This is a genomic window from Eubacterium sp. 1001713B170207_170306_E7 (assembly GCF_015547515.1).
Classification (GTDB): domain Bacteria; phylum Bacillota; class Clostridia; order Eubacteriales; family Eubacteriaceae; genus Eubacterium.
In genome coordinates this window covers 764,714-822,384 of sequence record NZ_JADMVE010000001.1, presented here as the reverse complement: position 1 = coordinate 822,384, position 57,671 = coordinate 764,714, and the positions used below count along the sequence as shown (strand labels likewise).

52 protein-coding genes and 1 other RNA gene (2 of these 53 running past the window's edge) are annotated in these 57,671 nt (G+C 50.9%); 7 read left to right on the top strand and 46 right to left on the bottom strand.

Features of this window, described 5'->3' with window-relative positions:
* The 13 genes from I2B62_RS04070 to I2B62_RS04010 form a co-directional block, all read right to left on the bottom strand.
* Window positions 1-329, bottom strand: partial view of a penicillin-binding transpeptidase domain-containing protein gene (locus tag I2B62_RS04070; RefSeq protein WP_195267682.1) — the beginning only. The gene continues 1,729 nt to the left of window position 1, outside the view; only the first 329 of its 2,058 coding nucleotides appear in the window; its start codon is at window positions 327-329; the stop codon falls past the left edge of the window.
* A gap of 139 nt (window positions 330-468) precedes the next feature.
* A complete protein-coding gene (locus I2B62_RS04065; RefSeq protein WP_195267681.1) occupies window positions 469-1,287 on the bottom strand; it encodes an SDR family oxidoreductase in 819 nt (272 codons plus the stop codon).
* A gap of 197 nt (window positions 1,288-1,484) precedes the next feature.
* On the bottom strand, window positions 1,485-2,369 hold the full coding sequence (locus I2B62_RS04060) for a LysR family transcriptional regulator (protein ID WP_195267680.1): 885 nt from the start codon (window positions 2,367-2,369) through the stop codon (window positions 1,485-1,487).
* A gap of 132 nt (window positions 2,370-2,501) precedes the next feature.
* A complete protein-coding gene (locus I2B62_RS04055) occupies window positions 2,502-2,942 on the bottom strand; it encodes an HTH domain-containing protein (protein WP_195267975.1) in 441 nt (146 codons plus the stop codon).
* Between the two features lie 62 nt (window positions 2,943-3,004).
* A complete protein-coding gene (locus tag I2B62_RS04050) occupies window positions 3,005-3,340 on the bottom strand; it encodes a CGGC domain-containing protein (protein ID WP_195267679.1) in 336 nt (111 codons plus the stop codon).
* A 21-nt stretch (window positions 3,341-3,361) separates the two neighbouring features.
* Window positions 3,362-3,979, bottom strand: coding sequence for a Type 1 glutamine amidotransferase-like domain-containing protein (locus I2B62_RS04045; protein ID WP_195267678.1), 618 nt, complete (start codon window positions 3,977-3,979; stop codon window positions 3,362-3,364).
* A gap of 233 nt (window positions 3,980-4,212) precedes the next feature.
* Window positions 4,213-4,842: a CatB-related O-acetyltransferase gene (locus I2B62_RS04040; RefSeq protein ID WP_195267677.1), complete on the bottom strand. Its 630-nt coding sequence runs from the start codon at window positions 4,840-4,842 to the stop codon at window positions 4,213-4,215.
* Between the two features lie 113 nt (window positions 4,843-4,955).
* A complete protein-coding gene (locus I2B62_RS04035) occupies window positions 4,956-5,498 on the bottom strand; it encodes a helix-turn-helix transcriptional regulator (protein WP_195267676.1) in 543 nt (180 codons plus the stop codon).
* Between the two features lie 116 nt (window positions 5,499-5,614).
* Entirely contained in the window at window positions 5,615-6,922 is a 1,308-nt protein-coding gene (locus I2B62_RS04030; RefSeq protein ID WP_347707792.1) for an MFS transporter, read from the bottom strand.
* Window positions 6,923-7,050: 128 nt separating this feature from the next.
* The gene (locus I2B62_RS04025) at window positions 7,051-7,524 is read right to left on the bottom strand and encodes a MarR family transcriptional regulator (RefSeq protein ID WP_195267674.1); all 474 of its coding nucleotides are present in this window, start codon (window positions 7,522-7,524) and stop codon (window positions 7,051-7,053) included.
* Window positions 7,525-7,674: 150 nt separating this feature from the next.
* Window positions 7,675-7,908, bottom strand: a complete 234-nt coding sequence (locus I2B62_RS04020; RefSeq protein ID WP_195267673.1) for a DUF2922 domain-containing protein — start codon at window positions 7,906-7,908, stop codon at window positions 7,675-7,677.
* 42 nt (window positions 7,909-7,950) lie between these two features.
* Window positions 7,951-8,184, bottom strand: a complete 234-nt coding sequence (locus I2B62_RS04015) for a hypothetical protein (RefSeq protein WP_195267672.1) — start codon at window positions 8,182-8,184, stop codon at window positions 7,951-7,953.
* 365 nt (window positions 8,185-8,549) lie between these two features.
* The gene (locus I2B62_RS04010; RefSeq protein ID WP_195267671.1) at window positions 8,550-10,037 is read right to left on the bottom strand and encodes a PLP-dependent aminotransferase family protein; all 1,488 of its coding nucleotides are present in this window, start codon (window positions 10,035-10,037) and stop codon (window positions 8,550-8,552) included.
* A gap of 115 nt (window positions 10,038-10,152) precedes the next feature.
* Here I2B62_RS04010 and I2B62_RS04005 point away from each other — a divergent pair, with 115 nt between their 5' ends.
* The gene (locus tag I2B62_RS04005) at window positions 10,153-10,761 is read left to right on the top strand and encodes a LysE family transporter (protein WP_207735929.1); all 609 of its coding nucleotides are present in this window, start codon (window positions 10,153-10,155) and stop codon (window positions 10,759-10,761) included.
* A 9-nt stretch (window positions 10,762-10,770) separates the two neighbouring features.
* Here the strand turns inward: I2B62_RS04005 and ilvB are convergent, their stop codons facing one another.
* Complete coding sequence (ilvB, locus tag I2B62_RS04000; protein ID WP_195267670.1) at window positions 10,771-12,489, bottom strand: biosynthetic-type acetolactate synthase large subunit; 1,719 nt, start codon at window positions 12,487-12,489, stop codon at window positions 10,771-10,773.
* Window positions 12,490-12,569: 80 nt separating this feature from the next.
* Window positions 12,570-13,157, bottom strand: coding sequence for a TetR/AcrR family transcriptional regulator (locus tag I2B62_RS03995; protein ID WP_347707791.1), 588 nt, complete (start codon window positions 13,155-13,157; stop codon window positions 12,570-12,572).
* Between the two features lie 185 nt (window positions 13,158-13,342).
* Here I2B62_RS03995 and I2B62_RS20765 point away from each other — a divergent pair, with 185 nt between their 5' ends.
* Entirely contained in the window at window positions 13,343-15,895 is a 2,553-nt protein-coding gene (locus I2B62_RS20765) for a YhgE/Pip domain-containing protein (protein ID WP_195267668.1), read from the top strand.
* The gene (locus I2B62_RS03985; RefSeq protein WP_195267667.1) at window positions 15,892-18,069 is read left to right on the top strand and encodes a YhgE/Pip domain-containing protein; all 2,178 of its coding nucleotides are present in this window, start codon (window positions 15,892-15,894) and stop codon (window positions 18,067-18,069) included. Before I2B62_RS20765 ends, I2B62_RS03985 begins: the two co-directional genes overlap by 4 nt.
* A 57-nt stretch (window positions 18,070-18,126) precedes the next feature.
* Here I2B62_RS03985 and I2B62_RS03980 read toward each other — a convergent pair whose 3' ends face one another.
* From I2B62_RS03980 to I2B62_RS03950, 7 genes are all read right to left on the bottom strand, one after another.
* Window positions 18,127-20,118: a diguanylate cyclase gene (locus I2B62_RS03980; protein WP_195267666.1), complete on the bottom strand. Its 1,992-nt coding sequence runs from the start codon at window positions 20,116-20,118 to the stop codon at window positions 18,127-18,129.
* A gap of 270 nt (window positions 20,119-20,388) precedes the next feature.
* Window positions 20,389-21,363 carry a Gfo/Idh/MocA family oxidoreductase gene (locus tag I2B62_RS03975; protein ID WP_195267665.1) on the bottom strand — a complete coding sequence of 325 codons (975 nt, stop codon included), beginning with the start codon at window positions 21,361-21,363 and terminating at the stop codon, window positions 20,389-20,391.
* Between the two features lie 75 nt (window positions 21,364-21,438).
* On the bottom strand, window positions 21,439-23,601 hold the full coding sequence (locus tag I2B62_RS03970; protein WP_207735928.1) for a diguanylate cyclase: 2,163 nt from the start codon (window positions 23,599-23,601) through the stop codon (window positions 21,439-21,441).
* Between the two features lie 775 nt (window positions 23,602-24,376).
* Window positions 24,377-24,723: RNase P RNA component class A (gene rnpB / locus I2B62_RS03965), an RNA gene on the bottom strand.
* Between the two features lie 38 nt (window positions 24,724-24,761).
* Entirely contained in the window at window positions 24,762-26,246 is a 1,485-nt protein-coding gene (locus tag I2B62_RS03960) for a HAMP domain-containing sensor histidine kinase (protein ID WP_195267664.1), read from the bottom strand.
* Window positions 26,236-26,904, bottom strand: a complete 669-nt coding sequence (locus tag I2B62_RS03955; protein ID WP_195267663.1) for a response regulator transcription factor — start codon at window positions 26,902-26,904, stop codon at window positions 26,236-26,238. The genes I2B62_RS03960 and I2B62_RS03955 overlap by 11 nt, the downstream gene beginning before the upstream one ends.
* 20 nt (window positions 26,905-26,924) lie before the next feature.
* Window positions 26,925-28,157: a trypsin-like peptidase domain-containing protein gene (locus I2B62_RS03950; RefSeq protein WP_195267662.1), complete on the bottom strand. Its 1,233-nt coding sequence runs from the start codon at window positions 28,155-28,157 to the stop codon at window positions 26,925-26,927.
* Between the two features lie 317 nt (window positions 28,158-28,474).
* Between I2B62_RS03950 and I2B62_RS03945 the strand changes: the two genes are divergently transcribed.
* From I2B62_RS03945 to I2B62_RS03935, 3 genes are all read left to right on the top strand, one after another.
* On the top strand, window positions 28,475-28,711 hold the full coding sequence (locus tag I2B62_RS03945) for a hypothetical protein (protein ID WP_195267661.1): 237 nt from the start codon (window positions 28,475-28,477) through the stop codon (window positions 28,709-28,711).
* Between the two features lie 32 nt (window positions 28,712-28,743).
* Window positions 28,744-30,300, top strand: a complete 1,557-nt coding sequence (locus I2B62_RS03940) for a flotillin family protein (protein ID WP_195267660.1) — start codon at window positions 28,744-28,746, stop codon at window positions 30,298-30,300.
* 292 nt (window positions 30,301-30,592) lie between these two features.
* A complete protein-coding gene (locus tag I2B62_RS03935; protein WP_195267961.1) occupies window positions 30,593-31,315 on the top strand; it encodes an MIP/aquaporin family protein in 723 nt (240 codons plus the stop codon).
* A 50-nt stretch (window positions 31,316-31,365) separates the two neighbouring features.
* Here the strand turns inward: I2B62_RS03935 and dinB are convergent, their stop codons facing one another.
* The 14 genes from dinB to proB form a co-directional block, all read right to left on the bottom strand.
* Entirely contained in the window at window positions 31,366-32,598 is a 1,233-nt protein-coding gene (dinB, locus tag I2B62_RS03930; RefSeq protein ID WP_195267659.1) for a DNA polymerase IV, read from the bottom strand.
* 110 nt (window positions 32,599-32,708) lie between these two features.
* Entirely contained in the window at window positions 32,709-32,900 is a 192-nt protein-coding gene (locus I2B62_RS03925) for a hypothetical protein (RefSeq protein WP_013380375.1), read from the bottom strand.
* A gap of 14 nt (window positions 32,901-32,914) precedes the next feature.
* Window positions 32,915-34,075, bottom strand: coding sequence for a recombinase RecA (gene recA / locus I2B62_RS03920; protein WP_195267658.1), 1,161 nt, complete (start codon window positions 34,073-34,075; stop codon window positions 32,915-32,917).
* A 71-nt stretch (window positions 34,076-34,146) separates the two neighbouring features.
* Window positions 34,147-35,388, bottom strand: a complete 1,242-nt coding sequence (locus tag I2B62_RS03915) for a competence/damage-inducible protein A (RefSeq protein WP_195267657.1) — start codon at window positions 35,386-35,388, stop codon at window positions 34,147-34,149.
* A gap of 160 nt (window positions 35,389-35,548) precedes the next feature.
* Entirely contained in the window at window positions 35,549-36,559 is a 1,011-nt protein-coding gene (locus I2B62_RS03910; RefSeq protein ID WP_195267656.1) for a nucleoid-associated protein, read from the bottom strand.
* Window positions 36,560-36,625: 66 nt separating this feature from the next.
* On the bottom strand, window positions 36,626-37,171 hold the full coding sequence (gene pgsA, locus I2B62_RS03905) for a CDP-diacylglycerol--glycerol-3-phosphate 3-phosphatidyltransferase (RefSeq protein WP_013380371.1): 546 nt from the start codon (window positions 37,169-37,171) through the stop codon (window positions 36,626-36,628).
* Window positions 37,158-38,498: a 30S ribosomal protein S12 methylthiotransferase RimO gene (gene rimO, locus I2B62_RS03900; protein WP_195267655.1), complete on the bottom strand. Its 1,341-nt coding sequence runs from the start codon at window positions 38,496-38,498 to the stop codon at window positions 37,158-37,160. The genes pgsA and rimO overlap by 14 nt, the downstream gene beginning before the upstream one ends.
* A 4-nt stretch (window positions 38,499-38,502) precedes the next feature.
* On the bottom strand, window positions 38,503-40,899 hold the full coding sequence (locus tag I2B62_RS03895) for a DNA translocase FtsK 4TM domain-containing protein (protein ID WP_195267654.1): 2,397 nt from the start codon (window positions 40,897-40,899) through the stop codon (window positions 38,503-38,505).
* 59 nt (window positions 40,900-40,958) lie between these two features.
* Window positions 40,959-41,408 carry a dUTP diphosphatase gene (gene dut, locus I2B62_RS03890; protein ID WP_195267653.1) on the bottom strand — a complete coding sequence of 150 codons (450 nt, stop codon included), beginning with the start codon at window positions 41,406-41,408 and terminating at the stop codon, window positions 40,959-40,961.
* Window positions 41,409-41,418: 10 nt separating this feature from the next.
* Window positions 41,419-43,497 (bottom strand): polyribonucleotide nucleotidyltransferase, encoded by a 2,079-nt coding sequence (locus I2B62_RS03885; RefSeq protein ID WP_195267652.1) that lies wholly within the window; start codon window positions 43,495-43,497, stop codon window positions 41,419-41,421.
* A 119-nt stretch (window positions 43,498-43,616) separates the two neighbouring features.
* A complete protein-coding gene (gene rpsO, locus I2B62_RS03880; RefSeq protein WP_013380366.1) occupies window positions 43,617-43,883 on the bottom strand; it encodes a 30S ribosomal protein S15 in 267 nt (88 codons plus the stop codon).
* 132 nt (window positions 43,884-44,015) lie between these two features.
* Complete coding sequence (locus tag I2B62_RS03875; protein ID WP_195267651.1) at window positions 44,016-45,161, bottom strand: glycosyltransferase; 1,146 nt, start codon at window positions 45,159-45,161, stop codon at window positions 44,016-44,018.
* Between the two features lie 47 nt (window positions 45,162-45,208).
* Complete coding sequence (locus I2B62_RS03870) at window positions 45,209-45,364, bottom strand: stress-responsive transcriptional regulator PspC (RefSeq protein ID WP_195267650.1); 156 nt, start codon at window positions 45,362-45,364, stop codon at window positions 45,209-45,211.
* Window positions 45,342-46,178 carry a glutamate 5-kinase gene (gene proB / locus I2B62_RS03865; RefSeq protein WP_195267649.1) on the bottom strand — a complete coding sequence of 279 codons (837 nt, stop codon included), beginning with the start codon at window positions 46,176-46,178 and terminating at the stop codon, window positions 45,342-45,344. The genes I2B62_RS03870 and proB overlap by 23 nt, the downstream gene beginning before the upstream one ends.
* Before the next feature lie 532 nt (window positions 46,179-46,710).
* On the opposite strand from proB, the gene I2B62_RS03860 reads away from it, so the two are divergent.
* Window positions 46,711-46,908, top strand: coding sequence for a CsbD family protein (locus I2B62_RS03860; protein WP_195267648.1), 198 nt, complete (start codon window positions 46,711-46,713; stop codon window positions 46,906-46,908).
* 85 nt (window positions 46,909-46,993) lie between these two features.
* Here I2B62_RS03860 and I2B62_RS03855 read toward each other — a convergent pair whose 3' ends face one another.
* From I2B62_RS03855 to rpoD, 10 genes are all read right to left on the bottom strand, one after another.
* Window positions 46,994-49,933 (bottom strand): vitamin B12-dependent ribonucleotide reductase, encoded by a 2,940-nt coding sequence (locus I2B62_RS03855; protein ID WP_195267647.1) that lies wholly within the window; start codon window positions 49,931-49,933, stop codon window positions 46,994-46,996.
* 194 nt (window positions 49,934-50,127) lie between these two features.
* Window positions 50,128-50,361, bottom strand: a complete 234-nt coding sequence (locus I2B62_RS03850; RefSeq protein WP_195267646.1) for a hypothetical protein — start codon at window positions 50,359-50,361, stop codon at window positions 50,128-50,130.
* A gap of 21 nt (window positions 50,362-50,382) precedes the next feature.
* Window positions 50,383-51,033 carry a glycerol-3-phosphate 1-O-acyltransferase PlsY gene (gene plsY, locus I2B62_RS03845; protein ID WP_195267645.1) on the bottom strand — a complete coding sequence of 217 codons (651 nt, stop codon included), beginning with the start codon at window positions 51,031-51,033 and terminating at the stop codon, window positions 50,383-50,385.
* Window positions 51,034-51,062: 29 nt separating this feature from the next.
* Window positions 51,063-51,341 (bottom strand): cysteine-rich small domain-containing protein, encoded by a 279-nt coding sequence (locus tag I2B62_RS03840; protein WP_195267644.1) that lies wholly within the window; start codon window positions 51,339-51,341, stop codon window positions 51,063-51,065.
* A gap of 6 nt (window positions 51,342-51,347) precedes the next feature.
* Complete coding sequence (locus I2B62_RS03835; protein ID WP_195267643.1) at window positions 51,348-51,923, bottom strand: indolepyruvate oxidoreductase subunit beta; 576 nt, start codon at window positions 51,921-51,923, stop codon at window positions 51,348-51,350.
* Window position 51,924: 1 nt separating this feature from the next.
* On the bottom strand, window positions 51,925-53,709 hold the full coding sequence (gene iorA, locus I2B62_RS03830) for an indolepyruvate ferredoxin oxidoreductase subunit alpha (protein ID WP_195267642.1): 1,785 nt from the start codon (window positions 53,707-53,709) through the stop codon (window positions 51,925-51,927).
* Window positions 53,710-53,879: 170 nt separating this feature from the next.
* A complete protein-coding gene (gene galE, locus I2B62_RS03825; RefSeq protein WP_195267641.1) occupies window positions 53,880-54,872 on the bottom strand; it encodes a UDP-glucose 4-epimerase GalE in 993 nt (330 codons plus the stop codon).
* A gap of 33 nt (window positions 54,873-54,905) precedes the next feature.
* Window positions 54,906-56,024 (bottom strand): Nif3-like dinuclear metal center hexameric protein, encoded by a 1,119-nt coding sequence (locus I2B62_RS03820; RefSeq protein ID WP_195267640.1) that lies wholly within the window; start codon window positions 56,022-56,024, stop codon window positions 54,906-54,908.
* Entirely contained in the window at window positions 56,005-56,700 is a 696-nt protein-coding gene (locus I2B62_RS03815) for a class I SAM-dependent methyltransferase (protein ID WP_195267639.1), read from the bottom strand. Before I2B62_RS03815 ends, I2B62_RS03820 begins: the two co-directional genes overlap by 20 nt.
* Before the next feature lies 1 nt (window position 56,701).
* Window positions 56,702-57,671, bottom strand: the 3' portion of a protein-coding gene (gene rpoD, locus I2B62_RS03810; protein ID WP_207735949.1) for an RNA polymerase sigma factor RpoD. 182 nt of this gene lie beyond the right edge of the window; the window shows 970 of its 1,152 coding nt (coding positions 183-1,152); the start codon falls outside the window, past its right edge; it ends in the stop codon at window positions 56,702-56,704.

Genomic DNA, 57,671 nt, shown 5'->3' with positions numbered 1-57,671 from the left:
TCCATTTCATAGTCATATTCGAGGTAGGTATAGTTGTCTGTGCTCTCGTCGCTTTTTATGATATTGCTGATCTTAACATTGCTTGCCTCGATGCCCTCATAAATGTTTTTATTCTGGTCAAGGAAGGCCTGCCGGTCAGTATAGCCCTTGGCTTTTTCAGACAGCAGCTCATACATATCCTCGTACCGGCCCTCATTGACATATTGGATATAACGGTTCAATACCTTTTCCGGCGTCTGCCAATTATACCAGACAAACAGGCCAATCGCCACCACCAACAACACAACGCCGCCAATAATAAAAGGCAGATACTTTTTTACACGATGCATTTTTATCCTCCTCTATTGAATTTATAACAATTATATCACATTTCAGCGCCAATTACACGTTAAAACTGAAGCCAAAAAAGCACAACGCAAAACTGCGCTGTGCTGCTAAAGACAAGCCGGGCAAAAGACCAGGCGCCCGCTACGCTCCATAAAAATAAGCTGCGGTTGCGCCGCCGTCAATCAGAAAATCCGATCCGGTGATAAACGCGCCCTGGCCGCTCATTAACAGCCCGGCCACATTTGCCACCTCATCGGCGGTGCCGGGCCGCCCGGCCGGACAGCTTTCAAACATATTTTTATAGAAATCACCCCGGGGCCCATTCAGTTCATCCATGGCCAAAGGAGTGATGATGATTCCCGGCGAAATGGAGTTGATACGGGCGTTTCTTTTCCCCCATTTCACAGCCTCTGCCATGACGCGCTTTTCATTACAGCGTTTTGCCATTTGATAGGCATGCAGCGGATCCTGAATCCTCCCCGGCTGAAGTATTTCTAAATCCAACAGTTCTTCTGGCGGGGTGCATGCCAGCTGCGCGTCTTCCTCCGGCGTCAGCTGCGGCATGCGGTGGCCCGACTGGCTGGAAATCGTTACGCCCGCGCCGCCCCGGGCGATCACTTTTCCAACCGCCTCCAAAAGCACAGCGGTGCCATACAAATCCACTTTTAAAATGGTTTCGATGGACGCCTGGCTCGGGGACACCCCGGCGGCATTGACAAAGGCGGTGATTTCGCCGTATTCCTGCGCGCTGGAAATCAGATGCGCAATCGATTCCCTTGACCCTAAGTCCATTGCCATTGGCGTGACGTCAAACCCCGCCTGGTTCATAATATCCGCCGCCGACCGGGCGTTTTCGAGGCTTTTATCGCCAACGATGATTTTTTTACCATACCCTGTCCGGCGTGTGATCGCCATCCCAATCTGTCCCGCGCCTGTCCAGAGCATTACTTCCTTATCCATGATCGCTTACCTCATTTCATAAATCATTTAAAACAGCTAACACGGCTATGCCGCCGCTATCCATTTTCTATCTGTATTATAAGCCTCATAAAGCCGCGAAATCAATTCGGCTTTCCAGGCTTTTTAATAAGTTTTACTAATACAAAAAAACGGCTCCCAGGCGTGAGAACCGTTTATACTGCCAAAAGAACCTCTGTTTACTGATCAAACTGGCCTTTTAAAATTTCCGCGAAGGCTTCTTTATACCTTGCGGTGTTATCCCGTTTCCAAAAGACACAATATGTCTGAGAAACCGGCTGGTCATTGCGAAACAGAGGGACATGGCAGAGCGAATTTTCGATTTTTTCGCGGTGGTTTTCACCATTGGTCAGCATAAAGCCGCTTCCGCTGATCACCAGTAATTTTGCCTCCTCCAGATTTTCGGCAAACCAAAACTCACCCTGAAATCCGATCACGTCACGGTAATAAGCCTCCTCAACCCTCTGCTGTGTCTCAGAGGCGACCAAAATACAGGGGGTGTTCTTCAGCTCCTCCAGTGTAACTGATTCCAGCGCCGCAACCGGGCTGCGCGCTGAAATGGCAATAAACGTGCGGCTGTGCGATAAAACAATATTCACGTATTCCTCCGAAAAGGCCCTGCGCTGGTCGGTAAAGACTAAATCCACACAGCCGCCGCGCAGCTGCGCAAATAATTCTTCATGGTCTCCGGGCTCGGTTTTCACCCTGACTTGCGGATATTTAAAGGCAAACGCGTCCATTGCCCCAATGAGTGCCGGTCCATTATAGCCGCGCAGATAGCCAACGCTCAGAGCGGCCTCCTCTTCATGGGCAATTCGGTTGGCCTCATTGCAGATTCGTTCATAATCCGCGATGAGGATCAGACTTTTTTTATAAAAATATTCTCCGGAGGGCGTCAGCGTAAACTTCCTGTTTTTTCGCTCTAGCAGCTGAAACCCAAGCTCCCGCTCCAATGCCTGAACCTGCTGCGATATGGCAGACTGCGAAATATGACACTCCTCTGCCGCTTCCGAAAAGCTGTTGCTGCGTATCACAGCCTGAAAATATTTAATTTGACGAATCATGCGCCCACCTCCTAAATTATCAAAATTACTTTGGCTGGCCGTGTTCCTTTATCAAACCGTTGTACGCTACTCAGACAGCTCTGGCAGTACCGATTTTCACAGATACAGTCTCCATGGTTATCTCTCCGTATTTTATATTTTATCTGCAGTATCCTTTAAAAGGAACCGCAATGACATCACCGTCACCGCAATGCGGTATTTTGCATTTTCAGAGATAAGTCCCGGCCGATTCTGTAAAAGATGCCCGACCTCCCTTTCCTCAACGCCGGCCATTTTGGCGATCGTCTCCTGCGACAGGTGATAATGGGTGATTAATACATCCAAAAATCCCGCTAATTTAAGGTCTTTATCCTCTGTGGCGCTGAGATACAGGGCCGCGGTTTTATCGAAAAGACGGCCTTTATCCAGATTTTCGTCTGACAGAAATTCCAGCTTTCCATCCGAAAGCCAGATGATCTGTTCACGCGTTAATGAAAGATAATTTGAAAGCATCTCAAGGCTAAGTCCATAATCCATGATCAGGGCTTTCAGCCAGTCCGCGATCACATTAAAAGATATTTTTTCAATATTCATAGAACGCCTCCAAACAGGCCATATCGCCTTACTAACAATAATCCCACCGTGCCGCACCGCTTTCAATGCGTATAATCAAGAAACCGGATCTTCTTATCCTTCAGGTCTTTCTGGATAATATCCTTCATTTTCCTGGCGAAGGGGCATGGGTAGCCGATGGGGTTGCCCTTCTGAATACAGGAGGCAAAGGCGATGGTGTCCGCGCCTCGCTTTACAAGCTCTCTTGCCCTGAGGACCGCTTTCTTTGCCGGGCACCCGCCGCAGCTTGTGAAGCCGATAATTTCGATATCCTCTGTTACCCCTGCAAAGACCCCCTCGCGGGCCTTAATCACCTTAAAATCCATTGTTCCCGGACAGAAATCCTCTGTCTGCATACACCGGATAATGCCTAGCTTCATGATATGTCCTCCTCTATGCTTTCAGCATTTGCCTAAAATCTGAACCCGCTCGCCCTCGACAAAGACGGCCTGACGGTCATTGATGACCTTTAAATCCAGTGCCTTGCCGTAATCCGCCCTGATCTTTTCAACGCTCTTTCTGAACTCCCGGTTCTGGGCGTGGGGCAGCACGTAAAAGTCAATGAGGTTCAGGCCTTTATAATCCTTTAATTCCGGGGCTTTTTCCACCTTGTCCATGCCGGCCGAATAGCCAATATCCGGCGCGGCCACGATGGCCCCGGCCGATTCGCCGATATAAAGCTTCCCTTTGTTTACTTCCTGAACCAGCAGCTGGTCGGCCCCGGTTCTTCTCAATTCCTGAAGCAGGTAAAAGGTGTTGCCGCCGGTGATATAAATACAGTCATTCTTTTCCAGCTTGTCTTTAATGGTTTCATAGGACGCGGTGGAAATCTCCAGCTCATCCACCAGCATTCCCAGCCTTTTCAGGCGCCACCGCCCAATTTTCACGAAGAATCCCAGGGGCTCCGCGCGGCTGGCAGTTGGAATATAGGTGACTGTTTTATTTTTGAGCTCGGGTTCCACCTGCTTTAACAAATGCTCAACGTTCTGAAACATTGAGACCAGCAGCATCTTTTTCATGTTTTCCTCCAGATCTCTGCCTTTATTTAAGGGTAATTATTTCCTTTGCGATCGCATCAATCCTCTTTCCGGTTACGTCGATTTTCTCAGTTCATTCTGGCTGAGCCCGCGAAGAAACAGGGTGGGCATATTCAGATTTCCTCCGGTTTCGTAAGTATGGCTTTAGTATAACATAAAACAAGAGGCACGGCGCAAAATTGTGCCGTGCCTCTGTTGATCCGAATCGTATAATTTCACCTCAGCCGTTCGATACAGCCCTCCTGTATGGCGGCAATGTTCCGGGCGATTTTTTCCCTGGGCCAGTCCCACCACTTTATTTCAAGCAGCTCTGCGACCGCCTTGTCGGAAAACCGTTTTTTGATGGGCCGGGCCGGCACCCCGCCCACAATGGTGTAGGGCGGAACATCCTTTGTGACCACTGCCCGGGTTCCGATCACGGCCCCGTCGCCGATGGTCACCCCTGCCAATACGACCGCCTCATAGCCGATCCAGACGTCGTTGCCGACGATAATATCGCCCTTGTTGTCCCAGGACGCGGCCACATCTTTTGGGTCGAGGCCCCACTCCTCAAAGAAGAGCGGAAAGGGATAGGTCGAGAGCGAGCGCAGGGTGTGGTTCGCGCTGTTAAACAGAAAACGGGCGCCGCAGGCGATGGAACAGAATTTTCCGATCACCAGCCGGTCGTGGTTGATCGGATACTGGTATAACACATTATTCTTCTCAAACAACGCGGGGTCGCCTGTAAAGTCATTATACATGGTATAATCGCCAACGGTTATCGCTGGGTTGGTGATAACATCCTTTAAATAGACGGTTTGTTTATCTCCCGTCCGGGGATAGGTTTTTTTCGCTGGAATAGTCATTTTAATCCTCCTGTTGTGTTAAACTATTTGCGGGCTATTCCAGTTATTGCAATGCAGCGTTTCAAGAAATACCACCTCTCTTTTCAGTCGCTTCAAGCATAACACAGACGCCTCTATTCCACAATCTTTATTTTACCCCAATGCCGCTTAACCTTAACCGCATACTTAAGGGTGTAGGAGGCGCATCCCCCGGCCAGAGCCTTTTTAATTTCCTGGATTTCCCGCTCAAGGGCCTCCTCCCCGGCATACCAGCCCAGCACCGTGGTGTTTTCTCCCCAAAATGAGCTGCCGTCCACGCCGAAAAGGGCGTATTTGGGCTCATCCTTTTTTGTCCTGAACCGGGGCGAGGCCTGAACCCGGCAGCAGTTCACAATTGACCTGCCGTCAAAGGCTTCGATTAAAATCCGTCCGGCATTCTGGGTATTTCCGGCGCCGGAGCCCCCGCCTGTCTCCGGTTGTGAATCCTCTGCCATCAAATGATCCAAGGAGACCTCCAGCAGCTCGGACAGTAAGAGCAGCTTTTCCACCTCAGGATAGCCGCTGCCCTGTTCCCATTTCGATACAGCCTGCCGGCTGACCTTCAGCCGCTCGGCCAGCTCCTCCTGGGAGAGCTGCCGGTCCCTCCGGATCCGCCTCAAGTTTTCGCCAAAGCCCAATTTTAAACACCTCCGTCTCTTATAGCCCTATTTTACCCGAAAGCGCCCAGTCCGTCTACCAGCCCTGGTTTGCATATCCGCAACCTGAAGTGGCATTTTCAAAAAACGGGCATTTGTCACAGCTCTGCCTGCTCTGCCATCAGAGGATCGACCGCACCGAAAATACGGTGTGTGAGCAGAACGATGCCCAGCATGATCAGCGCTGCGGTATAAAACGGCAGAAATACGCTGCCGCCAATATGCTCAAAGACAAGGCCGTAAACAAACTGGCCGATGGGATTGGTACACATGCAGACACACAGCACGCAGGAAAGCACCTTTCCGGTCAGTTCCCTGGGGGTGAGCAGCTGCAGACAGGTCATGAGCTGAACGGTAAAAAGAGTTGAAAAAACCAGCAGCAGGCTGGATCCGGCGACCAGTACCGCGTAGACTGCCATGCCGCTCAGAAGCTGAAGCCCCACGCCCACCAGCCCCACGGACAGCGCACACCCGGCCAGAAGAAAGGGCATGGACCGTGGTTTCAGCTTCTTCGCAAGCACTCCGGCAAGCAGACCGCCCAGCACGCTGCCCCCTGCCATGAACCCCTGGGCAAACCCGTAAAGGCGGCTGGCGGTATTTGGCTCAAAGCCCATGCGCTGGGTGATTAAAACCGGAACGCCGATTAAAATCAGCGTGGTTAAGAGCAGGTTGACACTGGCAAAAACCAGCGGCATCTTCCACAGAACCGGCCTTTCGTTAAAGATAAAGTCAAAGCTTTCCCGCAGGTCCTTCAGGCCTGTTACCACAATGCCCTCCTGGCTTTTCTTCCGCTCACAAGGCATGTGGATAAAGATTTCCATAACCGCAGACGCGAGAAAGCAGCCGGTGCTCACGTATAAAATCGGGGTAAGCCCCACCATTGAAAACAGAATTCCACCCGCCACCGGTCCGGCCATGCCTGCCAGAGAGCTGATCAGATCGACCACGGAATTTCCCTGCATGATGTGCTCTGCCGCCACCAAATCCGGCACACATGCCTGGACCGCCGGCTGGTACGCGCCCTGTATGCCGTACAGGATAATCATGGTTACAGCCATGAGCGGCACAATGCTGACCCGCCCTGCCAGCAGGCAGAAGATCAGGGTCAGGGCCGCGGTGCCGAAATCCAGCGCGACCATGATGTTCCTCTTATTGACCCGGTCGGCAATGATCCCCCCAATGGGAAAGAGCAGAATCATGGGGATAAAGGAGCAGGCTAAAATGCTGCCAAATAAGGCCGAGGACCCGGTTTCATTGAGCAGATAGAGCGGCAGGGCATACCTCAAGATCTGATTGCCGAACAGCGAGATAATCTGGCCGGCAGCGACCAGTATAAAATCCCTGTGAAAGATTGATTTTCTGTACATCGTTAAGTATTCTCCTTTGCAGACGTCCTTGCAGCTAATTTGAATTTTGATTCCCTGGAAACATATTTATCATAGCATTATTATGTTTCCTTGTCAACAAAATCAGACAATAAAAAAACAGCCTGCGCACAGGGTGCTCAGACTGCCTGCTCTTTTAACGGATGCTCTTATTTTGGTTTAAGCCTGGTATTCAGCTTTTCAATCTCTGCGTCCAGGTGTCTGGTGTAGGTTTCCATAAAGCAAAGCATGTCATTGAGCTGCCCGTCGGTGATGGTATCAAAAACAGGCTTGTCACGCTTCTGAAACGCATTGTGCAGCGCCTCATGGACCGCGTAAACCTCCCGGCCTCTGGCAGTCAGCCTGAAATAGATCTCCTTTTTATTATCCGGCTTCTGGTAGCTTTCAATCACGCCCTTTTCCATGAGCTTTCTGGAAATTTTACTGATGGCGCCCCGGGTCATATAAAAGGATTCCGCCAGCCTTGTCACATTGGAATCCGCGTTTCTCCCAATGTATTCAATAAAGTGCACCTCAGAGGGCTTATACCCCTTAAGCGCTTTCTCCATCTTGGATTTATTGAGCCAGGTCATCTTATTCATCAGCTCCCTGAAGCCTGTCAGCACCTGATCCTGCTTGTTCACAGTCTGCCCTCCTGTTTCTCTGGTATCCACTCTATTATATTAAATTTTTGTTTCTATTTCAACAATATAATCAAAAATTTCAGGAGGCCGCCGCAGGCATTACCGGAGGCACAGCGCAAAAGTGTGCCGTGCCTCCGGTAGGGGGATCCGTCAGACCTCCAGCTCGGTCTTTCGGACGGTTTTATCAACGTATTCGTAGCTCTTGAGCTTCTGGTAAGCAAAGCCGCCGGGGCGGAAAATTTTCTGGGCGATGACAATGTCGGCCGCCGCGGTGATCTGCTCATGGGTGAGGCCGTCCAGATAATCGGGCAGGCTCAAGGTATCGGTATCGCCGTTTTCCAACTGGAATTCCAGATCCAGATTTTTGGTGGTCACTGTTTCCATCTTTTTTCTCCTTTCTCTTTTTTAGTTAAGCTTCACACTGCGTCAGGCAGTCTCAATATTATCGTAATACATCACGGTGGTAATATCGCTGACGATGGGATCCATCAGGGTGCCCAGGGCTTTGGCGGTGCGCACCACCGCCTCTGGCGTGGCAATGGTTTCATCGGTGCTCAGACCGCTGAAGGTCTTGAGCTTTTTTTTGAGCTTTCCCTCTACTTCACCGTAGTTCAGATTGATCTTGAGCTCGTTTTTCAGCTTTTGTCTTTCATAGGCCATCGGGGTATCTCCTTTCGTTTTGATGGCTTTAGTATACCACCCGTTATCCCCATTGCCTATGGACAGCTGGAACTGGCGGATTTGTCAGCTTTGGCGCGTCCCCCTACCTGCCTGAGTCATTTATGATTTACGCATTTATATTTATTCTAATAGGAAGAAAACCGCCCGGCGTCACCGGGCTGTCTGAGGATGTGAAAAAAGCCGTCCGGATTTTGTAAAGGCCGGACGGCTCAAAATGTCACGCAGAGGACAGGCGCAGGCGGCCTGCCGCAATGAAAAACACAGGGCTTTAAAACCAGCCGCCCTGTCCTGTCCTGACCTGGCGGGCATGTCCGGTACGCTCCCTCTGCTTCGCGGCCCCGGGATTAAAGGCTGTCCAGGCCGCGTCCCAGCTCCGCCAGGGTTTTCACGGCTTCCCTGAAAACCTCTGGCGGCTCGTAGGCGTAGGAAATACGCAGGGCGTGGCTGGGCGCGAAATCATAGATACTGCCCGGGTTTAAAAGGATTCGGCGCTCCAGCGCCTTTTTAAACAAGCGGTCAATGGACAGGGGGCTTTTAAACCGCAGCCAGATATAAAAGCCGCCCTCTGGCACGTTCCAGTCCGCCAGGCCGGTAAAGTAATCCGCCAGCGCCCGCAGCGCCGCGTCCCGCCTTTTTCTCAGCGCCCGCCTGAGCCCGTCCAGATAGGTGTCGTACTGGCCGCCTGCCAGAAACTCCGCCGCCGCCCACTGAGACAGGGAGCTGGCGCCGTAGTCGGTCTGCATTTTTATATCCCCCAGACGGCGCACCACGGATTCCGGCCCCGCGATCCAGCCGATCCGCAGGCCTGGCGCCAGCGTTTTGGACAATGTGCCCAGGGACAGCACCATACCGCTTTTATCCCTTGCTTTCAGAGAGGCGGGCGGCGGGCTGTCCAGCCACAGCTCGCTGTAGGCGTTGTCCTCGATAACCGGCAGCCGGTTTTTCTGGCAGAAAGCAATGAGTCCGACCCGGCGTTCCTCGCTCATGAGGGTGCCCGTGGGGTTCTGGTAGGAAGGAATGGTGTAGAGCAGCTGGTTTTCACTGGTTTTTCCCTGGGCTTTCTGGTATCGCTCCAGCTCACGGTAAAGCAGCCCCTGCTCATCCATGGGAATGCCGGTAATGGACATCCCGGCGGACTGAAAAACCTGAAGGGATTTCAGATAGCTGGGTGCTTCGGCAAAAACCCGGGAGGATGGGTCTAAAATGCCCACAGAAATGAGCTGCAGGGCCTGGAGCGACCCGGAGGTAATGAGAATGCCCGAGGGCGGTACCGCGATGCCCTGATGGGCAAGCCGGTCCGACACCGCCTGCCGGAGCTCCGGCAGCCCCAGGGGCTCCAGATAGTGGAGGGGCGGCGTCCTGCGGGACAGCCTTTCCAGCACACGGCTCATCAGCTCCCCGGGAAAGAGCGAGGGTGACAGCTCCCCGGTGCCCAGGCGCACATAGTCCTCAAACTCCAGGCGGTTAATGGTCTGGACGGTGGGCTGGTTGGCCTGAAAGCTGCCCGACCGGATATAACGCCCCCAGTCCGGCGCTGTGCCGGACAGCAGCAGCGACCAGGTATCGCTGGCAATGCGGGTGCCGCTGCTTCCCCTGCCCTCCACCAGTCCAATGGCCGCCAGTTCCTCCATGGCGGTGACCACCGTGCTGCGGTTAACGCCCAGGGCCTGGGCCATGCGCCGCTGTGAGGGCAGGCGCGTACCCACCCCCCAATGGCCAGAGGCCACCTGGCCGCTGACATAACGGACGATCTGCACATACAGGGGCACGCCGGAGTTTTTGTCCGGCTGCCAGTCGAGACAAACGGTTTGAAGCGTCTGGGATTTTTGCATAGGCCTCTCCTTTTTGGTTGGGTTCCTTTTATGGTTTTGGCTGTGGACACAGCCGCTTATGATACGTATAATTATAGCATAACCTGACCATTTTGGTTGGTATCAGGAGGACATTATGTATTTTCTTCAAGGACTGACGATGGGGCTGGCCTACGTGGCGCCCATCGGTCTTCAAAACCTGTTCGTCATCAACACAGCGCTCACACAGAGCCGCAGGCGTTCCGCCGCCACCGCGCTGATCGTTATCTTCTTTGACATCTCCCTGGCTTTAGCCTGTTTCTTTGGCGCCGGCGCGCTCATGGAGCAGTTTCCCTGGGTACAGAAGCTTGTGCTGCTGGCGGGAAGCGTCATTGTCGTTGGCATCGGCATCGGCCTGCTGCGGAGCAAGGCGGCCCTGGATACCTCCAGGGATGTAAACCTGCCGCTGCGCCGGGTAGCCGCCACAGCCTTTGTGGTCACCTGGCTCAACCCCCAGGCCATCATCGACGGCACCATGATGCTGGGGGCTTTCCGGGTCACCCTGCCCCCAGAGCAGGGCCTGGCCTTTATCGCCGGGGTCGCCTCAGCCTCCTGCCTCTGGTTTCTTGGGCTGACGGCCTTTATCACCCTGTTCAGCCATCAATTTAACGACCGGGTTCTGCGGGCCATCAATGTGATCTGCGGCGCTGTCATTATTTTTTACGGGCTGAAGCTGCTTCTCAGCTTTATCAAAATGGTGGCTTAGGCCGCCTTTTTATATTCCCTCCATTTCATCCAGCGCATTGCCGGGCGGCACAATGGGCAGCACATTGGCCTCAGCTTCGAGCATGAACTCGATGAGCACTGGCCCGGCGGTATGGCTCAACGCATCTGTGAAGGCCGGCTCCACATCCTCCTCACGGGTAACCCGCCGGGCGGGCAGGCCATAGCTTTCGGCAAGGCGGACAAAATCCGGCGTGTACTCCGGACAATGCGCCGACGGCCCGGAACAGCGGTGCCGGCAGCTTCTTCTGGCCCGCAGGCAGGTGCTGGAATAACGCTTTGCGTAAAACAGCTCCTGCCACTGGCGCACATTGCCCAGCCAGCCGTTGTTAAATACGCAGATGATCACAGGCAGCCCATAAACTACTGCGGTGGCCAGCTCCTGGCTGACCATCTGAAGGCCGCCGTCCCCCATGATGGCCACCACCCGGCTGCCCGGGTTGCCCAGGCTGGCCCCGATGGCCGCGGGCAGTCCGTAGCCCATAGTGCCCAGACCACCGGAGGTGATGAGCCGTCTGCCGCCGCTGTGCTCCAGGAACTGGGTGGTCCAGAGCTGGTTCTGCCCCACATCAGTAACCACAATGGTGTCTGGCAGCAGTGTGTTGACGGCTTCGATGACCCGACGCGGCGTCAGTCCATTCTCTGGTATGCTCAGGGGATGCTGGGTACGCCAGGCATTAATCTGCCCGCACCATTGACGGCACTGGGCCTTTGACACCCGCTGTTCGAGCACGGAAAGGGCTTTTCCGGCGTCCATCGTGATGGCCTGACAGGCCGGCACATTTCTGGACAGGACAGAGGGCTCAATGTCGATATGAATGAGCTTCGCGTTCTTTGCGAAGCCGGCGGTGCGGCCGGTGATGCGGTCATTAAAGCGCGTTCCCACTGCCAGCAGCACATCACAGGCCGATACTGCCGAATTGGCGGCAAAGCTGCCGTGGATCCCGATATTGCCGGCATACAGCGGATGCTTCGTGGGCAGCGCTCCCTTTCCCATAATGGTGGTGACGACCGGAATCCCGGTTTTCTGCGCAAAGGCCTGCAGCGCAGCCGAGGCCCCGGCGATATGCACGCCGCCGCCCGCCAGGATCAACGGGCGTCTGGCCGCTGCGAGCAGGCCAGCCGCCTCATCCGCCCAGGTATGATCCGGCGCCGCCGGGCTTTCCGGCTGCGCTTCTGTTCCAGAAGGCCTGTAGGCGTCGCTGCCAAGGGCCTGCTGCACATCCTTTGGGATATCGACCACCACCGCGCCGGGCTTGCCGCTTTTCGCAAGGCAGAAGGCTTTTCGGATCTCACCGGCCAGATCCTCACGCCGCAAAACCGTGACTGCGTATTTGGTGATGCTCTCGGTTATGCTTACAATATCTACCTCCTGAAAAGCCTGCTTACCCAGCAGTCCGGTTGCCACCTGTCCGGTAAAACAGACGAGGGGCACGCTGTCATAATTGGCGGTGGCGATCCCGGTGACCAGGTTGGTGGCGCCGGGGCCGCTGGTCACCAGACAGATCCCTGCTTTTCCCGTTGCACGCGCGTAGCCGTCGGCGGCATGGGCAAGGCCCTGCTCGTGCCTTGGCAGGATGACCTCAATGGCCGGATGGTCATATAAAGCGTCGAACAGGTCAATGGCCTGCCCGCCCGGATACCCAAAGACCATATCCACGCCCTCTGCTTCCAGGGCCTTTACAAACAATGCTGCTCCCGTTATCTCCATAATAGCCTCCTTGATTGCAAGTGCTTACTTGCATATCCGTTATTTTTTTGGCACCTCCTCTGGAAGAAGGTGCCTGCTTTCTAGTGCCGTTCAATGCCCCTGACAAAAAGAGCGACGCTTTTTGCGATATAGGCGTCCTGCTCTACGGGTGTCAGCCGGTCCTCAAAGGACGCTTTGAGGAAGGTGTAGCCAAAGGTCGCGGAAAAGATGGTCATGGCCAGGCAGTCGAAATCCGTCTCCGCGATTAAGCCACGGGCTGCCATCTCCTTGAAGTACACCTTCAGAGCGTCCATAAAGGACTGAGGTGTTTTCATGATCAGCGGCGCGGTCTCCTCATAGATCTGAGGCGCACGCAGCCCAATGGAGAGCCCCACAAAGTCTGCGGTGACCCGCTCCAGATAGGTGCGCATAAACAGCCTGAGGTCCGGCTCAAGCTCATAGGACACCTTGTCTAAAATACCCGGGCCCAGCTCCGGCCGCCACCGTTTTTCCTCCATGGCGTTCAGGATAATATCCTTTTTGCCCTTGAATTTCCGGAAAATGGTACACTCGTTCACCCCGGCCTGACGCGCAATATCCTTTGTGGTTGTGGCCGCATAGCCCTTATCACGCACCAACGCCATGGTCGCGTCCATAATCCTCTGCCTTGTTTCATCCAAAGGCTCCACCTCCAATGCAAGTGTTCACTTTCATTTATTATATACGAGGGCAGAGGCCCTGTCAATAAAAGAAAAGCGGCGTTTAAAAAACACGCCTTACGGCCCTTTGCATAAGAGGCGTTTAAGGCGTTTAAACTTGACAAAAAGACTATTAAAAATTAGAATATGTTGTAATCATATCGCAGAGGTGTAACGTGAAACAAATATGGAATATCTTTAAGCGGGACGTCCGGCGGCTTTGTAAAAACCGCTTTGCGCTCATTGTAACCATCGGCATTATTGTCATTCCCTCCCTTTATGCCTGGTTTAACATCGGCGCGAACTACGACCCCTACAGCAATACCAGAAACCTCAAGGTCGCTGTGGCCAGCGAGGATGCCGGAACCAGCAATGCCGTCACCGGCAGGCTCAACGCCGGGGACGAGATCGTGGCGAACCTCCGGGAAAACGACCAGCTCGGCTGGACCTTTGTCGATACCGGCGAAGCGGTCGAAGGGGTGAAATCTGGTAAATACTACGCAGCCATCATCATTCCCGAGGATTTCAGCGCCCGGCTGACCGAGTTTTTAAACGGGCGGATTGAAAAATCCGAGATTATTTATTACGTCAACGAAAAAAAGAACGCCATCGCGCCCAAGATCACAGACACTGGCGCGCAGACGCTGGAAGAAGAAATCAAAAACACCTTTTCCGCAGTGGCCTCCGAGAGCGTGTCCAAGGCCATAACCGCCTCGGCGGCAGGCATATCCGGAAAGCTCAACCAGGCCAGTGCGGACATTACCACCGCCATTGATACCACCCGGAGCGATCTGGACACTTACCGTGTGCTGCTGAAAAACTTCAGGGGAACCATCGCTCAGGGTCAGAGCTCCATCGACGGCGGCCGATCGACCCTCGACAGCCTCAAGGACGCTGCCGCCTCCGGCCAGAAAGGCCTGGAAAGCGCCCAGGCGCGCCTGAGCCAGAGCCGGGAAAGCATCGGGACGTTTTCCGGCAGCCTGTCCGGCATCCTGAACCAGGGCCACAGTGTCCTGGGACAGATCAACGGGACGGCCGCGTCTCAGCTGGGGAACCTGGAGGCCCAGGCCCTTGAGATAAACGCCGGGTTTGAGAGCGGCATCACCTCGGCAAAGGAAATGCTGGATGTTAACCAGGAGATTGTGGACGCCCTGAAAAAGCTCAATGAAGACCACCCCTCCGCCGAGCTGTCCAGGCTCATCCAGTCTCTGGAGGCCGAGGCCGAAAACCAGCAGAAAATTCTGGACCGTCTGGAAGCGGGCAATACCAGTGTAAAAAACATGATTGCCCAGACCTCCGAATCGCGCAAAAACCTGAATCAGATCACCTCTGACGGCGGCGAAGCCCTCAACGGCGTAAACACCCGCTTTCAGCAGACTCTGCTGCCTCAAATTAACCAGAGCCTCGACAGCTTTGCCCTCCTTTCCGGAAAAACCTCCGGGATCCTGTCCGGGGTCACTCCCGCGGCCAACCAGCTGCAGGGAATCCTCGATGACCTGGGCACAGCCCTGACAGAAGCCGGGAATGCCCTCGACAGCACCCAGGGCGTGCTGGCCGATCTCACAGGGCAGCTCAGCCGGATCGCCACTGATCTGAACGCCATTAAAAATTCCAGGCTGTATCAGAATTTCCTTTCAACCACCGGTATCCAGCCGGAGCAGGTGGCAGACTTCATGGCGTCGCCCGTGGAGGTTGAGACGGAAAAAATCTATCCGGTCGCCAACTATGGCTCTGCCCTGGCGCCCTTTTACAGCAATCTGGCCATCTGGGTCGGCGGGATTGTCCTCATCGCCATTTTTAAGCTGGAGGTGGACGAGGACGAAAGCATTAAAAACCTGACGCCCACCCGGGCCTACTTCGGCCGCTGGCTCCTATACATCACTGTGGGCCTGCTGCAGGGGCTTGTGGTGTGCGCCGGAGACCTGCTGCTGATGAAAATCCAGTGTGAAAGCCCTGGGGCCTTTATTTTCGCCGGACTGCTGGCCTCCTTTGTCTACGTGAACCTGATCTACGCGCTTTCGGTCACCTTCAAGCACATCGGAAAAGCCATCTGCGTGATTCTCGTCATTCTGCAGATTCCCGGCTCCGCGGGCACCTACCCCATCGAGATGACGCCGGGCTTCTTTCAGGCTGTCCATCCCCTGCTGCCCTTTACCTATGGCATTAACGCCATGCGTGAGGCTGTGGCGGGCGTTTATGCGGCCCACTATGCCTCCGACCTGCTCCACCTGCTTCTCTTTGTTCCTGTGGCGCTGGTGATCGGCCTGGGGCTCAGGCCGCTGCTCTTAAACCTGAACCATTTCTTTGACCGGCGGCTTTCCGAGACCGGGCTGATGGTCAGTGAGACAGAGGGCGGCATTGAGCGGAAAAAGGACCCTATCTCCATCATCGCCAGGGCGCTAGCTCTGGAGGGCCGGACCGCCGCTGAGCGCGAGGCCCGCCAGGCGGCGTTTGAGGAAAGCTACCGCAAAAAGATAAAGGCCGGCTTCCTGCTGATGTTTATCCTGCCCCTTGTTTTCATGGTGCTGATGTTCAGCCTGGACTCCAAAATCATTTATCTGGTGCTGTGGATTATATCCCTGATCGGTATCTCGGTATACCTCATCTGCCTGGAGTATTTCCGGGATAAAATGCGCAAGCAGTTTGAGATAGAACAGCAGCTCTGCGGTATGACCGACGAGGAAATCCGGGCGATGTTTAAGGACGACTGGAAAGGGACTGAAAAATGAAAAAAATCTTAAAAATATTCACGGGCGATGTCAGCCGTATCCGCAACAATACCATTGCCCTCATTGTCGTGATGGGCGTCTGCGTTGTGCCTGCCATGTACGCCTGGTTTAATATCGCGGGTAGCTGGGACCCTTACAGCAATACAAAGGACATAAAAATCGCGGTGGCCAACACCGATGCCGGCTATCAGGGTGAGCTTCTCTCCGTGAGCATGAACGTGGGCGACGAGGTGGTAAACGCCCTAAAGGCCAACGACCAGATGGACTGGCAGTTTACAGGCAGAGACGAAGCCCTGGAGGGGGTGAAGTCCGGCGCCTATTACGCTGCCATTGTCATTCCCCAGGATTTCAGCGCCAACATCATGAGCCTGTTTTCCTCCGATATTAAAAAGAGCGCCATCATTTATTACACCAACGAAAAGGAAAACGCCATCGCCCCAAAAGTGACCGACAAGGGGGCGACAGCTGTCCAGGAACAGGTCAACAGCCTCTTTGTGGAAAAGGTCTCCGAGATCGCCCTCGAGGCGCTGCAGTCCGTCTACCGGTCCGCAGACAAGGAGGGCAGCCAGTCCCTGACGGACAATCTTAAGACCAACCTCCAGCGCATCGAAGGCGAGGTTGAAACGGCCGCAAAAACCGTGCGGGCCTTTGCGGGCATGACCGCCTCCACCCGAAAGGTTCTGACCTCGACCGCCGGCTTTTTAGAAACCTCCGGAAACGCGGTCTATGAAAGCTCCGGCATTCTGCAGGACGCGGAGGGCACGGCCCGGGGGCTCCAGGGCGCTGTGGACACAGCCTCCCAGGGCATTGAGACGGTCTTTGACGTGGGCGGCGAAAGCTACCGGAAGATCTCGGCCGAAATCGACACGGCCTTTGCCTCGGTTGGCGAAAACGCCGGCGGGGCGGCCAAAAGCCTGGACAGCCTGGCCGATGAGGTTCAGCTGCTCATCAATCACAACACCAGCCTGAGGGACGAGCTGCAAAAGCTCAGCGATGCTGTCCCCGATATGGCGGCGGCGCTTCAGCCTGTGATCGGCCGGCTCAATCAGATCATCCGCCAGCAGGAAGCCCTGCGGGATAAGCTGACCGAAACCGTGGGTAAAATCTCTGAAACCGCCGGAATGGCGGAGACGGACTATCAAGCCCTCAAGGGCCTGGCGGCTGAGGTCGGCAAAGTCATCAGCGACGCGGAAACCGACTATAAAACAAACCTGCAGCCGCAGCTGGGCACATTGTTTTCAAGCCTCGATTTTGGCAGCGGTGAGGTGGCCGGTATTCTCAGCCAGCTGGACAGCAGTATCCGTGATATTGCCACCCTTTCCGGTGAGACCGGCTCGAATTTAAGCATGGCAGAGGACCTGCTGACACGCTCGGCCGACCAGCTGGACGCCGTGAAGGCACGGCTTTACAATGTGCTCCAGGAGGTGGAAAAGGCCGCCGCCAGCGGTGATATGGCCGAAATCGAGACCCTGCTCTCCGGCAGCCCTGCCGAGCTCAGCACCTTCCTGGCTGCCCCGGTCGAGCTGGAAACCGAAAAAATTTATCCGGTCGATAATTACGGCTCCGCCATGGCGCCCTTCTACACGACGCTGGCCATCTGGGTCGGCGGCGTGGTGCTCGTGGCCATGATCAGCACCAGTGTTTCGGAAAAAACCGAAAAGGCCCTCTCACTCAGGCCCCACCACGCCTATTTTGGCCGGTACATCACCTTTCTGATTCTGGGACTGGTCCAGAGCACCATCATTGTTCTGGGGGACCTTTTCTTCCTGGGAATCCAGTGTGAGCATCCCGTGCTCTTCCTGCTGACAGGCTGGCTCACGAGCATTGTCTACGTCAATCTCATCTACACCCTCACGGTCTCCTTCGGCGACGTGGGCAAGGCCATTGCCGTTGTCCTGATGGTTATCCAGGTGGCGGGCTCCGGCGGCAGCTTTCCCATCGAGCTGCTCCCGGCGTTTTTCCAGAGGCTGTATCCCCTCATGCCCTTTGCCCACAGCATGAACGCCATGCGCGAATGTATTGCCGGCATGTATCAGAACACCTACTGGATCGAGATGGGTTACCTGGCGGCTTTCCTGATTCCCTCCCTGCTCCTGGGCCTCGTGCTCAGAAAACCCGTGATCCGGCTGAACCATACCTTTACAGAAAAGCTGGAGAGCACGCATCTGATGTGAGGGCAGAACCAGAAAAGAGCACGGCGCAGAAATGTGCCGTGCTCTTTTTTCTTTGGTCTATTTTTCTTCTTCCGGTTCCTCCGGAGCATGACTTGCGGTGTCATTCATATAACGGTAGCGCTTGGACAGCTGGTGCTCATGATAAAAGGCCTGCTTGTCTGCGTACATCCGCTCATCCGCCGCGGCAACAGCCGCGTCGATTCCGGCCCCCTGCCGGGTCCAGCAGGCGCCGATGGCAGCGCTGATACAGGAAACACGGTCAAAATAAGCCCTCAGCCTTTCAGTCCTTTCCAGAAATACCGCTTCACTGTCCCCGGTGGAGAGCACGACAAACTCATCGCCCCCAACACGGTAGAAATTGCTCTCGCCAAAGCCCTCACGGATACAGCGGGCACATTCCTCCAGAAGCTGGTCACCCTTGCCGTGGCCATACTGGTCGTTTACAGCCTTTAAGCCATTGACATCCAGAAAAACAACACCGACAGGCCCCTCATAGCTGGCGAACGCTTCTAGGTCCTGTATGTAGCGGTTACGGTTATAAAAAGAGGTCAGGGTATCGTAGTAGCTCAGCTTGGCGAGCTCGGCCTCATCCTCGGTGCGCCGGATCGCCAGCATGAGGAAATAGCGCAGGGTCTGTAAAATGGACGTGGCGTTCTGCATCATCTCCAGCGGCGGGTTATCCACACCGACACAGGCGTAAAGCTCTCCGTCGCGCTCCAGCGGAACCACCACAAACCGTTCAATGCTCTGGGCCGCCAGAAGCTCATACTCGTCAGGCGCGATGCTTTTGATGGTCTCACAATCCTCCACCACCATGCATTCCTGCTCCTCAAAGGCTTTCAGCCAGCGGTCAATATATGCATTGGGAATATTCTGCAGGTTTTCCTGCTCCGGCACAACGCCGTCCGCGCACCATTCGTAGGTGTTCTTAAAATAGTCCCCCCGCAGGTCAAAGATATAGCTGCGGTCTGCCTGGATAAAATTCCCGACACGCTCCAGAAAAAGCGGGATGGCCTGGGTCAGGTCATGGTTCTGGTAAAGGTCGCGGATACATTCCACAATAACCTGCTCTGTTTCAAGCATATTTTTCAGGTTTTGCTTCTCCTTCATTGCCTCGGTCAGGTCGAAGGCGATCTCAAACCGGGCGGAACGGCCTTCCCACTCGATCAGCCGGTCTTTAAGGAGATAGTGCTTTCCGGTTACAGGGTTGGTATGCTCCCAGTTATAGTATTCCTCAGGCTTGAGCATTGGCGTTGAACAGAAGGGGCAGGGCGCGTCCAACCCCTGAAGAACCTCATAGCACTTCTTTCTCTCTGTGTCCTTAAAGTTAAAGGTATCCCTGCCCGCTTTATTAATAAACAGCAGATCGTATGTTTCCAAGTCGGAGATATACATGAGCTCGGGCAGCTCGTCAAGCGGCGCCCGGATATCATTCAGCATCTGGTTTAAGTGAATCTGCCTTTCCAGAGATTCTTTCTCGTCCGCCAGAAGCTTCTCGCGCCGTTTCTGCTGGGACGAGGCAAAAAATGCGCAGGCCACCACCATGCCCAGAAAGATCAGGGTGACCAAAAGCAGGAAGTACTTCGCGCTTCTTACCGCCTGCTCTGTGTACTGCTCGGCAGCGGAAACGGTCTGGTCGGCCATCTCAAAATATTCTTCACTGATTTTGTAAAGTCCTTCGGCTGTTCCGCCGGCGCGGTAATTGTAAATCTCATTTTTAAGGGCGGCCCATTTGTTCTGCAGCTGGTTCACAAGGGCCTGGTAGGCGTCGTCGTCCAGCCTGATCAGCCTGTTTTTTTCTCCGCCGTTCTGCAGCTCCTCTAAAATAACGTCCAGCCTGGCAATGAGTTGGTCGTTCTGCTCATTGTTAAGCTCCTGCTTTACAAGGCGCTGTGTCGCCCCGCGGACAATGCCAGTATAATTGATCACGCGGGCATTTCCCTCTAAATTCTGGATCGTGAGTAATGAGAAAACGCTGCTGACGATCAGCGCTGCGCCCAAAATAAGCACAATGGTTGTAAAACGGATCTTTTTCAATAATTTCATCATCGCTGCCTTCCCCCGTCTGCTTTATGTCTCAGGTCGTTGATTCTCGGGATTATTGGTTTATGCTGACCGGCTAATGTAATCGGCTGGACGAAATGTAATCGGTCAGCATACTTTAGCGACATAATCTGTAAAGTGAATGTATTCTTAATTAGATATTACTTATTCTACTACAATCAGGCTCAAATATCAAGTTCCGATCCCCTGCCAAACCCGTGTTTTAAACCGGAAGGGGCACAGCGCAAAAATGTGCCGTGCCCCTTCCGCAGCGCTTTACTGCTCAAAGGGATACTGCATGCCCCACTGCCCGCGCACAGCCGTCAGGATTTCCATCACGTCACGGCTCAGGGCAAGGGGGCTGGTTCCGGCCTCAGCCTCAACGGCCTCCTGCATATGGCGGATCTCATAGCGCAGAGCGTCCTCTGTTCTGCCCGTTTTGATTTCTTCCCGCCGCCCGTCGGCGGTATAGGTGATAGAAGCCTTCTGGGCTCTGGGGTAGTTGTCGACCTCAATGTAGCCCAGCTCTCCGGCCACCACGCCCCGTTTAGGCTGCTTAGCCCGCATACTCAAAGCGCTGACCGCCATCTGTCCCCGGTCGTTTTTCAAAAGAATACCGGACTGCTCATCCACACCGGTCTCGAAGTACTGCGGTGTGGTCAGAATAACATTGGGCTGGCGCTCCATAAAAAACCGCGCAAAGGCCATGGCGTAAATACCAATGTCCAGAAGCGCGCCCCCGGCCAGCGCCATGTCAAAGAAACGGTTTTTAACATCGTATTCCTTGCAGCTGCCAAAGTTGACCTGTATCATTTTCACCCGGCCGATGGCTCCGGAGTCCACGATTTCTTTAAGCTTCTGGTACAGCGGCATATGGTAGATGGTCATGCCCTCCATGACCGTCACCCCTTTTTCCTGCGCCAGCGCCGCTGCTGCTTCAAGCTGTTCGGCGTTTACGGTGATGGCTTTCTCGCAAAAGACGTTTTTTCCAGCTCCGACAGCCTTCATCAGCATATCATAATGGTAATTGTGCGGCGTACCGATATAGACGATGTCCACAGACGGGTCGGACAGCAGGGCCTGCTCGCTGTCAAAAACCTTTTGAACACCGTATTCCTCCGCAAAGGCCCGGCCCTTTTCCGCATGGTGGTTGTACACACCGTAGATTTCACCGTTTTCCTGTTTCAGCGCTCGCGCCATCTCGTTACTGATAACGCCAGTTCCGACAATGGCCCAGTTGTATTTTTTCATGGCATTCTGCTCCTTTTGTTTGATGGGTTCTTCTATTTTAACCTAAAAGAGCAGAGGGACATACGCCCGCTCTGCTCAACTGCTGGTAATATTTTTCAGCTCTCTGGCCATTTCCTCAATTTTTTCGTTGTAATTATCGACCCGGGTCAGGGAGGACCTGAACGGCCGGTTGGCACAGCTGACATCGTAGACCTTATACTGGTTTTTACCCAAATCCTTGGAATGGTACAGGGCCTGATCCGCTTTTTGGAGAAGGGTATCGAAATCCTCGCCGTCCTGAGGATAGCGGGAAATGCCGAGACTTCCGGTTATGCCGTAGTTGTCAAAACGTTCGTTCAGTTTTTTACTGATGGCTGCGACACGTCTCTCAATATCCCTCTGGTCAATAATGTCATGGAAAAGGATCAGAAACTCATCGCCGCCCACACGGCCGACCAGATCGGTATGGCGCACACTGCTGGTGATCACCTCCGCCACCTCCTTGAGCACCATATCCCCAAACAGATGGCCGCGTTCGTCATTAACCGCTTTAAAATTGTCGACATCCGCAAAGCAGAGGGCCGCGTTGCATACGCGCCGGTCCTTGAGCACCAGAATCGACTGCTCACGCATGGCTTTCTGGTTCAGCAGGCCGGTAAGGGGATCGCTTTCCGCTTCTCTTTTGAGCAGCAGGTTGCGCTGCTTACTCTCCTCAACGTTGATCAGCTTGCCGATATAGCTCACGCACACCGGCTCAAACTCCATATCCCAGATGGGATAAAGGTATACCTGGTGCCACTGGAAGCCGCCGCCGTCCAGGTTAATGCGCAGCTCAGCCTTGCATTTCGGTTTGTCTGGCGTGATGTGCTCAAGCATTTTGAACAGACGCTTGCGGTCCTCGCTGTTGACGACCGACTCGTCTGCCATAATTTTGCTGATCTGTGGAAAAACCGGGCTCTTTCCGGTTAATATCTGAAACCGGTCCGAAAAAACCAGCTTATCCGTTTTCAGGTCATACTCAAAAATCAGCTCGTCAGAAAGGTCCGACAGAATCTGATATTTCTGGCGCTCCTGTTCTAACAGGTATAGGGTCCGGCTTGACAGGTCGCTGTGGTTTTCTTTTTTCTTTTTCTCAGGTATGGTGACCTCACCGGGCGCTGTTACCGTAGACGCCAGCATTTCCCCGCCCTTCATGGAACGGTTGAGCTCCGGAAGCGCGGCCAGAAAGCAATCGATGAGCTGCGGGTTAAACACACCACACTCACCGTCCAGGATCATCTGAACCGCGGTTTCATGGGTGTAGGCATCCTTGTAAACCCGCTTGCTGGTCAGGGCATCGTAGACGTCGGCCAGTGAAACGGCCTGGGCCCAGATGGAAATTTCATTTCCTGCCAGGCCGTCGGGGTAACCGCCCCCGTCCCACCGCTCATGATGGTGGCGGCAGATATCATAACAGTAGTCATAGTAAGCCAGATCCTGCACGCCGGACAGCTCCATCAAAATCTCGCTGCCGCGGGAGGTGTGGGTTTTCATAACCTCAAATTCCTCATCGGTCAGGCGTCCGGGCTTGTTGAGAATATTATCCGGGATGGCCACCTTGCCAATATCGTGCATGGCCGCCGCTTCGGAGATCATTTCAATAAGCGCATCAGACAGGCCGTATTCGCTGTGGTTTTTGGCAAACTCGGCCAGAAGCAGACGGGTGATTACACGCACATTGTGAATATGCGATACCGATTCGGTGTTTTTAAATTCAATAATGCTGCTGAGGGTATCAATCATCTGCGCGCTGTTTTCGCGCATCTTCTCGGCCTGCTCACGGAGCGCCTTGGTCTGCTCCGCTACCAGCTGCCGCAGGTGAAGCTTTTGGGTGTACTGCTCAATGATGTTGTGGACACGCTGGATCACGATATTGGGGTTAAAGGGCTTGGTGACAATGTCGGCGGCCCCCATCTCATAACCGTGCTGCATAACCCCCTCGCTGTTTTCAGCCGTGATCATAATGACCGGCACGCGGCCGGCCAGGCTCGTCCGTTCCATTTCCGCCAGAACACCAAAGCCGTCAAGTACTGGCATGATCAGATCCAGAAGCACGACAGCGATATCTTCGCCCTCCCGCTCGAGGATCTCCAGGGCCTGTGCGCCGTTTTCAGCTTCGTAGATGGTATATTTCGTCTGGAACATCTCACACAGCAGCGCGCGGTTCAGCTCCATGTCGTCGACGATCAGTATTTTTCTTTTTTCTGGCTGAATATCCATAAATAGCTCCCTTAAAGTGGTTTAAATATATCTTAAAACCATTTCGAAATAATTCTTATTCATATCTTATTCAATTATAACTTAATTACACAAAAAGTTCAACTTTAAGCGCTCAATTTTAAAAAACCATTTGATCCGGCTTTTGTCCCTGTAAGCGGCTTAAACCAGCTTCTCTTCCAGGGGCTTTTACCCGGACCAAAGGGCCGTGCCTGTATTCTCTGCTCTTTTAAAAAATTCAGGATAAAGGGGATAACCCATCTGTAAATATACCGGTACCCGCGTTCCAGAGCAATGGCAGAAAACAGCCAAAGACCGGACCGCTCAGACGAACGGAGCGCTTCAACCAATGCGCAGAAACCGTTGCGGCCACTGCGCAAGATCACTCCATTCTGTCCTCTTACCTGGATTATCCCCCTCAAAGAAAAGTGATTACCTCTCTATTATACAAACATTCGTTTTGAAAAGCAAGCAGATTTGAACAAATATTCTGCATAAATCCAAGCCGGCTGGCGTTTATCTTAAAAATAATGAAGGTTCTGTGTCCAGCATGGGTAAGGGTTGAAGCTTTTATTAAAAAAGCCCCTGATCCAAAGATCAGGGGCAACTCTTGGGGAGAGTAAATTGGGAGAGAGATTAATTAATTTAAGTAAGAGGTATGTGTGCTCAGTAATATTTATACCCGGGAGCGGTCATTATAAACATAATCCGTAAAAAAAGAAAAAACCCACGCAGTCTGGCCGGATAAGGGCTGTCTGTATGGGTTAATCTTTTGGGCTTCGTTACTAAGTCTGTAAGCCGAGTTCTGTCTTAGATAATCATCTGTCTAGATCCACTGTTACCAGTGGATTCAAGCGACCTACCATTTGGACGGCGACGAGCAGCCGCCTTTTTTACATCCGTTCTTGGTCTTGCACCAGGTGGGGTTTACATAGCTGACGGATTACTCTCGCCACTGGTGAGCTCTTACCTCACCCTTTCATCCTTACCGGCCAGGCCGGCGGTTTACTTTCTGTTGCACTTGCCTTGGAGTCACCTCCACCGGGCGTTACCCGGCACCCTGCTCTGTGGAGCTCGGACTTTCCTCAGACAGCCTGCGCTGCCCGCGATTATCTGGCTTAGTAGCTTAGTAAGTATACCGCAAAACGCCTGTAAAATCAACGCTAATTTTCATTTTTTTCAGTATTGTCCTCGATGATCTTCATCTCAAACCAGAAGTTACTGCCCATGCCCGGCGCGCTGTTGACGCCGAAGCGCAGATGGTGCAGCTCCATGATATTCTTAACAATGGAGAGCCCCAGTCCTGTTCCGATGGAGGCCTGCTTGTGCGCTTTGTCAATTTTATAATAGCGGTCCCACACATAGGGCAGCAGCGCTTCCGCGATGCCCTCGCCGTGGTCCAGCACCTCGATCTTCACCCTGTCTGCCGAAACGGTCTGGCGGATTATCACCTCTTTATCCTCGCCGGCATAATTAACGGCATTGTTGACCAGATTATAGACGACCTGTTCCATTTTAATCTCATCGGCCTTTACAAAGACATCCCTGTCCTCCTCGAACCGTATATGATAACCCTCCTGCTCGGTGAGTTTTGTGTATCGTGTTAAAATCCGGCGGATGCTTTCGGTCAGGTTATAGGGAACTTCGTTTAAAACCTGTACGCCAGCCTGCAGCTTGGAAATATCCAGCATATCGTTGACCAGGCTTGTCAGGCGGTTGGCCTCGTCGATGATGATCTGCACGTTTTCCGGCGTGTTTTCACCCGGAATATCCCGCATCACCTCGGCATAACCGGTGATCATGGTCAGCGGAGTGCGCAGGTCGTGCGAAACATTGGCGATGAGCTCACGCCGCAGGCTTTCTACCTTGGAAAGCTCCTCAGCCGCGTAGTTCAGGGTATCGTTGAGCTCTGTGATTTCCCGGTAGCCCTCTCCGGCAAAATGCACCTCGACGTTGCCCTTTGCCAGCTCCTTGGCGCTTTCGTTGATCTTGATAATGGGCTTTGAAACCTTGCGTGACATAATGGCCGCAAAGATAAGGGCCAGCGCCATGAACACCAGGCTGATATAAAACAGCTGAGAACGCAGAGTCTGCACGGTGGCGTTGACCGGCGAAATCATCGTATTGAGCATGATCACATACTGGCTGCCGCTGTTGTCGGTGATGATCTGGGTATAAATCAGATTTTCATCCCGCTCAAATTTTTTTTCAGGGATGACCCCCTGGCGGCCGTCGCTGCTCTGAATGTTTATCAGCTGGTAGCTGTCCTTGGAAAAGCTCTCGAAATAAGATCCGCCGTGCTGCTTAGCCTGTAAATACAGGTTTGCCAGATCCTGGGTGGTCATCTGGTGCAGCATACAGCGGGGAACCGTATCCACATTGATCTCCACATTGCTGCTGGTATTGGTGATCTTGGCACAGATATTGTTCCGCCCCGCCACCTCGGTTACAATGTTGCTCAAATCGTTGCTGTCAATGTTGGCAGAAATCGTACTGGCCAGTGATTTGAGCTCACTGACCTTTGTCTGGCGGTAAAAGCCGTTCAAAAAAACGATCTGAAACAGCCAGATTACAAAGATCATTACCGCCGCAAAAAGGGCAATATAGGCAAAGAGCTTCCATTTGATGCTGGTATTCTTAAGCCTCAAAGCGGTATCCTACTCCACGCAGTGTGACAATACACTTGCTGTAATCCCCCAGGCTTTTTCTCAGCAGCTTAATATGGGTATCCAGGGTCCGGTCGTCACCGTAAAAATCATAGCCCCAGACGTTGGTAATAAGCTTTTCGCGCGTCAGGGCAATGCCCCGGTTGCGCACCATGTAAAAAAAGAGATCATATTCCTTCGGGGTCATCTCAACCGGTTTTCCGGCAATTGTAACCCGGCGGCCAGCGAAGTCCACCGCCAGCTCTCCAATTTTTACCACATCCTTGTTTTCCTGTGTTCCGCCTCTCCTTTTGAGAATCGCACCCACACGCATCATCAGCTCCTTAGGCGAAAAGGGCTTGACGACATAGTCGTCAATGCCCAGTTCAAAGCCGTGGATCCGGTCATACTCCTCGCCTCTGGCGGAGAGCATGATGACCGGCGTATCCTTATATTTGCGGATCTCCTTGCAGGCTGAGAAGCCATCGAGCTCCGGCATCATAATATCCAGAATAATGATGTCAAAGTCCTGGCTTTTGGCCAGCTCCACCGCCTCCATACCATCGGCGGCCTCAACGACCTCGTTGCCTTCAAACTCCGCGTATTTTTTTACGATCGCCCGTATTTTCTCCTCATCATCAACCATTAAAATCCGGTACATTTCTTTACCTCTTTTTTCTGTTAGTTATTCGTGGTTGGTGTTTCCTCTCCCAGCGTCGCGTTTAAGGTCAGCATACTGCCGTTTCTCTGTACCTCGATTTTAACGGTGTCGCCCACCTGGTGGCTCTTAATGGCCGTCTTGACATCCGCCGCGCTTGAAACGGCCGTGCCGTCAATCGCGGTAATCATGTCGCCGGACTGAATACCCGCAGCGGACGCGCCCGAGTTATCTGAGACCTTTGCCACATACACGCCCATTTCAGACACGCGGTACTGCATGGCGGTTTCAGCCGAGCTGACATCCACCAGAGACACGCCAAGGCTCGGGCGGCCCTTCACATAGCCGTTTTGGGATAAGGATTCTACCACTGTTTTCACATCATTGATCGGGATGGCAAAACCAAGGCCCTCCACGCCGGTACCGGTTGACTTCGCGTCCACGATTCCCACCAGCTCGCCGTATTCATTAAACAGGCCGCCGCCGGAGTTGCCAGGATTAATGGCGGCGTTTGTCTGAAGCAGGTTCATGGTGTCGCCGTCGATGGTAATCTCACGGTTCAGGGCTGAGATAATCCCATCGGTGACCGTGCCGCCCAGCTCACCCAGCGGGTTCCCGATGGCCACAACAGTTTCGCCCACACTCAGCTTGTCCGAATCGCCCATAACGGCCGGCTGCAGGTCATTGGCGTTGATTTTGAGCAGCGCCACATCCGAGGTGGCGTCTGTACCAACCAGAGTGGCTTCATAGCTTTCGCCGGATTTCAGCGTTACGGTAATTTTGCTGGCGCCGTCGATGACATGGTTATTGGTCACCACATAGCCGTCACTGGTGACGATGACGCCGCTGCCTGCGCCCTCAGACACGGCCTGCTGCAGACGGCTGTCCTTTGTCACCGTTTCGGTCTTGATCTCAACCACCGAGTTCCCTGCCGATTCAGCGATCTGCTGAGTGGTCATGGCCCCGGAATTACTGCTCTCACTGGAGTTGGTGCTGGTGCGCTCCACCGACTGGTACATCACACTTTTGTTGTTTCCGCCCAGATTGCTGGCCAGCATACCGCCGCCAAAGCCGCAGGCGCCGGAAAGCACCAGCCCCACTGCCATCATGGTCCCTGTTTTCTTCGCGAAACCATTTTTACCTGCAAAGCGTTTTTTCTTCTTCTGGCTGCTCTCAATGGGCACCAGAGCGTTTTCTACCTTGGGTTCTTCATCATTATTGTTTGTAAACTGATTGTTTGTATATTGATCGTTCATTGGATCCTCCATTTATTTAAGCCGCTTATCGCTTTTATTTTTGTTGATAGCCTTATTCTAAATGGAGAATGTGACGGTTTTATGAACGGTTCGTGAAAGCGCGCTGAAATTTAGGCTTTTTTCACATTTTTGCAGCGCCGCCGCCATCAGCTGCCGTCTTTTTCTATTTTACCCTAATCACCGCTTTAAATCAATGATTGCTAATTTTTTAGAAAAGCACCACAAACCAAGACGGACGTGCTATAATAAGGTTAAGAAAGGAGATATAAGAAATTAAGGTGTTTGAAATGGTTATTTTTATTAACAGGAGGTAAACCGTGAAAATTGAAGAAGTCCTGCCTTATATCCGGGACAAATCTGCCTATACGCTGAAGGAAGCAGAAGAACTCCGCCTGTTGACCTGGGATGAGATCAATAAGGTTCAGGATCTGGCGGAAAAAAACAAAAACTTTGAAACCATTCAGCTCTGTATTACGTGCAAGGTGCTGATCCAGAAACTGGCGGATAATCCCGAAACCTACAAATTAAAGATCGACCCTGAAGACGCGCGTTAAGCACAGAATTTTTTGAGAGGAAGGAAATTATTATGCTTACATTTATTATTATCGGTATTGTTATCATCGCCGTGGTTATCTTACTGATGACCGGCTATAAAAAGGCCCCGCCATCCGAGGCACTGCTGATTTCATCACCTTTTTCGCACCCCATCAAGGACGCGCAGGGAAATGTGATCGGCACCAGCAAGATCAAGGTGGTGCCGGGCGGCGGTGCAAAAATCGTTATCCCTTATCTGGAAAAGGCATACCGCCTGAGCCTGTCCACCATGCAGGTGGATATTGACACCTCCGAATATATTCCCACCAAGGATTACATCGGCGTCAAGGTCAACGCCGTGGCCAATGTCAAAATCTCCAGCAAGCCCGAATACCTGCTGCTGGCCGCTGAACAGTTCTCGACCAAGCGCATTGACGAAATCCGTGACATGGTCAAGCAGATTCTGGAGGGCACCATCCGAAGCGGCATGGGCGGCCTCAGCGTTGAGGACCTTGTCCAGAACCGTGAAAAATTCGCCAACCAGTGTGTCACCTCTGCCGAGGAGGACCTTCAGAAAATGGGCATGGAAATCATTAACCTGACCATTCAGTCCTTTACGGACAACAATGAGGTTCTGAAAAACCTGGCGGTTAAAAACTCTGCCGAAATCAAAAAAGAAGCCGATGTGGCGAGAGCCCAGGCCGAAAAGGAATCACGGATCAAGCAGTCCCAGGCCGAACGTGAGAGCAAGGAAATCGAGCTGGCCAACCAGGTAGCCGTCGAAGAAAAAACCAAGGAAAAAGATGTTCAGATCGCGGGCTACCACCGTGAGAGCGCCATCGCCAAGGCACAGTCCGATGTGGCCTACGACATCGAAAAGGAAGAACAGAACAAGGCTCTGGTCAGCAAGCAGCAGGAAGTTGAAATCATCAAAGCCCAGAAGGAAGTCGAGCTGAAGCAGCAGGAAATCCGTATCCGTGAAAATGAATATATGGCCGATATTGGAAAGAAGGCCGAAGCCGATAAGGCCAAGGCGGAATTTGACGCCGACGCCAAGCTCTACGCCAGCCAGAAGGAGGCCGAAGGGATTCGGGCCATCGGTGAGGCCAAGGCGGCCGCCATCGAAAAGGAAGCCCTGGCCATGCGTAAGATGACAGGACCGTCTGTTGTCAAGATGGTCATCGAAAAGCTGCCGGAAATGGTGGAAGCTGCCGCCAAACCCATGGAAAAGGTGGACTCCATCACCATGTACGGCAACGGAAACGAAACAAAGATGGTTCAGGATGTCACTGGCGCCGCCAGCCAGATCTTCAACGCGGTTAAGGATGGCACCGGACTCGATCTCAAGGACCTGATCTCCAGCTGCCTGAGCGGTGAAGCGATGGACGATCTGGAGGATACCCCTCCCGCCCCCGAAGCACCAGCCCGAGAAAAAACGCAGACGCGGCCGGAACCCAAGGCCCAGCCCCAAAAGCCAGAACCGGCGCCGGATCCTGAAGAACCCATCGAAACACTGACGCCAGATCTGGACGAAATATCCACGCTCGATGCGCTGCGCCAGATGGCAAAGGACGTTAAGCAGCATGATGCCGAGCGCAAAAACAAATAAGACACTGATGAAACAGCAGATTCCCGGATCTGCTGTTTTTATAATGCCGTAAAGCATTTTCAGTAAAGCACACTCGCAGGGCTTCAACTTTAACATAATTTCAGGTTATATCTGTTATAACCTTAATTCAATATGAATTTATCTCAAATGGGTGTATTATATATGTAGCGAAAGAAAACGCTGTATCGTTCTTATTACTACATAGTCGCAAAACCGTTTCGGCTTTGTTCTTGTGTAAACGCTATTATTTCTATTTATCATTGAATAAGGAGGGAAAAACATGGAAGTTACAATGCTTTCGTACATGTCAGAATTTATCGGAACAGCGCTGCTTGTATTATTAGGCGACGGCGTTTGTGCCGCGGTCAATTTGAACAAGTCCGGCTTTAAAGGCGCTGGTGCTGTTTATATTATGCTTGGCTGGGGTCTTGCAGTTATGCTGCCGGCCATGGCCTTTGGTGCACAATCCGGTGCACATTTCAATCCTGTTCTGACAGTCGGCTTAGCCGTGATCGGTGCATTCCCGTGGGCATCTGTTCCGGGTTATATTCTTGCACAGATGCTTGGCGGTTTAGTCGGCGCAATCCTCGTATGGGTTGTTTACAGACCTCAATTTGCTGCCACCGAAGATGCGGATACGATTAGAGGAACCTTCTGTACAGGTCCTCAGATCCGTAATATCCCCCAGAATATCCTGTGCGAAGCCGCAGCAACCTTCGCACTGGTATTCTTTATTGTCGCAATCGGCCATGCAGGTATGAGCGGCGTCAGTGATGTCGGCCTGAATTATTTCTTTGTCTATGCCATCATCATGTCCTGTGGTTTCTCGCTTGGCGGTACCACCGGATTCGCCATGAACCCTGCCAGAGACTTGTCTCCCCGTATTGCTCACGCCATTCTGCCAATTCCGAACAAGGGCTCCTCTGACTGGGGCTACGCACTGGTTCCGGTTGTCGGTCCATTGATCGGCGCCGTTCTGGGTGCTCTGCTTGCCAGCGCAGTCATTTTAGGATAAGCTTCTTTTTATAAAATTCATACAGCGAACTTTCCAAAAGACCCATCCTTTTATTCGGATGGGTCTTTTTTCTGATGGTCATTTTTTTCAAGCGCGGTACCCGTATAAATGATGGCGTCGCCATATTTTTTCTTCAGTTTGTCCATGGCGGCCTCCACCTTTTCCAGCTTCTCACGTTTTTCTACGCTGTCGCCGCCAAATAAGCTCAGCTGCTCCGGTTCGCAGGTGTCCGCGCTCACCAGATTGATCCCGGTTACCGTGAGCATGCGGATTCCCTTGGTGAAATCCCAGTATTTATCCACCAGAGCTACCGAGGCGTCAAAGATTTCTTTAAACAGCTGCGTCGGATGGCTCAGGGTGATCTGCCTTGAAATCTGGCGGAAATCCGGATCCTTAATCATTACCTGCACACCCCGGCATTTCAGCCGGTAACCCTTAAGACGCTTTGCGACTGTTTCGGCCAGCGGGTACAGCCCCTTTTTCACATCCTCCATATTTTCCAGATCCCTGCCAAAGGTGTTGCCGTGTCCCACCGACTTTACTTCCCTCGGCTCAGTGGCTGAGCGTACCGGGCTGTCGTCCAGCCCATTGGCGTAATCGTGGAGCATCTCCCCCATTTTCCCCATATCGTGAGAAAGCACAGAACGGTCCGAGACTGCCAGATCCCCAATGGTCTTTATTCCATAGCATTTCAGCTTCCTGAAGGCGCTCTTGCCCACATAGATGAGATCTGTGACCGGCAGGGGCCACAGCAGCGTTTTATAATTCTGCGGTGTAATGACGGTCACCGCATCGGGCTTTTTATAATCACTGCCCAGCTTGGCAAAAATTTTATTGTAGGAAACACCTACCGAAATGGTCAGCTTCGTGCGCTCCCTGACGGTCGTACGCACCAGATCGCCCATGGCTGTACCGCTGCCGCCAAAAAGATGCATGGTATCCGTCACATCCAGCCAGGACTCGTCAATGCTGAAGGGCTCCACCTTATCGGTAAACTCATTGTAAATTTCATTGATGATTTTTGAATAATGACGGTACAGGTCATGGTGGGGCGGCAGCAGGATCAGCTCCGGACATTTCCGCTTAGCCTGATAGACGGTCTCCGCTGTCTGAATCTTAAATTTTTTGGCCGCTTCATTTTTAGCCAGTATAATGCCGTGCCGGTTTTCCGGATTGCCGCAGACAGCCACAGGCTGTTCCTTAAGCTCCGGATGGGATAAAAGCTCCACCGAGGCATAAAAGCTGTTGAGATCACAATGAAGAATCCGGCGTATCCTTTCCACTTTCTCACCTCCAAGCACAAAAGTTTCCCACAGAGCACGGCACACTTTTGCGCCGTGCCATTAAAAAAGGGCACATACAGGACTGTACGCACCCTTTTCTGTCCGCTTTCTTATTTGTCTGCCGGTTCCCATTTGCAGCGGACCGGTGATACGATGGCGCCCTCAGCTTTTAATTCCTTAAAGGCTTTATCAATTTCCTTGCGGTCGACGTCCAGTGCCTTCTGAACCGCGCCGGCATTCATCGGCGCGCCGTTTTCACGCATGGCTTCCAGTACTTTTTGTTTTAATTCTGCTAATTCCATGATTTTCCTCCTGTTTATTCTTCTTCAAACTCGTTCAGCTCAAAGAATTCATCCATGTCCTCATCGGATAGTTCTGCGGCCATTTCCGCCTGGTCTTTATCCGAAGCCTTAGGTGCTTCTTCTGGTGTCTCCGGCTCGTCCTTCTTAGCAAAATGATCACGGATTTTCTGTTCTACCACATCGGCAAACTCCGGATTTTCCTTAAGGTATTCCTTGACCTTATCACGGCCCTGTCCCAGGCGTTCCTCGCCGTAGGAGAACCATGAACCAGCCTTTTTAATAATATCCAGCTCAACCGCCATGTCCAGAATATCTCCCTCTCTGGAGATTCCTTCGCCGTACATAATGTCAAACTCAGCGGTTTTAAACGGCGGCGCCATTTTGTTCTTGACAATCTTGGCGCGGGTGCGGTTCCCGATCATGTCGGTTCCCTTTTTAAGCGTCTCGATTCTGCGGATATCCATCCGGACAGAGGAGTAGAATTTTAAGGCGCGGCCGCCTGTTGTCACCTCTGGGTTCCCGTACATCACCCCAACCTTTTCACGCAGCTGGTTGATAAAAATCGCGGCAGTGTTGGATTTTTTGATAATCCCGGCCAGCTTTCTGAGGGCCTGGGACATCAGTCTTGCCTGTAAGCCTACATGGGAGTCTCCCATTTCCCCGTCGATTTCCGCGCGGGGCACCAGCGCCGCGACGGAGTCCACAACGGCTACGTCGATGGCGCCGCTTCGCACCAGGGCTTCCAGAATTTCAAGGGCCTGTTCACCGGTATCCGGCTGGGATACGATCAGGTTATCCACGTCCACGCCCAGCGCTTTCGCGTATACGGGATCGAGCGCATGTTCGGCATCGATAAAGGCGGCGTTGCCGCCGGATTTCTGGGCTTCCGCTACAATGTGCAGGGCAATGGTGGTTTTACCGGAGGATTCCGGTCCGTAAATCTCAATGATACGTCCACGGGGCACCCCACCGATTCCAAGGGCCATATCAATGCCGATGGAGGAGGTGGAGATAACGTCCACATCCATCTTTGCACTCTCATCGCCAAGACGCATGACCGCGCCTTTACCAAACGTTTTTTCAATATTTTTTAAAGCGGCGTTCAAAGCTTCCTGCTTTGCGCTGTTGTCTGTTTTTTCTTCTACTTTTTCTAATGGTTTGCGTTTTTCAGCCATACTATTCTCCTCTGCTTTTCACGAAGCGTTCTGTGAACGTTCGTTCTGTCACTATCTATATTATAAAGAAATCATTCTGCTTTGTCAAGGATTGCTTCACGAATTAAGTGAAAAACTTTATTGGCAGTACGCAGCTGGACAATCTTTCGGCTGCCTTCAAAAAGATATTTTCTGATAATGGTTTTACCCCTGGCGCAAACCCCGATATACACAAGCCCCACAGGCTTTTCAGGCGATCCGCCTCCAGGTCCTGCGATTCCGGTGACCGAAGCGGTAATGTCACAGCCTGAAATTTCCTTAAGGTGCTCACACATCTCGCGGGCCGTCTGCTCACTGACGGCGCCGTAGCGGTCCAGCGTTTCGGCCTTCACATTCAAAAGCTGCATTTTCGCCTCATTGGAATAGGTAACCAGCCCCATTTTCAATGATTCCGAAATTCCGGGAATCTCTGCCAGCTTCGAGGCCACAAGGCCTCCGGTACAGGATTCCGCCAAAGCGATCGTCAGATTTTTTTCCATCAGGAGCTTGCCCACAGTCACGTCCAGGCTGTCCTGGGAATGGGTGAAGATGTGGCTGCCAAAACGTTCGATGATGATTTTCTCATACCGGTCCAGCAGAGCGTTGATGGTTTCGGGGTCATCGCCGTTGGCGGTCAGGCGGATCATCACCTCACCCAGCTTGGCGTAGGTGGCGACCGTGGGATTATCCTGGCGGTCAATAATATCCATAATGGTATCCTCCACGGTGGATTCACCAATGTCTGAAAGATTATAATATCGTGAAATCACGAGCTGGTTTTTCAGCTGGTGCAGGATAGGCTCCACACAATCCTCGTACATGCCCATCATTTCGTGCGGTGGTCCAGGCAGCATGATAATGGTTTTTCCGTCCTTCTGGATCATAATTCCCGGCGCGGTGCCTCTGGGGTTAGGCAGCATGACGCCGCCCTTTGGCACGTAGGACTGCCTCAGGTTGTTCTCTGTCATCTCTACCCCGCGGCGGTCGAAAAACGCCTTGAGCTTCGCGACAATTTCCGGCCTCTGTTCCATTTCCATTTCAAAGATTTCCGCGATGGTTTCCTTGGTCAGGTCATCCTGGGTAGGTCCGAGGCCACCAGTCGTAATGATCAGATCGCTGCGGGTCAAAGCCCTCATCATCACCGATTTCAGACGGCCGGGGTTGTCACCCACCGTGGTATGGTAAAGCACCGAGAAGCCATTTATGGACAATTCCTTGGACAAAAACATAACGTTGGTATTTAAGGTGTCTCCCGTTAAAAGTTCTGTTCCAACCGAAACGAGCTCACAATTCATAATTCCATCTCCTTAGGTCAATTAAGCCGGAATTCATATCATACCGGTTCTTATCATTATACTGTTTCTGGCAAAATTCTGCAATGTTATTAAATTTTGATTCAGGTATAAACGCAGCCGCAAAGCGGGTATGTGCCAGACTTTTTCTTTGTTTTTTTTCTTACTTTGGCACAAAGCCCTCAATATTTTTTATCTCCACCGAGATGGTGCCATCGGGGTTATTTCTGAACTCCACAATATCCTCCCGCATGAGGTAGTCTGTGGGAATCGAAAGCTCAATACCCGAGTCGGTGACAAACTTCTGTTTTTTAAAGATTTTGCTCTCGATATTATCGCTTACCGCTACCTTGCGCTGAGTGAGCCCTTTCTTGGCCGCTTCTTCTCTGAAGCGCTCCTGTACTGTAAAGTCATCGCCAAAGGTTGCCTGGGCGATGCTGTCCATATCAATGACCGAATCCGATTCGTAATCATCGGCAATGACCTGCTTGACCGTATTCAGCTTTTCGATATCGCCGTTATACTCGCTGGCAATAATTTTTTTAACGGTCTTTTCCACAATATCAAAGGTTTGTTTTTCTGAGAGCACATCCTCACACAAAACAAGGCGGTTCGAAAGATAATATTCTTTTTTGTCATCAATCTCAAATTTCTTTTCCTTGAGATAAATCTGGTCGGTGTTCAGATTGATGATCACAAACTCATCCAGGCGCTGCCCCTCTGTTGGCAGTGAGCAGGGCTGGCGCAGAATATCATTTAAACGGCCCTCCTCATGATCGACATAGTGGATATAGCTGTGCTTATAATTCAGCTTTAAAACGCCCAAATAAGGCTCTCCATCGCCAACAAAATCCACCACCAGTAAATCTGCCGACGGCACGCCTGCATTCTCAAGCATAAAATCATATAACAGGCTGGCGATTTCCTGGCTGACGGAAGTAAAGCTTTCGTCATCTTTTTTGTACAGCTGCACCAGCTCACAAAAGCGGCTTGGCGGCTTCACAAACTGGGTTCTTTTAATATCCGGGTCCTTCATGGCCCGGGTCAGGTGCTTGTACAAATATTCCTGGATACCGATGGGCAGCCCCAGCAGCGTATCCGAAAGTACCGGAATTCCCGCATTCGTATCCAAAATGTGTAAAATCGCTCTTTTTACATGAACGTCGATTTCCATAAAAACTCCTCACACAAAAGCGCGGCTTCCGCCGCGCTCTTCTTTTATTCTCATTTATTTTTAAAACTACATACTTCTGAAAACGCCCTTGTTCAGTCTGAAATAATCAATACCTGAAATCAGGGTCAGCGCCAGCGCGACATAAACCATGATGTTGCCAAACAGCAGCAGTGCGGGGAATGCCATAACCGGCCAGTTGACCAGCAGCAGCGCGATGATGGCGATCATCTGGGAAATGGTCTTGGCCTTGCCCCATTTGCTGGCGGCAATGACAATGCCGTCGGAGGCTGCCAGTGTCCGCAGGCCTGTAATGGCGAATTCGCGGGCAATGATAATGATAACCACCCAGGATGGGATCATCTGGAGCTCAACCAGACAGATAAACGCCGAACAGGTCAGCAGCTTATCGGCCAGCGGATCCATAAATTTGCCGAAATCGGTAATCAGATTCCGGCTTCTGGCCAGATGCCCGTCCACCGCGTCCGAAGCAGAGGCGACGATAAAGATCACGACTGCGATGGGCTCGTGGAATGGGAAATTGACCAGCAGAGCAATAATAAAGAAAGGAATCATAATGATTCGGGCCATGGTAATTTTGTTAGGTAAGTTCATTTTCTACATCTCCTATCAAATCATAATCCAGTGTCTGGATTATTTTTACTTTATAGAAATTGCCAATGTCTAATACCTCTTCCCCGCTATTGGCAAAAACCATACAATCGATTTCTGGTGCATCACCATAGGTTCTGCCGGAGTAAGTCCCCGGCGCTTCCATTTCTTCTATTAAAACGTCCAGGCTTTTGCCAACAAAGGCCTCGTTGGCTTCAGCTGTTATTTCTTCCTGCTGTCCGTATATTTCATTCCACCGTCTTTCCATAACGGCATCATCCACCTGGTTTGGGAACTCTGCCGCAGGGGTTCCTTCCTCCTGCGAGTATTTAAACACACCCAGACGGTTGATCTTAAGCGCTCTTAACGCGGCCAGGAGTCCCTCATGGTCTTCCTCTGTCTCACCGGGAAAGCCGGTGATGATCGCTGTCCTCAGCACTGCGTCAGGCAGCTTTTGGCGGATCAGGCCAACCTGCTCAAAAAGATGCGCCTTATTGATCTGACGCCCCATGCGTTTTAGAATTTTATCCTCAGTATGCTGAATCGGAATATCAAAATAATGACAGATGTTGTCGTGGTCTGCAATCACATCCAGAAGCGCTTCGGTGATGCCTTCAGGATACATGTAAAGCAGGCGTATCCAATGGAAAGAAAAATCCTCTGACAAACGGGTCAGCAGTCCGGCCAGATCAATCTCCCCATCGAGATCATTTCCGTACTGGGTGATGTCCTGCGCGATGATGATCAGCTCTCTGACGCCCTTTTGCTCCAGATAAGCCGCTTCTTTATAGATCGCCTCCGGCTGGCGGCTTCGATGCTTTCCACGGATTTTGGGAATCACACAATAGGTACAGTGGTGGTCACAGCCCTCGCTGATTTTCAGATAGGCCGTGATGGTATTGTCCTCAATATACCTGGGCATTTCTTCCAGATAAGGCCGGTCGATATCGCCAGAGAGGGTTTCTCTGCCCTTTCCAGCCTCGAGATTTTTAATCAGGTCAATGATATTGTCAATATGACCCACACCCAAAAAGCCGTCGACCTCGGGCATTTCCTCGGCCAGCTCCTTGTGATAGCGCTCCGCCATACAGCCGGCTGCTATAAGAAGCTCACAGGGCCCGCTTTCCTTATAGCCCGCGTATTCGAGAATATACTCGATGGATTCCTCCTTGGCGGCCTGGATAAAGCAGCAGGTATTAACCACAATGATTTCTGCCTGCGCCGGGTCGGCCTCAATGGTATAGCCGTTTTCCGCGAGCATCCCCAGCATCTGCTGGGCGTCCACGGTATTTTTATCACAGCCCAGGGTTGTGATGTGTATCTTTTTCAATCTCTCACCTCCTGTAGTATTCTTCCTGCGTCATCAGCAGGGTACGCGGCTTGCTGCCGTTTGGCCCTGATATGATTCCCTTCTGCTCGAGAGAGTCGATGAGCCTTCCTGCCCGGGCATAGCCTACCTTCAGCTTACGCTGAAGCATGGAGGTTGATACCTGGTTATAGGTAAAGGCGGTCTCAACTGCCTGGTCAAACAGCGGGTCCAGATCATCCTCTTTGCTTTCCTCTTCCTCCTGGGGCTCGTTAATGGCCTCCTCGATTTCATCGTTATAGGTCGGCTGTTTTTTCGGCTTAACCGCATTGATAACACGGTTGATTTCCGCGTCAGATACAAAGGTGCACTGTACGCGCAGCGGCTTGGACTTGCCAACCGGGTAGTAGAGCATATCGCCCTTGCCCAGAAGCTTTTCAGCCCCGGCCATATCAAGAATGGTCCGGGAGTCTGTGTTTGACGCCACCGAGAATGCGATACGGGATGGAATATTCGCCTTGATCAGCCCGGTGATAACATCCACTGACGGACGCTGTGTCGCGATGATCAGGTGAATCCCGCAGGCTCTGGCCAGCTGTGCAATACGGCAGATCGCGTTTTCACATTCCTTGGGCGATGTCATCATCAGGTCGGCCAGCTCATCGACAACAATGACAATACGCGGGAGCTTTTCCCCGTCCTGGCTGGCCATCAGCTCATTGTACCCGTCAATATCACGCACGCCATTTTCCTTAAACAGCTGATAACGGTCGGTCATTTCCTTAATGCCCCAGTTCAGGGCATAGGAAGCCTTTTTAGGATCGGTGACCACCGGAATCAGCAAATGCGGAATGGCGTTGTACTGGTTCAGCTCGACCATTTTGGGGTCAATCATAATAAAACGTAAATCCTCGGGCGAAGCCTTGTACAAAAGACTGACGATAATACTGTTGATACACACGCTCTTACCCGAGCCTGTGGCTCCGGCGATGAGCACATGGGGCATCTTGCTGATATCACCGATAATATTCTGTCCGGACAGGGTTTTACCGAGGGCAAAGGGCAAAGGCCCTTTAAAGCCTTCAAAGGCCGGCGTCTCAATGATCTCACGCAGTCCGACAATAACGCTCTCCTCGTTGGGCACCTCGATGCCGACCGCGGCTTTTCCCGGGATGGGCGCTTCGATACGGATATCCGAGGTTGCCAGATTTAACGCCAGGTCGTCGGCCAGATTAACGATTTTATTGACCTTTACGCCGGGATCCGGCTGCAGCTCAAACCGGGTAATGCTCGGCCCGACGTCCACCCCCACAATTTTGGCGTGCACACCGAAATTAGACAGGGTTTCCTCAATGATCCTGGCTTTTTTGACCACAGCGTCTTTTCTGTTTTTTGAACCAGAGGCTGGCGGGTTTAGCAAGGTCGTTTCCGGAAAATGATAAACCTCGTCAGCCTCCAGTTGAGGGTTTATGGGATCCTCCCCATCGTTGGCGTCATCGGATAAATCCAGAAGCTCATCCACAATTTTATTTTGCTTCTGTTTCTTTTCTGGAAGTATAAAAAGGCTTTCCTGCTGCTCTGCTTCCTCAAAATCCTCCACAGGGTCTGATTCGTCCAGCTCTTTATTGACATCGTCAATAAAATCCAGAATCTCTGTATCAATTGAAACCTTTCCGGTTTCTGAACGCTGGAATAAACCGTCATAGCCATCATTGGCGGGTTCTTCCTGCTTTGTCTTATTTTTCTGGGCTGTCTTGCTTTTTTCACTCAGCTCCTTAGAGAGCTTTCGTTCCTCTACCAGATCGTCAACCTTATTTTTCAGGGGGGCGACGCCAAACTTATTTTCCTTCATTTTCTGGTAATACTCATTAAAGTTTGCCCGTACAATCAACAGCGCTTCGGCGATGGTCGCCAGGATCAGAAAGACAATGGTACCAACCTTTGTTACCAGCATCTGAAGGAAATAAGACAGCAGTATCCCGATAATTCCGCCGTAACCGCCGTAGCTGGCCACGCTGAAAAGATCCAGCACACTGTAGGTCAAAAGCCTCGGAATATTCAGACTGAAAACCACCATCAGATTAACCAGCAGTAAAAATACCATGATCAGCGTCTGTATATTTCCCCTGTGCTTATCAAAAAACAGCATAATACCCCAGGCGATCATATAAAGGGCAATCATGATAGTTGTATTGCCAAACATATAGGTAAAGATAACTTTTCCCACAATTTTATCTAAAATTCCGGGCGTTGCTGTCAAAAAAGCATAGCCGACATAGAGGCCTAAAACGGCCAGCACTGCGCCGGTGATCCTCTGCTTGACCATGGGGCTCATGCCAGGCTGCTTTTTGGCCCTGCTGCCCGCACGGCTCTTGGATGCGCCCGCCCGCTTTTTGGCCGGTTTCTTTTTGCTTGCTGTTGCCACCTTATTATCACCTCACTTACTTAATAAAAAAAGGCACAGATCCTCTGTACCTTGTATTCCTACATACCGGAATGTCCAAATCCACCGTCGCTGCGTTCTGTTTCCGTCAGAGCCTCTACACTGTCGACCTCTACAAAATCAGCAGTCACATAGGATTTTATTACCATTTGCGCGATGCGGTCACCGGGATGAATGGTATGGGAAAAGGCCTTCAGATTTGTTATAATAACCTTTATTTCACCACGGTAGTCCGAATCAATGGTACCAATCCCATTGACCAGGGCAATGCCGTGCTTCATAGCCAGACCCGAACGCGCCCGGATCTGCGCCTCGTATCCCGGCGGCAGTTCCAAATAAATCCCCGTCGGAATGGTATAAATATTCTGGTTTAAAATCTCAATCGGCTGTTCTATATTCGCGTATAAATCCACCCCGGCAGCACCGGAGCTTTGATACTCCGGCAGCGGGTATTTGGATGCGTTGTATATTTTTACCTTGCACTTTTCCATATTATAACACTCAATCCTTAGGTAAGCACGCTTTTCTTGATAAATTGATGCGGCCCTTATCGTCAATTTCAACAACCTTAACGGTTACCTTGTCGCCGATCTTTACCACATCCTCTACGGATTTCACGCGTTCTTTGGCAAGCTTGGAAATGTGAACCAGGCCGTCCTTGCCACCAGGCAGAGATACAAAAGCGCCAAAGTTCATAATACGAACAACTTCGCCGGTATAAACCTCGCCGACTTCCACTTCCTTGACGATATCTTCGATAATCGCCTTCGCTTTATCTGCCGCAACGCCGTCCTCAGACGCGATATAGATGGTACCGTCGTCCTCAATATCAATCTTAACGCCGGTTTCCTCAATAATCTTATTGATGACCTTTCCGCCTGAACCGATAACGTCACGAATCTTATCCGGGTTAATGGTCATGGTCATAATCCGCGGTGCGTAGGGTGATAGCTCAGCGCGCGGTTCGGAAATTTCTTCATTCATGATGCCCAGAATATGCATACGGCCAATACGGGCCTGTTCCAGAGCCTGAGTCAAAATTTCTCTGTCAATGCCATGGATCTTAATATCCATCTGGATAGCGGTGATCCCGTCCTTAGTACCGGCAACCTTAAAGTCCATATCGCCGAGGAAGTCTTCCATCCCCTGGATATCGGTTAAGATGGCCAGCTTTTCATCTTCCTTGATCAGGCCCATCGCCACACCGGCAACCGGTTTTTTAAGCGGTACGCCTGCTGCCATTAACGCGAGACTGCTGCCGCAGACGCTGGCCTGAGAGGTGGAACCATTAGAGCTTAAAACCTCGGATACCACACGGATGGCATAGGGGAATTCTTCTTCCGGCGGAATCATTGGCAGCAGCGCACGTTCTGCCAGTGCGCCATGGCCGATTTCACGGCGGCCCGGGCTTCTCATAGGTCTTGCTTCGCCGACACTGTAGCCTGGGAAGTTATACTGGTGCATGTAGCGTTTTTCTGTATCGTTGGATAAGCCATCCAACACCTGCGCGTCTCTTAAGACACCTAATGTCGCGATGGAAAGCACCTGTGTTTCCCCTCTGGTGAACAGGCCGGAGCCATGAACTCTTGGAATAAAATCAATTTTCGCGCTGATTGGACGGACTTCATCCATCTTACGGTTGTCGGGACGGATACGGTCTACCAAAATCAGACTGCGGACTTCTTTTTTCTGTAAAGCGGTCAAAATGGTATCAATATCATTTAACTGCTCAGGATAAAGCTCACCAAAATGTTCAACGACTTCGGTTTTAACCGCGTCAATATTTTCAAGACGCTCTGTCTTATCTTCAGTGTGAACTGCTTCGTGCATTTTGCCGCCGACAAAGGCTTCGACCTCTGCGGTCAGTTCTTCCGTTGGCAGATAAAGGGTATAAGCCTTCTTTTCCACACCGACAGCAGCGACGATTTCTTCCTGGAAAGCCACAATTTTCTTGATTTCTTCATGGGCAAATAAAATCGCTTCCAGCATGGTTTCTTCCGAAACTTCGTTGGCGCCGGCTTCTACCATCATGATGGCATCCTTGGTACCGGCAACGGTCAGGCTTAAATCGCTGACTTCACGCTGGGCTTCGGTCGGGTTCAGAATAAATTCGCCGTCGATCAGGCCAACCGCCACAGAGCCGGTAGGACCATCGAAAGGAATGTCTGAAATGCTGAGGGCAATGGACGCCCCGATCATCGCGGCGATTTCCGGTGCGTTATCCTGTTCGACAGACATAACGGTGGTAACCACCTGTACATCGTTGCGGAACCCTTTGGGGAACAGCGGACGAATCGGGCGGTCAATCAGACGCGAGTTTAGAATGGCTTTTTCGGACGGACGGCCTTCTCTTTTCAAGAAGCCTCCCGGTATTTTACCAACTGCGTATTGTTTTTCTTCATAATCCACGCTCAGCGGGAAGAAATCCATGCCTTCACGGGGTTTTTTAGATGCAGCTGCTATGGCCAGAACACTGGTTTCACCATAGCGGATCATTGCAGAGCCCTTAGCAAGCTGTGCAACCTCGCCGATTTCCACCTTAAATGGGCGGCCGGCAATTTCTGTTTCAAATATTCTCATTAATACCTCCAATGATATCAGCCGATTTACGAAGCGGCTGAACTCCGTTTATTTCAAAACCATCTGCACAGATGTTCGAAAATTCAAAGAAAAAAGGCGGAATACTCCGCCTTACAGTACTATTTTCTCAAGCCTAATCTCTGAATTAATTCACGATAGCGCATGATATCTTTCTTTTTGAGATAGTTTAATAAACCTCTACGCTGACCGACCATTTTCAGAAGACCTCTTCTTGAGTGATGGTCTTTTTTATGAACGGCAAAGTGTTCATTTAAACCATTGATTCTTGCTGTTAAAATAGCAATCTGTACTTCCGGAGAACCAGTATCACCTTCGTGTGTCTGGTACTCTGCAATAATGCGTTCTTTTTCTTCTTTTGAAATCATTTGTGTCAATTCTCCTTAAAATTATAAATAGACTCCGTAATCACAGTATTTCGTTGGAGTTTCGAAAAACCAAGAGAACGGGCTTAACGTAATAATGATACCATAACCGCAGAGCGGTGTAAAGTTTTTTTATCAGAGTTCCGGGATTATTTCTCCCGCTTCATATTCCGAAATCAATTTTTTGCAGAGCTCAATGGTTTTCTCCATCGAATGGTTCCTGGCTTCCTCAGACATATTCTCAGCCATCTGCTGAATAATGTATTTATTCTCAATGAGGAAATCGACCATGGAGGTCAGCTCTTTGATCTTGTCCACCTTGATGGCCATGCCGCTTTCTACCAGATAATCGGCATTCTCTTCCTCCTGTCCCGGATAATAATACGGGATAATCATCGGAATACACTTAACGATGGCTTCGGTGCTTGTCAGTCCTCCAGGCTTGGAAATAATAGCGTCTGATTCATCCATGAGCTCCGGAATATTATCGACAAAGCCATGGATTTCCACGACCTTATCCTCTGTCTCGTAGACCTTGTTTAAAAATTCAATGGAGCGTTCAACCTTTTTGTTATTGCCGCAGACCACAATAATTTTAATTTTTTCCTGAGCCTTCATCAAAGCCACAAAGGCCTTTTCCATCTGTCTGGTCCCCATACTGCCCGCCATGAGCAGAATGGTACCGCGGATGGCCGGATCCTCAATCTCGGCTTTCTTTCGGGTATCCTCCACAAACTCCTGTCTTATGGGAATCCCAAAGGGATAAATAATATCCGGATTTACACCCTTTTCAATCATCGTTTCTTTTGTATACTCACTGCCTACCACATAGGCGTTAATTTTTTTGTGCAGGTATACACTGTGAATTTTATAGTCTGTCACAAAAGAGAGCACCGGAAGATCGAAAGCGCCGTGCTCCTTTAAGGTCCCTAAAATATTGGTGACAAAGGGATGGGTTGAAATCAGCAGATGGGGCTGTTCCTTCTGAATCATGGGAACAATCTCCGGATTCATGACCCTTGTCATCATTTTAAAAATATTCTGCTGAAAAGGCGTCATGTGGTTAAATTGGTTATAAATCTGCTCATACAGCTTTGGCACATTTTCAACCAGCTGTTTATACCCCTTTGTGACAATTTTATCTAAAACGGCGCTGCTTTCCTTGAAGGCATCATAAACGTCTACCTCAAAACCATATTCGGATAAAGCCTGGGCAATGGATTTTGCCGCCAGGTTGTGTCCCGCACCGGTGGATGCTGTGAAAATAAAGATCTTAGACATTGACCCCTCCAATTTTTCGTCTGTTTTATTTTATCTGATGCTTCATTTTAGTCGTCAAAATCTTTGGTAAAACGGTACTGCACCTTCATTAATTTACCGCCAACTGCTTTTTCACGGCGTTTTTCCGCTACATAAAAAGCGCCCAGTACAGTCATCATACCAGCTGCTACTGCAGATAAACTAATCATTACTTTTTTTAACATTTTGGACCTCCTGTAAATCCTGTTTAATAAAAAATGTTCCTATTTCATTACCTTCTAAAATATCATAAATCACTTTAACATCCTCACCGGACGCGATGATGGTGTCTATTCCGCGGTCGGTCGCATACTTGGCCGCCCCGATTTTAGTCACCATACCGCCTGTTCCCAGGCCCGAGGTTGAGCTTCCCGCGCTGCCCAGAATATCGGAATCAATGACCTCAACAGTCTGAAGCAGCCTGGCATCTTCATTTTCGTTGGGATTTGAATCGTACAGCCCGTCCACGTCTGAGAGAATAATCAAAAGATCAGCCTCCACAATGTCAGCGGTCATGGCAGACAGGATATCATTATCCCCAAAGCATTCCTCCTGAATTTCATCCGTCGCGATACAGTCATTTTCATTGACAATCGGGATGATGTTCCTGTTTTTCAGCGCCTTAAAGGTATTGATGGCATTGCTTCTTTTAATGGAATGCTTAAACACATCCTTGGTCAACAGAATCTGCCCCACATTCTGGTGGTATTCATCAAAAAACTTATGGTAAATCTCCATCAAAAGCCCCTGGCCCACCGAAGCAGTCGCCTGCTTGGCCTCCAGTGTCGTCGGCCGTTCCTTTAAGCCCAGGCGGTTCATTCCGCAGCCGATGGCGCCCGAAGATACTAACACCATCTTTCGCCCGCTGTTTTCAAGGTCGGTCAGAACTCTTGCCAGCTGATCAAGCTTTTTTAAATTGAGGGTCCCATTGGCGTGGGTCACCGAGGTTGTCCCCATTTTTATGACAATGGTCTCTGCTTCCTTAATTGTCTGTCGCATTTAATGCGCCTCCATTTGTCTACTGTTGTCCTCCATTCAGGCAGCTTAAACCGCTCCATTTTCATGAATTGTTTTTGCTGTCGATCGGGTGACTATTCTGAAATATTATCATATCAAACTTAACTTAATTTTGCAAGTTTGTTTTATAATACGAGGCGTATATCTCCTTCTGCTGATCCGCGCGATTTCAGGGTTTTGCCGTACAGAGAACGTTCCTGAGAAAACACTCTGCAGGGCGTCAGGAAACCCAAGAATAATATTTTGCAGATCCTGTTGAGCCAATGGCCTTCATAAGGCGAAGGCCTAACTACGTCTCACTATTCCCGAGACACAAAGTATTGTACTCCTCATTACTCGGTTTTTGAAGAAGAACTTTTTTAATTTTTTATACCCAACCCAAAGCCTCCCTTTTCTTTCAGCCGTTTTATGTGCTTCAAAACTAAAGCTTTCCTTAGAAACAGGCTGACCTTTGTTTTTCCCGCCTGTCTGAGGGTATATAAGAACTAACAATTCTTATTAAGGAGGCTTTATTATGAGCAAAGATACAGGTTTTGTCGATCAGGCAAAAGGTGAAGTAAAGGACAGAGTTGGCGGTGCTACCGGCGATAAGGGTCTTCAGGCTGAAGGCATGATGGACAAAGCGGCCGGAAAAATCAAAGAAAAAGCAAATGATGTAAAAGATAAAGCAAAAGATGTTGCTGATGATGTAAAAGATCGTCTGAATCAATAAAGCATTAACATAAAAAACCGGGATATTCCAAACTGAATATCCCGGTTTATTTATTTTTTGTTTTTGATTTCGATGCTTAATCAACTCAGCTGCAGCCTGTGGTGGTGCCGCAGTCCATACAAACTTTACAGGTACCGTTTCGCACCATACGGTCACTGCCGCACTGGCTGCACACTTCCCCATAGAGCTTTTCACCTTCAATTTCCATTTCCATCTGAAGCGGCACAGTATCAGGTGTGGGCGCCGCCGTGCTGGCGTCTACCCTGGCCAGGGGTGCCTTTGGTTTCACCTGGCACTTGGAATAATCGCCGCATTCAATATCAATCACCTTGGAGATTAAATCCGAAATGGAGGACGCGTATTTGATGTACGGATGTCTCTGTACAAAACCTGACGGCTCGTACTTCTGGCCTCTCAGCATGATGGAGATCTTTTCTGGCGGAATATTGTACTGAAGCATATTGGAGATGGACTTGGACAGTGAAGCCAGCAGTCCTTTGACCACTGTACCATCCTTATCGGTGGATACAAAAATTTCCGCAATTTTACCGTCATCGTAAAAACCAATGGTGATGTAAAGCTCAATATCACCAATCTTGGCCGCATGGGTCCGGCTCATGCGCATACCATCCGGCTTGCGCCGGTTGGGTACGCCCTGATTGCAGTCTCTTGCAAATTCCAGAAGCTCTTTGTAAGAACAATCCTCCAGACGCTTTTCGTCTTCTTCCTGCTTACCGGAGCTTAATGGCTGTGAAGCCTTGCAGCCGTCCCGGTAAACCGCAATGGCTTTGGTGCCGGTTGTGTACGCTAATAAATGGATATTTTTAACATCCTCTATTTCAGCGTCTGAGGGCAGGTTAACGGTCTTTGAAACCGAACCGCTGATCATGGGCGTGATGGCTGAAACCATAAGGACATGGCCCTCTGGACGGATGGTGTTGGCGGTATCAAAAACCGGAATATGTTCTGGCTTGATGTGCGGTGCGCCGGACAGACTGTCATGCCGCAGATAGCCTTTTTCGTCCTTATCCAGCATATAGCCTAAAATATCCGAAATTTCCTTTGGCTTGTAGCCCAGATTCTTTAACGCAATTTCCATCACTGGATTCACGATTTCCATGGAGCCGCCGCCCACCAGCTTTTTGAACACGACATGATTGTAGAATGGTTCGACCGAGGTCGCGCCGCAGTCCATCGCAAAGGAAATGGTGCCGGTCGGTGCGATAACACTGACCTGCGCATTGCGGTAACCATTGGCTTCGCCGTAATCAATGGCATCCTTCCAGGCATCCCGGATACGGCTGCTGATATTCAGGAAGCCCATTTCTTCTAAAAGCTTATGATTGATTTTGAGCGGTTCGTAGGTCATTTCCTCATAGTCATCGGTCAGATAGCCCGCAACACGGCTGTGATTGCGGATGACACGCTTCATATAAGGACTGTTGATCTCATATTTCGCAAAAGGACCGACCTTTCCTGCCATCATGGCTGAAACATAGTAGGAATGGCCTGTCATGATGCCGCATAATGCCGCGATCAGATTGCGGGCTTCGTCGGAGTCATAGGGATAGCCCAATGCCAGAATCAGTGACGCTGCATTGGCAAGGCCCAGACCGGTGGTGCGGAAAAGGTAGCTTTTCCTGGCAACATCCTCTGTGGGGAACTGCCCCCAGTAGATTGAAGCCTCCAGCACCAGCTGGATCAGTCCGGCTAAATGTGAAAAGCGTTCAATGTCAATTTTGTTGGTTTCCGGGTCAAAGAAGCGGAAAATATTGATGGAGGCCAGGTTACAGGCCGTGTCATTTAAAAAAGCATATTCTGAGCAGGGGTTTGTCGCATTGATGCGGTTTTCCTTTTTGGAGGTATCGCCGTCCTCACCGCCCGGGCAGGTATGCCAGGCGTTAAAAAGATCGTCGAACTGAAGCCCCGGATCGGCGCAGGCCCAGGAAGCTGTGTTGATTTTCTGCCAAAGCTCCTTGACGGGTACTTCACGGTTAACGGCGTCATCCACACGGCCCTTCAGGGTCATTTTATGATCTGGTTCATGCTCCAGGTTAATGACCGCATCCATGAACGCTTTGTTTAATCGGACGGAGTTGTTTGAGTTCTGTCCTGCGACAGTGCGGTAAGCCTCACCGTCCATGGAGATATCATAGCCCATCTTGCCAAGGGCGCGGACTTTATCCTCCTCCTTGACCTTCCAGTCTACAAATTCTTCAATTTCAGGATGATCCACATCCACTATGACCATTTTAGCCGCACGCCGGGTGGTACCGCCAGATTTGATGGCACCCGCATTGCGGTCAAGGCCCTGTAAAAAGCTCATCATTCCCGAAGACTGTCCACCGCTGGACAGCTTTTCATTTACGCCTCGAAGCGATGAAAAGTTGGTGCCGACTCCGGAGCCGCCTTTAAACAGCTTGGTTTCGCTGACATAGTGCTCAGAAATGGAGTGATGCCCCAGCAGCTTATCCTCAATGGATAAAATAAAGCAGGCGCTGGACTGGGTGCGGGTATAGCGGTCATCGGACTCTCTGACCTTGCCGGTCGCCTCGTCATAGTAATAAAGGTCGTCCTTGTCGCCTTTAATGCCATAGCTTCTGGACAGACCCGTATTGAACCACTGTGGCGAATTTGGTGCCCACATCTGTTTCAGCAGGGCGTAAACCATCTCGTCGTAAAAAATCTGCCATTCTTCGTCTGTCTCAATGATGCCTTCTGCCTTTAGAGCATCCGCCCAGAAACCAACCATTCGGTCGGCCACCTCACGCATGCTGTGCTCATAGCCCAGACCGTTGGGGATGCCCCGTCGTCTGAAATATTTGCTGGCTATGATATTACAGGCATTTTGCGAATAATCAACTGGAAATTCAAGATCTTCCATGGATAAAATAGTCGCGCCTGTCTGATAATTTGTTAAATTGACGTCAACATTCTGCCACTCGAAAAGATCGTAGACAGTCTTATCACTGCCTTCCAGTTCTTTCGTAAAATGTCTTTTAAATAGATCTTTCAGCTCTTTCAATCTTAAACTCCTTATAAATTCAGTTTGTAAAGGCCTACACAAGATGTGCGACGCTGTTTTTTATTATAACATATATCTGGTATAATGCGTGGAATAAATTCCTGTAATCCACATCAGGTTTCTGGTAAAAAGAAAACATAAACAGTAAAAAGAGACTCTCTGCTTTGAGAGTCTCTTTGAAACGCTAATAAAAATCAGGACTTCTGCTTTTCTTCCTGTTCTTCTAAAACATCTAAATCTACGGCTGCATTGGTCGCCGCTTCTTCAGTACCGATAACATCTTTTTCAAAGGTACCGGCTTCATGGGTCTCTTCTACTGAGACAGACTCCATTGCATCATCTGTAAAAGACTGGCGTCTGACCTCAGGCTCTGCTTCGCAGATGGATTTTTCCTGTCCAGCAACAACGACTTTTTTATGATTCGACATTTGCATGTCTCCTTTCAAAGTTTAGTTGCCTTTCTTGTCGTCTCCACCCATTTTAACCTTCTGCCCCACCTTACTTTCAGTACCAGCCGCAATCCGCTTGATATTCGCGCGGTGCTGGAATACTGTCGAGCAGCAGAGGAACAGGGCAAAAACCAGCTCGGGTGTAAAAACAGCCCCATGCGTAATAAAAATACTTTTAATGAGAACTGCAATCGGAAGGGATACCATCCCGATGATGGAAGTCAGCGACATCATTCTGAAAATCGCCAGGAAGATCAGGCCAACCGCAATACAGATCAGCGCAATGGGCCAGTCAAAGACGATAAAAACGCCGATGGAGGTTGCGGTTCCTTTTCCACCTCTGAAACCAAGGCAGACCGGCCAGTTATGACCGCAGACCACTGCAATCCCCGCAGCAGCGACCCATGCTTCGCTGAAACCAAGCAGTCTGGCGGCAAGAATCACAACAGAGCCCTTAAGCGCATCCAGTATAAAAACAGGAATGGCATATTTCAGACCCATTGTCCGCAGTACATTGGTCGTACCCGCGTTGCCGCTTCCGTAATTACGGACATCCTCACCCTTTACAGCGCGGACCATAATATAGGCAAAATCAAGATTACCGATAAAATAGGCCGCCACAACCAAAATCAAGCCAATAAGTATACTCATACTAAACTCTCCTCACACATAATCCTGAGCTACTGCTCTTTAACGCGCTCGATAAGGATCAGGAGTTTTTCGATGATCCGGTCATAGTTCTCTTTTTTATGGGGAACAAGGCAATTTGTACAGTTCTTTATACCCTTTTCTGTGTATTCAAAACCACCGCCGCAGTCCCTTCCCAGCGCGTACAAAGGACAGTAACAAAATAAACAGTTAAACTCATCCAGATTTTCTGTTTTATGACAGGGAAAGTATTCACAATCCCTGTTCTGAAAAAACTTAAAGTTTTCTGTTTCAAATTCTTTTTTACACATAGCCTTTTAGTTGACGGCGTCCATTCCGACAGCCATCGCTTTAATATTCAAATCCACAAATTTGGGTTTCACATTATTTCGGATAATTTCATCCCAGGCAATGTCCTGAAGCCCCATGGATTTAATAATGGCACCAAGCAGAATAACATTCATCACCTTGAGGTTGCCCATTTCTTCGGCCATTGCGGAGGCATTCATCACGCGGACATTGGCTTTTTCCTGCAGTGTTTCCAGAATTTTTTCCGGATAGGTGGCTTTGCCGATAACAACCGGCAGTGGCCAGATTTCCGCATCATTGACAATAATCTTTCCGTCTTCCTTTAAAAAGTCAATGTAACGCAGCGCTTCCATTTTTTCAAAGGCGACAATAATGTCTGCGGTTCCCATTTCAATGACTGGCGACTGAACATCGTCACCATAGCGGACCTGGGATGAAACAGAGCCGCCGCGCTGGCTCATCCCGTGAATTTCACTCATCTTCACATCGTAGCCGGCTTCCATCAGCCCGGTGGTCAGCAGCTTTGCCGCTGTAATGGTTCCCTGACCGCCAACACCAACCAATAATATATTTTTTGTTTTCATTCTACTTTTCCTCCTCTACATAAATGGCATGCTTCGGGCAGATTTGCAGGCAAACCTCACAGCCCAGACATGATTCTTCCAGAATACCGGATTTTTTCGGTACGGTAGAGTTAAAGGCTAAAGCAGGGCAGCCGGATTTCAGGCATTTCTTACAGCCGATGCACAGGTCGGTATCCACCTTGCAGTGACGCTTGAAAGCTTCCGGGAACTCTTCCTTGTCTGCCTGAGAGAATCGCTTGAGCGCGCACGGCCAGCGTGTGATAATGACAGAGGCTTCGTCATTGGACAGGCCCCAGTCAAGCGCCGCGTCGGTTTCTTCCAGATTGTTCGGGTCAACAGTACGGACATTCTTGACACCCAGTGCGCGGACAATGGTTTCAATATCCATGATCGGCGCGGGATCGCCCTTCAGGTCATAGCCGCTGCCTGGGTTTTCCTGGTGGCCGGTCATCCCGGTGATCCGATTATCCAGAATAACGGTTAAAACATTGCTCTTGTTATAGGTAACATCCATGAGACTGGTCATGCCGGAGTGGAAGAAGGTGGAATCGCCGATAACAGAGACAACCTTCATATCTTTATTTTTGATCGCCATTGCTTTTGCCACTCCGTGGCCGCCGCTGATGCTGGCGCCCATACAGATCATGGCATCGGTGGCATTGTACGGCGGGGTCAGGCCCAGCGAGTAACAGCCGATGTCACTGAAAATCATGACGTTTTTGCGGCGGCCCAGCTCATAGAAAATCCCACGGTGCGGACAACCGGCGCAGAATGCCGGAGGACGGCCAACGACCTTTTCAGGGTCAGGTGCCAATGTCACTTCATTTTTGCCGTAGAGGGCTTCCCGGATGCGTTCAGGCGTCAGTTCGCCCATGGCCGGAAACAGCTCTTTCCCGATGACATCAATCCCCATGGCCTTGATTTCAGTTTCAAGAATCGGATCGTTTTCTTCGAGGACATAGATCTTTTTAACCCTGCCTGCAAACTCGGCAATCATTTTTTTCGGCAGCGGGTAGGTAAAGCCCAGTTTTAAATAGGATGCGGTATCGCCAAAGACTTCTTTCGCGTAGCGGAAGGCCACGCCGGAAGCGATCACCCCGATTTCCTTCTGGTTGTCTTCAATGTAGTTCCACTTTGAGGTTTCTGTATATTCTGCCAGTTTTTCAAAGTTTTCTGCCAGCTTCACCTGCATCACGCGGGCATGGGCCGGCAGAGGGCAGTTTTTCATAATATCTTTTACGTATTCTTTATCGTCGACTTCTACGCGGTCCTGGCACTCGACAATAGATTTTGAGTGGCAGACACGGGTGGTCATCCGGTACAGCACCGGACAGTCATAGGTTTCGCTGACTTCGTAAGCGTCTTTGAGCATATCCTTGGATTCCTGGCTGTCGGACGGCTCAAACATGGGCATTTTAGCATGACGCGCATAGTTGCGGTTGTCCTGTTCATTCTGTGAGGAATGCATACCGGGTTCATCGGCCGTTACGATGACAGAGCCTCCGTTGACGCCTAAATAGGCGAAAGTGAAAATCGGGTCAGCCGCGACATTTACCCCAACATGTTTCATGACAGCCAGTGAACGGATGCCTGCAATCGAAGCACCTGCAGCCGCTTCAACCGCTACCTTTTCATTTGGCGCCCATTCAGAAACAATGCCATCATAGGTCGCAACATTTTCAAGCGTTTCAGTACTTGGCGTACCGGGATATGCTGTGGCAAACTTAACGCCGGCTTCCCAGGCCCCGCGGGCAATGGCTTCATTGCCGGTTAATAATTTCTTCATATTCTCTCCTCTCCTGTAAGGGCGGGAGTCGCCCGTCCTTGTGACAGCTTAAAATTAACTTGTTCAAACTCCAGGTCTAAAAGGCCCTGAACTTATTTTTATCATTATACACCAAACCATACAGGAATTCAAAAAATCAATCTCTGTATAATTGTTTTTTCTCCGGCACATTAAACGAGGCCATAGCCTTCAGGATGCCCCTGGTGCCATTTCCAGGCGGTTTCAATGATGTATTCGAGTGATGAATTCACCGGTGACCATCCCAGCGCTTTCTGCGCTTTTTCTGAGCTTGCGATCAGTACGCCTGGATCTCCGGCGCGGCGGTCTGCAATTTCAACCTCAAAATCTTTGCCAGTGATGGCTTTAACCTTTTCAATGACTTCTAGAACGGAAAAGCCATTGCCGTTGCCCAGGTTATAAACATCACTGGTTTCAGATTTTGTCAAATCCTCCATTCCCAGAATGTGGGCTTCCGCAATGTCCATTACATGGATATAATCGCGGATACAACTGCCATCAGGCGTATCATAGTCATCGCCAAAAACATAAATCTTATCGCGGATGCCCTGAGCTGTTTTTAAAATCAGCGGTATCAGGTGGGTTTCCGGCGCGTGATCCTCGCCGATCTCTCCGCTTGGGTGTGCCCCGGAAGCGTTGAAATAGCGGAAAATCTTGTAGTGAAGCCCGTGGGCTACCTCCATCCAGTGCAGCATTTTTTCAACGGCCAGCTTTGTTTCGCCATAGGTATTGGTAGGATGCTTGGGTGTCTCCTCATCAATGGGCAGACGTTCCGGCTCGCCGTAGGTCGCCGCTGTCGATGAGAAAATAAAATGCTTGATGTCATTATTAACCATGGAACGCAGCAGGCACAGGGTTCCGTAGACATTGTTATCATAATATTCAATGGGCTTTTCCATGCTTTCGCCTACCAGTGAGTTGGCGCAGAAGTGCATGACACAGCCAACCTCATGGCGTAAGAACAATCTTTCAAGGCAGGCGGCATCACGGATATCCCCCACCTCCAGCACTGCGCCTCCGGGCACTGACTGGCGGTGTCCGGTGGACAGATTGTCCAGCACCACCACTTCATAGCCCTTGTCCAAAAGCGCTCTGACCACATGAGAACCTATATAGCCGGCTCCTCCGCAAACTAAAACTTTCATCTATCTGTCTCCTTATTGCTTTGTCAATTATGCTTAATAATAACGCATGAAATCTTCATTGTAATTTGAGCGGACATACTCGATTTCCGGATCGTTTACCCTTTCACGAAGCAGGCTTTCCAGCAGGCCCACCACCATCTTTTCTGTACCGAAGTGTCCGGCGTCGATAACCCAGAGGTTGTTTTCCGCAGCCCGCTGGGCGTCGTGGTATTTCAGGTCTCCGGTAATGTACACATCGGCCTTTTTCACTTTGGCCAGCCCGATAAATTCCGCTCCGCTGCCTGTACACAGGGCGATCCTCCGCACCTTTGCCGGCTCGCTGCCCGCGGCCCGTACATGGGACAGGTTCAGCGCTTTTTTTACATGTTCGATAAAAGCGTCCGGCGGCATTGGCTCTTCCAGCGTACCAATTTTACCGAGGCCATTCTGGTTTAAAAGCGCGCCGTTTTCGAGCGGGTATAAATCATAGGCCATCTCCTCATAGGGGTGGACCTTTTTAAGCTTTTGAATCAGGGTTTTCATCATCCTACCGTCTATAATGGTTTCCACACGGTCTTCCCTGACGGTTGCCACTTCACCCTGCCCGCCGATAAAGGGTGAAGTGCCCTCAAGGGGCTTAAAGGTTCCCTGGCCCACTGTGCGGTAGGTGCAGTGGCTGTAATTGCCGATAAATCCAGCGCCGCTGTCCCCCATTACTTTGACGATTTTATCTGTATAATCCACCGGCACATAAACGACAATTTTATAGAGCTTATCCTCATCGGATGGGTCTAACGGCTGCCGTTCTTCAATGCCGAGGGTTTTTGCGATATAGTCATTAAGGCCAAGCTCTGCCTTATCCAGGTTGGTATGAGCGACATACAGGCTGATGTCGTTACGGATCAGCTCGGCCACAATCTTTCCTTTCAGCTCGTCGGTACAGATGGATTTGATACCATTAAAGATAAAAGGGTGATGCGCGATAATCATATCGGCTTTTTCCATAACCGCTTCCCGCACCACTGCCTCGGTGACATCCAGGGTCAGCAGTACCTTTTTTACTCTTTTCTGGTATGAGCCGATCTGCAGTCCAACGTTATCCCAAGATTCCGCAAGGCTTCTCGGTGCTACGGCTTCAATCACCTTTGTTATTTCACTGCATTTTACAGCCATTTTTCACCTCCATCAGCGCAGCCGCAATGGCTGTGCTTTTCTGATACTGTTCTCTGGCGATTTGGGTATGCTTATTTTTTGTACTTTCAATGATTTTATTTTCCAGCTCCAGCTTCCGGTCGATGAGTTCAGGCAAAAGAGGATGCTTCCGTCTTTCCGCCTCATAACCAATCAGGTAATCCAGATCGTTTTCAATGGACATTTCACCCTTTTCAGCCACGATGATTTCATATACACGGCGTTCTTCCTTCGCAAGGTCCTCATTTACAATCACAAAGCCATTGTCCTCCAGAAAATGCCTGACAATGAAGGCATTGTTCATGGGCTGGAGCACCAGGCGTTTTGCTGAGACTGCCACCTCATAGGATGCTGTCAGAAGCTCCCTTATGAGATAGCCGCCCATGCCTGCCATGACAATGGTGGCGGCTTCACCGGGCTTTAACACGGTCAGGCCCGAGCCCAAACGCGTTTCAATCTGTTTTTCATAACCAGACTGGGCCACAAGCCCCTCAGCCTTTTTTAAGGGCTTTTCATTAATATCCGCCGCTACTGCCCGCGGAATCAAGCCCTGTTCCATTAGATAAACAGGCAGATATCCGTGGTCTGTACCGATATCTGCCATGCTTTCATTTTTTAATACATTATCTGCAATCACCTGCAAACGTGGTGTCATCATTTTAGGTCAAATAATCCTTTAATTTCTTGCTTCTGCTCGGGTGTCTCAGCTTTCTGAGGGCCTTTGCCTCAATCTGGCGGATACGCTCTCTGGTAACATTGAACTCCTTGCCAACCTCCTCCAGCGTGCGGGCGCGGCCATCGTCCAGCCCAAAACGCAGTCTCAGCACCTTTTCCTCACGATCTGTGAGTGTATTGAGCACCTCCATAAGCTGTTCCTTCAGCAGAGCGTAGGACGCTGCCTCAGACGGTGCGGGGGCATTGTCATCTTCGATAAAATCGCCCAGATGGCTGTCCTCTTCCTCGCCGATTGGTGTTTCTAAAGATACCGGGTCCTGCGCGATTTTCTGAATTTCACGAACCTTTTCTTCCGAAAAGCCCATTTCCTTGCCGATTTCCGCCGGTGTGGGTTCACGCCCCAGCTCCTGAAGCAGCTGTCTGGACACACGAATGAGTTTATTGATGGTTTCAACCATGTGCACAGGAATACGGATGGTTCTGGCCTGATCCGCAATGGCGCGGGTAATGGCCTGGCGAATCCACCAGGTCGCATAGGTGCTGAACTTAAAGCCCTTGGTATAGTCGAACTTTTCCACTGCCTTGATCAGGCCAAGATTGCCTTCCTGAATCAGGTCCAGAAAGGACATACCGCGGCCGACGTAGCGTTTGGCAATACTGACAACCAGACGCAGGTTGGCTTCAGCCAGCTCTTTTTTAGCGTCGTCATCGCCGGCTTCCATACGCTTGGCAATGCCCATTTCCTGCTCCGCTGTCAAAAGCGGCACTTTACCGATTTCTTTTAAATATAACCGGACCGGATCATTGACACTGACGCTGTCTCCCAGATCAATATCCTTGACAGGGTCCTCCTCAATCTCAATTTCTTCCAGCTCCGCCACGTCAATATCAATATCCAGATCAATATCATCGGTCTCGATCTCCATATCCTGGAAGGTCAGGTCGATGCCCTCC

What these genes read in the sequence shown, in the direction of transcription:
- I2B62_RS03850 (WP_195267646.1), bottom strand. Translation starts at nt 50,361, where the DNA reads ATGTCGAATCATAAAAAAGTCGTTGTTGCTGGACAGGAAAAATCCATC.
- ilvB (WP_195267670.1), bottom strand. Translation starts at nt 12,489, where the DNA reads ATGGAGATAACGGGAGCAGCATTGTTTGTAAAGGCCCTGGAAGCAGAG.
- I2B62_RS04010 (WP_195267671.1), bottom strand. Translation starts at nt 10,037, where the DNA reads ATGCAAAAATCCCAGACGCTTCAAACCGTTTGTCTCGACTGGCAGCCG.
- I2B62_RS03985 (WP_195267667.1), top strand. Translation starts at nt 15,892, where the DNA reads ATGAAAAAAATCTTAAAAATATTCACGGGCGATGTCAGCCGTATCCGC.
- I2B62_RS04045 (WP_195267678.1), bottom strand. Translation starts at nt 3,979, where the DNA reads ATGAAAAAGATGCTGCTGGTCTCAATGTTTCAGAACGTTGAGCATTTG.
- I2B62_RS04055 (WP_195267975.1), bottom strand. Translation starts at nt 2,942, where the DNA reads ATGAATATTGAAAAAATATCTTTTAATGTGATCGCGGACTGGCTGAAA.
- I2B62_RS03940 (WP_195267660.1), top strand. Translation starts at nt 28,744, where the DNA reads ATGCTTACATTTATTATTATCGGTATTGTTATCATCGCCGTGGTTATC.
- I2B62_RS03885 (WP_195267652.1), bottom strand. Translation starts at nt 43,497, where the DNA reads ATGAGAATATTTGAAACAGAAATTGCCGGCCGCCCATTTAAGGTGGAA.
- I2B62_RS04005 (WP_207735929.1), top strand. Translation starts at nt 10,153, where the DNA reads ATGTATTTTCTTCAAGGACTGACGATGGGGCTGGCCTACGTGGCGCCC.
- I2B62_RS03955 (WP_195267663.1), bottom strand. Translation starts at nt 26,904, where the DNA reads ATGTACCGGATTTTAATGGTTGATGATGAGGAGAAAATACGGGCGATC.
- I2B62_RS03975 (WP_195267665.1), bottom strand. Translation starts at nt 21,363, where the DNA reads ATGAAAAAATACAACTGGGCCATTGTCGGAACTGGCGTTATCAGTAAC.
- I2B62_RS03910 (WP_195267656.1), bottom strand. Translation starts at nt 36,559, where the DNA reads ATGGAAATCGACGTTCATGTAAAAAGAGCGATTTTACACATTTTGGAT.
- I2B62_RS04050 (WP_195267679.1), bottom strand. Translation starts at nt 3,340, where the DNA reads ATGAAGCTAGGCATTATCCGGTGTATGCAGACAGAGGATTTCTGTCCG.
- I2B62_RS03815 (WP_195267639.1), bottom strand. Translation starts at nt 56,700, where the DNA reads ATGATGACACCACGTTTGCAGGTGATTGCAGATAATGTATTAAAAAAT.
- I2B62_RS03970 (WP_207735928.1), bottom strand. Translation starts at nt 23,601, where the DNA reads ATGGATATTCAGCCAGAAAAAAGAAAAATACTGATCGTCGACGACATG.
- dut (WP_195267653.1), bottom strand. Translation starts at nt 41,408, where the DNA reads ATGGAAAAGTGCAAGGTAAAAATATACAACGCATCCAAATACCCGCTG.
- I2B62_RS03870 (WP_195267650.1), bottom strand. Translation starts at nt 45,364, where the DNA reads ATGTTAAAAAAAGTAATGATTAGTTTATCTGCAGTAGCAGCTGGTATG.
- galE (WP_195267641.1), bottom strand. Translation starts at nt 54,872, where the DNA reads ATGAAAGTTTTAGTTTGCGGAGGAGCCGGCTATATAGGTTCTCATGTG.
- I2B62_RS03840 (WP_195267644.1), bottom strand. Translation starts at nt 51,341, where the DNA reads ATGTGTAAAAAAGAATTTGAAACAGAAAACTTTAAGTTTTTTCAGAAC.
- I2B62_RS04015 (WP_195267672.1), bottom strand. Translation starts at nt 8,184, where the DNA reads ATGGCCTATGAAAGACAAAAGCTGAAAAACGAGCTCAAGATCAATCTG.
- I2B62_RS03980 (WP_195267666.1), bottom strand. Translation starts at nt 20,118, where the DNA reads ATGATGAAATTATTGAAAAAGATCCGTTTTACAACCATTGTGCTTATT.
- I2B62_RS03820 (WP_195267640.1), bottom strand. Translation starts at nt 56,024, where the DNA reads ATGGCTGTAAAATGCAGTGAAATAACAAAGGTGATTGAAGCCGTAGCA.
- pgsA (WP_013380371.1), bottom strand. Translation starts at nt 37,171, where the DNA reads ATGAACTTACCTAACAAAATTACCATGGCCCGAATCATTATGATTCCT.
- I2B62_RS04020 (WP_195267673.1), bottom strand. Translation starts at nt 7,908, where the DNA reads ATGGAAACAGTGACCACCAAAAATCTGGATCTGGAATTCCAGTTGGAA.
- rpsO (WP_013380366.1), bottom strand. Translation starts at nt 43,883, where the DNA reads ATGATTTCAAAAGAAGAAAAAGAACGCATTATTGCAGAGTACCAGACA.
- proB (WP_195267649.1), bottom strand. Translation starts at nt 46,178, where the DNA reads ATGCGACAGACAATTAAGGAAGCAGAGACCATTGTCATAAAAATGGGG.
- I2B62_RS03925 (WP_013380375.1), bottom strand. Translation starts at nt 32,900, where the DNA reads ATGGAATTAGCAGAATTAAAACAAAAAGTACTGGAAGCCATGCGTGAA.
- recA (WP_195267658.1), bottom strand. Translation starts at nt 34,075, where the DNA reads ATGGCTGAAAAACGCAAACCATTAGAAAAAGTAGAAGAAAAAACAGAC.
- I2B62_RS04065 (WP_195267681.1), bottom strand. Translation starts at nt 1,287, where the DNA reads ATGGATAAGGAAGTAATGCTCTGGACAGGCGCGGGACAGATTGGGATG.
- I2B62_RS03950 (WP_195267662.1), bottom strand. Translation starts at nt 28,157, where the DNA reads ATGAACGATCAATATACAAACAATCAGTTTACAAACAATAATGATGAA.
- I2B62_RS03935 (WP_195267961.1), top strand. Translation starts at nt 30,593, where the DNA reads ATGCTTTCGTACATGTCAGAATTTATCGGAACAGCGCTGCTTGTATTA.
- I2B62_RS03875 (WP_195267651.1), bottom strand. Translation starts at nt 45,161, where the DNA reads ATGTCTAAGATCTTTATTTTCACAGCATCCACCGGTGCGGGACACAAC.
- I2B62_RS03835 (WP_195267643.1), bottom strand. Translation starts at nt 51,923, where the DNA reads ATGAAAACAAAAAATATATTATTGGTTGGTGTTGGCGGTCAGGGAACC.
- I2B62_RS04060 (WP_195267680.1), bottom strand. Translation starts at nt 2,369, where the DNA reads ATGATTCGTCAAATTAAATATTTTCAGGCTGTGATACGCAGCAACAGC.
- I2B62_RS04040 (WP_195267677.1), bottom strand. Translation starts at nt 4,842, where the DNA reads ATGACTATTCCAGCGAAAAAAACCTATCCCCGGACGGGAGATAAACAA.
- I2B62_RS03860 (WP_195267648.1), top strand. Translation starts at nt 46,711, where the DNA reads ATGAGCAAAGATACAGGTTTTGTCGATCAGGCAAAAGGTGAAGTAAAG.
- plsY (WP_195267645.1), bottom strand. Translation starts at nt 51,033, where the DNA reads ATGAGTATACTTATTGGCTTGATTTTGGTTGTGGCGGCCTATTTTATC.
- iorA (WP_195267642.1), bottom strand. Translation starts at nt 53,709, where the DNA reads ATGAAGAAATTATTAACCGGCAATGAAGCCATTGCCCGCGGGGCCTGG.
- I2B62_RS03915 (WP_195267657.1), bottom strand. Translation starts at nt 35,388, where the DNA reads ATGAATTGTGAGCTCGTTTCGGTTGGAACAGAACTTTTAACGGGAGAC.